Origin of the sequence: Paraburkholderia sp. HC6.4b, from assembly GCF_014200875.1 — a bacterium.
GTDB classification, from domain to species: Bacteria; Pseudomonadota; Gammaproteobacteria; order Burkholderiales; family Burkholderiaceae; genus Paraburkholderia; species Paraburkholderia tuberum.
In genome coordinates this window covers 226,864-271,221 of sequence record NZ_JACHDC010000010.1, presented here as the reverse complement: position 1 = coordinate 271,221, position 44,358 = coordinate 226,864, and the positions used below count along the sequence as shown (strand labels likewise).

39 protein-coding genes and 1 tRNA gene are annotated in these 44,358 nt (G+C 65.4%); 16 read left to right on the top strand and 24 right to left on the bottom strand.

Annotated features, from left to right (window positions below; all coding sequences use genetic code 11):
- Positions 1-215 (bottom strand): hypothetical protein (locus HDG34_RS38645; RefSeq protein WP_221309162.1); only part of this gene is annotated, 215 nt, incomplete at its 3' end.
- 81 nt (positions 216-296) lie between these two features.
- Between HDG34_RS38645 and HDG34_RS17655 the strand changes: the two genes are divergently transcribed.
- Positions 297-3,176: a valine--tRNA ligase gene (locus HDG34_RS17655; protein WP_184061483.1), complete on the top strand. Its 2,880-nt coding sequence runs from the start codon at positions 297-299 to the stop codon at positions 3,174-3,176.
- Positions 3,177-3,238: 62 nt separating this feature from the next.
- Complete coding sequence (gene galU, locus HDG34_RS17650) at positions 3,239-4,120, top strand: UTP--glucose-1-phosphate uridylyltransferase GalU (RefSeq protein WP_090801031.1); 882 nt, start codon at positions 3,239-3,241, stop codon at positions 4,118-4,120.
- 99 nt (positions 4,121-4,219) lie between these two features.
- Here galU and HDG34_RS17645 read toward each other — a convergent pair whose 3' ends face one another.
- The 4 genes from HDG34_RS17645 to HDG34_RS17630 all read right to left on the bottom strand — a co-directional run bounded on the left by HDG34_RS17645 (position 4,220) and on the right by HDG34_RS17630 (position 7,545).
- Positions 4,220-4,447, bottom strand: a complete 228-nt coding sequence (locus HDG34_RS17645) for a sulfurtransferase TusA family protein (protein ID WP_026225937.1) — start codon at positions 4,445-4,447, stop codon at positions 4,220-4,222.
- A gap of 134 nt (positions 4,448-4,581) precedes the next feature.
- Entirely contained in the window at positions 4,582-5,652 is a 1,071-nt protein-coding gene (locus HDG34_RS17640; protein ID WP_184061482.1) for a Gfo/Idh/MocA family oxidoreductase, read from the bottom strand.
- Positions 5,652-6,668, bottom strand: coding sequence for an inositol 2-dehydrogenase (gene iolG, locus HDG34_RS17635; RefSeq protein WP_184061481.1), 1,017 nt, complete (start codon positions 6,666-6,668; stop codon positions 5,652-5,654). Before iolG ends, HDG34_RS17640 begins: the two co-directional genes overlap by 1 nt.
- Positions 6,661-7,545, bottom strand: a complete 885-nt coding sequence (locus HDG34_RS17630) for a MurR/RpiR family transcriptional regulator (RefSeq protein ID WP_184061480.1) — start codon at positions 7,543-7,545, stop codon at positions 6,661-6,663. The genes iolG and HDG34_RS17630 overlap by 8 nt, the downstream gene beginning before the upstream one ends.
- 276 nt (positions 7,546-7,821) lie before the next feature.
- Here HDG34_RS17630 and HDG34_RS17625 point away from each other — a divergent pair, with 276 nt between their 5' ends.
- The 7 genes from HDG34_RS17625 to iolB all read left to right on the top strand — a co-directional run bounded on the left by HDG34_RS17625 (position 7,822) and on the right by iolB (position 16,871).
- Positions 7,822-8,868, top strand: a complete 1,047-nt coding sequence (locus tag HDG34_RS17625) for a sugar ABC transporter substrate-binding protein (protein ID WP_184061479.1) — start codon at positions 7,822-7,824, stop codon at positions 8,866-8,868.
- A 180-nt stretch (positions 8,869-9,048) separates the two neighbouring features.
- Positions 9,049-10,239 (top strand): ABC transporter permease, encoded by a 1,191-nt coding sequence (locus HDG34_RS17620; RefSeq protein ID WP_184061478.1) that lies wholly within the window; start codon positions 9,049-9,051, stop codon positions 10,237-10,239.
- Positions 10,240-10,252: 13 nt separating this feature from the next.
- Positions 10,253-11,059 (top strand): ATP-binding cassette domain-containing protein, encoded by an 807-nt coding sequence (locus tag HDG34_RS17615; RefSeq protein ID WP_184061477.1) that lies wholly within the window; start codon positions 10,253-10,255, stop codon positions 11,057-11,059.
- A gap of 86 nt (positions 11,060-11,145) precedes the next feature.
- Entirely contained in the window at positions 11,146-13,170 is a 2,025-nt protein-coding gene (gene iolC / locus HDG34_RS17610) for a bifunctional 5-dehydro-2-deoxygluconokinase/5-dehydro-2-deoxyphosphogluconate aldolase (protein WP_184061476.1), read from the top strand.
- Positions 13,167-15,146 carry a 3D-(3,5/4)-trihydroxycyclohexane-1,2-dione acylhydrolase (decyclizing) gene (gene iolD, locus HDG34_RS17605; protein WP_184061475.1) on the top strand — a complete coding sequence of 660 codons (1,980 nt, stop codon included), beginning with the start codon at positions 13,167-13,169 and terminating at the stop codon, positions 15,144-15,146. The genes iolC and iolD overlap by 4 nt, the downstream gene beginning before the upstream one ends.
- 19 nt (positions 15,147-15,165) lie before the next feature.
- Positions 15,166-16,074 (top strand): myo-inosose-2 dehydratase, encoded by a 909-nt coding sequence (gene iolE / locus HDG34_RS17600; RefSeq protein ID WP_184061474.1) that lies wholly within the window; start codon positions 15,166-15,168, stop codon positions 16,072-16,074.
- Positions 16,071-16,871 carry a 5-deoxy-glucuronate isomerase gene (gene iolB / locus HDG34_RS17595; protein ID WP_184061473.1) on the top strand — a complete coding sequence of 267 codons (801 nt, stop codon included), beginning with the start codon at positions 16,071-16,073 and terminating at the stop codon, positions 16,869-16,871. The genes iolE and iolB overlap by 4 nt, the downstream gene beginning before the upstream one ends.
- A 22-nt stretch (positions 16,872-16,893) precedes the next feature.
- Here the strand turns inward: iolB and HDG34_RS17590 are convergent, their stop codons facing one another.
- From HDG34_RS17590 to HDG34_RS17550, 9 genes are all read right to left on the bottom strand, one after another.
- Complete coding sequence (locus HDG34_RS17590) at positions 16,894-17,619, bottom strand: ABC transporter ATP-binding protein (protein ID WP_184061472.1); 726 nt, start codon at positions 17,617-17,619, stop codon at positions 16,894-16,896.
- The gene (locus tag HDG34_RS17585; protein WP_184061471.1) at positions 17,616-18,416 is read right to left on the bottom strand and encodes an ABC transporter ATP-binding protein; all 801 of its coding nucleotides are present in this window, start codon (positions 18,414-18,416) and stop codon (positions 17,616-17,618) included. The genes HDG34_RS17590 and HDG34_RS17585 overlap by 4 nt, the downstream gene beginning before the upstream one ends.
- Complete coding sequence (locus HDG34_RS17580) at positions 18,413-19,765, bottom strand: branched-chain amino acid ABC transporter permease (protein WP_409259411.1); 1,353 nt, start codon at positions 19,763-19,765, stop codon at positions 18,413-18,415. The genes HDG34_RS17585 and HDG34_RS17580 overlap by 4 nt, the downstream gene beginning before the upstream one ends.
- Positions 19,758-20,696: a branched-chain amino acid ABC transporter permease gene (locus HDG34_RS17575; RefSeq protein ID WP_184061470.1), complete on the bottom strand. Its 939-nt coding sequence runs from the start codon at positions 20,694-20,696 to the stop codon at positions 19,758-19,760. Before HDG34_RS17575 ends, HDG34_RS17580 begins: the two co-directional genes overlap by 8 nt.
- Before the next feature lie 4 nt (positions 20,697-20,700).
- Positions 20,701-21,150: a thioesterase family protein gene (locus tag HDG34_RS17570; RefSeq protein WP_184061469.1), complete on the bottom strand. Its 450-nt coding sequence runs from the start codon at positions 21,148-21,150 to the stop codon at positions 20,701-20,703.
- 28 nt (positions 21,151-21,178) lie between these two features.
- A complete protein-coding gene (locus HDG34_RS17565; RefSeq protein ID WP_184061468.1) occupies positions 21,179-22,327 on the bottom strand; it encodes an iron-containing alcohol dehydrogenase in 1,149 nt (382 codons plus the stop codon).
- A gap of 184 nt (positions 22,328-22,511) precedes the next feature.
- Positions 22,512-23,042 (bottom strand): NUDIX domain-containing protein, encoded by a 531-nt coding sequence (locus HDG34_RS17560; protein WP_184061467.1) that lies wholly within the window; start codon positions 23,040-23,042, stop codon positions 22,512-22,514.
- Between the two features lie 126 nt (positions 23,043-23,168).
- Positions 23,169-24,200, bottom strand: coding sequence for a low specificity L-threonine aldolase (locus tag HDG34_RS17555; RefSeq protein ID WP_184061466.1), 1,032 nt, complete (start codon positions 24,198-24,200; stop codon positions 23,169-23,171).
- A gap of 87 nt (positions 24,201-24,287) precedes the next feature.
- Positions 24,288-25,601, bottom strand: coding sequence for a YbfB/YjiJ family MFS transporter (locus HDG34_RS17550; RefSeq protein WP_184061465.1), 1,314 nt, complete (start codon positions 25,599-25,601; stop codon positions 24,288-24,290).
- 101 nt (positions 25,602-25,702) lie between these two features.
- Between HDG34_RS17550 and HDG34_RS17545 the strand changes: the two genes are divergently transcribed.
- Complete coding sequence (locus HDG34_RS17545; protein ID WP_184061464.1) at positions 25,703-26,623, top strand: LysR family transcriptional regulator; 921 nt, start codon at positions 25,703-25,705, stop codon at positions 26,621-26,623.
- Between the two features lie 160 nt (positions 26,624-26,783).
- Here the strand turns inward: HDG34_RS17545 and alaS are convergent, their stop codons facing one another.
- Positions 26,784-29,420 (bottom strand): alanine--tRNA ligase, encoded by a 2,637-nt coding sequence (gene alaS, locus HDG34_RS17540; protein WP_184061463.1) that lies wholly within the window; start codon positions 29,418-29,420, stop codon positions 26,784-26,786.
- A 289-nt stretch (positions 29,421-29,709) separates the two neighbouring features.
- On the opposite strand from alaS, the gene HDG34_RS17535 reads away from it, so the two are divergent.
- Positions 29,710-30,930, top strand: a complete 1,221-nt coding sequence (locus HDG34_RS17535; RefSeq protein WP_184061462.1) for a CaiB/BaiF CoA-transferase family protein — start codon at positions 29,710-29,712, stop codon at positions 30,928-30,930.
- Positions 30,931-30,948: 18 nt separating this feature from the next.
- Here HDG34_RS17535 and HDG34_RS17530 read toward each other — a convergent pair whose 3' ends face one another.
- Together HDG34_RS17530 and ggt are read right to left on the bottom strand one after the other, a co-directional pair.
- The gene (locus HDG34_RS17530) at positions 30,949-31,509 is read right to left on the bottom strand and encodes an alpha/beta hydrolase (RefSeq protein WP_184061461.1); all 561 of its coding nucleotides are present in this window, start codon (positions 31,507-31,509) and stop codon (positions 30,949-30,951) included.
- A gap of 55 nt (positions 31,510-31,564) precedes the next feature.
- Positions 31,565-33,361, bottom strand: coding sequence for a gamma-glutamyltransferase (gene ggt / locus HDG34_RS17525; protein WP_184061460.1), 1,797 nt, complete (start codon positions 33,359-33,361; stop codon positions 31,565-31,567).
- A 350-nt stretch (positions 33,362-33,711) separates the two neighbouring features.
- Between ggt and HDG34_RS17520 the strand changes: the two genes are divergently transcribed.
- Together HDG34_RS17520 and HDG34_RS17515 are read left to right on the top strand one after the other, a co-directional pair.
- Positions 33,712-35,421 carry a glutamine--tRNA ligase/YqeY domain fusion protein gene (locus HDG34_RS17520; protein WP_184061459.1) on the top strand — a complete coding sequence of 570 codons (1,710 nt, stop codon included), beginning with the start codon at positions 33,712-33,714 and terminating at the stop codon, positions 35,419-35,421.
- Positions 35,422-35,622: 201 nt separating this feature from the next.
- Positions 35,623-36,516, top strand: a complete 894-nt coding sequence (locus HDG34_RS17515) for a transporter substrate-binding domain-containing protein (RefSeq protein ID WP_184061491.1) — start codon at positions 35,623-35,625, stop codon at positions 36,514-36,516.
- Between the two features lie 16 nt (positions 36,517-36,532).
- Here the strand turns inward: HDG34_RS17515 and HDG34_RS17510 are convergent, their stop codons facing one another.
- From HDG34_RS17510 to HDG34_RS17500, 3 genes are all read right to left on the bottom strand, one after another.
- A complete protein-coding gene (locus HDG34_RS17510) occupies positions 36,533-36,982 on the bottom strand; it encodes an NUDIX hydrolase (protein WP_184061458.1) in 450 nt (149 codons plus the stop codon).
- 46 nt (positions 36,983-37,028) lie between these two features.
- Positions 37,029-37,412, bottom strand: a complete 384-nt coding sequence (locus HDG34_RS17505; RefSeq protein WP_090801080.1) for an RT0821/Lpp0805 family surface protein — start codon at positions 37,410-37,412, stop codon at positions 37,029-37,031.
- Positions 37,413-37,526: 114 nt separating this feature from the next.
- A complete protein-coding gene (locus HDG34_RS17500; RefSeq protein ID WP_184061457.1) occupies positions 37,527-39,092 on the bottom strand; it encodes a methyl-accepting chemotaxis protein in 1,566 nt (521 codons plus the stop codon).
- 338 nt (positions 39,093-39,430) lie between these two features.
- Between HDG34_RS17500 and HDG34_RS17495 the strand changes: the two genes are divergently transcribed.
- The gene (locus tag HDG34_RS17495; RefSeq protein WP_184061456.1) at positions 39,431-39,745 is read left to right on the top strand and encodes a hypothetical protein; all 315 of its coding nucleotides are present in this window, start codon (positions 39,431-39,433) and stop codon (positions 39,743-39,745) included.
- Positions 39,746-39,793: 48 nt separating this feature from the next.
- Here HDG34_RS17495 and HDG34_RS17490 read toward each other — a convergent pair whose 3' ends face one another.
- Positions 39,794-40,225, bottom strand: a complete 432-nt coding sequence (locus tag HDG34_RS17490) for a hypothetical protein (protein WP_184061455.1) — start codon at positions 40,223-40,225, stop codon at positions 39,794-39,796.
- Positions 40,226-40,717: 492 nt separating this feature from the next.
- Between HDG34_RS17490 and HDG34_RS17485 the strand changes: the two genes are divergently transcribed.
- Entirely contained in the window at positions 40,718-41,143 is a 426-nt protein-coding gene (locus HDG34_RS17485; protein ID WP_184061454.1) for a hypothetical protein, read from the top strand.
- 121 nt (positions 41,144-41,264) lie between these two features.
- A complete protein-coding gene (locus HDG34_RS17480; protein ID WP_184061453.1) occupies positions 41,265-42,410 on the top strand; it encodes a YaaC family protein in 1,146 nt (381 codons plus the stop codon).
- Here the strand turns inward: HDG34_RS17480 and HDG34_RS17475 are convergent.
- From HDG34_RS17475 to HDG34_RS17465, 3 genes are all read right to left on the bottom strand, one after another.
- Positions 42,393-43,070: a hypothetical protein gene (locus HDG34_RS17475; RefSeq protein WP_184061452.1), complete on the bottom strand. Its 678-nt coding sequence runs from the start codon at positions 43,068-43,070 to the stop codon at positions 42,393-42,395. The two genes, HDG34_RS17480 and HDG34_RS17475, sit on opposite strands and share 18 nt — an antisense overlap.
- A 233-nt stretch (positions 43,071-43,303) precedes the next feature.
- Positions 43,304-43,380, bottom strand: a tRNA-Arg gene (locus tag HDG34_RS17470).
- A 119-nt stretch (positions 43,381-43,499) separates the two neighbouring features.
- A complete protein-coding gene (locus HDG34_RS17465) occupies positions 43,500-44,330 on the bottom strand; it encodes an undecaprenyl-diphosphate phosphatase (protein ID WP_184061451.1) in 831 nt (276 codons plus the stop codon).
- Positions 44,331-44,358: the final 28 nt, after the last annotated feature.

Below are 44,358 nucleotides of genomic sequence, written 5' to 3'. Positions count from 1 at the left end.
TCTTTGCCTACTTTCTTTGCAGCAGCAAAGAAAGTAGGTGCCGCCCCGCACAGGGGCAACGCTAATAGACCGATAACAAAGCAAGGAAAGGCCAACCAAGCCAGAACAACGAAAAAAGCCCCGCCCCGCACAGGGGCAACGCTAATAGACCGATAAGACAACAAGGAAAGGCCAACAAAGCCAGAACAACGAAAAAAAGCATAACCCCTGTCCACACCGGCCGCCGGCCGGCAAAAAACCTCGTCCAGCTATAATCAACCCTTCCCCGCCTCCAAAATCCTGCCTTTAACAGAAACATGAGCGACACCCCGAGCGACCCGACCTCGACGCTTGCAAAAAGCTTCGAACCCCACACCATCGAAGCCCACTGGGGCCCTGAATGGGAAAAGCGCACCTACGCCGCGCCCTCCTTCGACGCGAACCGCAAGGATTTCTCGATCCAGCTGCCGCCGCCGAACGTCACGGGCACGCTGCACATGGGCCACGCGTTCAACCAGACCATCATGGACGGCCTGACCCGCTATCACCGCATGCTCGGCGAGAACACGCTGTGGGTGCCGGGCACCGACCACGCAGGCATCGCCACGCAGATCGTCGTCGAACGCCAGCTCGACGCGCAGGGCGTGTCGCGCCACGACCTCGGCCGCGAGAAGTTCGTCGAGCGCGTGTGGGAGTGGAAGCAGCAATCCGGCTCCACGATCACGAATCAGGTGCGTCGTCTCGGTGCATCGATCGACTGGTCGCGCGAATACTTCACGATGGACGACAAGACGTCGGCCACCGTGCGCGACGTGTTCGTGCGTCTGTATGAACAGGGCCTGATCTATCGCGGCAAGCGCCTCGTGAACTGGGACCCGGTGCTGCTCACCGCCGTATCCGACCTCGAAGTGGTCAGCGAAGAAGAAAACGGCCACCTGTGGCACATCCACTATCCGTTGACCGACGGCTCGGGCCATCTGACCGTGGCCACCACCCGTCCGGAAACCATGCTCGGCGACACCGCCGTGATGGTGCACCCGGAAGACGAGCGCTACGCCCACCTGATCGGCAAGACCATCACGCTGCCGCTGTCGAACCGCGAAGTGCCGATCATCGCCGACGATTACGTCGACCGCGAATTCGGCACAGGCGTCGTCAAGGTCACGCCCGCGCATGATTTCAACGATTATCAGGTCGGCCTGCGCCACAAGCTGCCGCAAATCGAAATCCTCACGCTCGACGCGAAGATCAACGACAACGCGCCCGAAAAATACCGCGGCCTCGACCGTTTCGAAGCCCGCAAGCTGGTCGTCGCCGATCTCGAGGCGCTCGGTGCGCTCGAATCGGTCAAGCCGCACAAGCTGATGGTGCCGCGCGGCGACCGCACCGGCGTCGTGATCGAGCCGATGCTGACCGACCAGTGGTTCGTCGCGATGAGCAAGCCGGCGCCCGAAGGCACGTTCAATCCGGGCAAGTCGATCACCGAAACCGCGCTCGACGTCGTGCGCAACGGCCAGATCAAATTCGTGCCGGAAAACTGGACCACCACGTACTACCAGTGGCTCGAAAACATCCAGGACTGGTGCATCTCGCGTCAGCTGTGGTGGGGTCATCAGATTCCGGCGTGGTACGGCGAGAACGGCGAAGTGTTCGTCGCCAAGACCGAAGAGGACGCGCGCGCGAAGGCCGTCGCGGCCGGCTACACCGGCGCATTGAAGCGCGACGAAGACGTGCTCGACACGTGGTTCTCGTCCGCTCTGGTGCCGTTCTCGTCGCTCGGCTGGCCAAACGAAACCGAAGAGCTGAAGCACTTCATGCCGTCGTCGGTGCTCGTCACCGGCTTCGACATCATCTTCTTCTGGGTCGCGCGCATGGTCATGATGACCACGCACTTCACGGGCAAGGTGCCGTTCGAAACGGTCTATATGCACGGTCTCGTGCGCGACGCCGAAGGCCAGAAGATGTCGAAGAGCAAGGGCAACACGCTCGACCCGATCGACATCGTCGATGGCATCGACCTCGACGCGCTCGTCGCGAAGCGCACCACCGGCCTGATGAATCCGAAGCTGGCCGCGTCGATCGAGAAGAAGACCCGCAAGGAGTTTCCGGACGGCATTGCGGCGTTCGGCACCGACGCGCTGCGCTTCACGATGGCGTCGATGGCCACGCTCGGCCGCAACGTCAATTTCGACCTCGCGCGCTGCGAAGGCTATCGCAACTTCTGCAACAAGCTGTGGAACGCCACGCGCTTCGTGCTGATGAACTGCGAAGGCCACGACTGCGGTTTCGGCCAGCCGGCGCAATGTGGCGAATGCGGGCCAGAAGGCAATCTGCATTTCTCGCAGGCCGACCGCTGGATCGTGTCGCAACTGCAGCGCGTGGAAGCGGAAGTCGTCAAGGGTTTTTCCGACTATCGTTTTGACAATGTGGCCAACGCCATATACAAGTTCGTATGGGACGAATATTGTGACTGGTACGTCGAACTCGCCAAAGTGCAGATCCAGACGGGGCAGCCGAACCAGCAGCGTGCCACGCGGCGGACGCTTTTGCGTGTGCTCGAAACGGTGCTGCGCCTCGCGCATCCGGTGATCCCGTTCATCACCGAAGCGCTGTGGCAGAAAGTGGCGCCGCTCGCGGGACGCTACCCGGAAGGCAAGGCCGAGGGCGAGGCGTCCATCATGGTGCAGCAGTATCCGGTCGCGGAGCCGTCGAAGCTCGATGAAGACGCCGAGCGGTGGGCGACCGAGCTCAAAGCGGTGATCGATGCATGCCGTAATCTGCGCGGTGAAATGAACCTGTCGCCGGCGGTGAAGGTGCCGTTGCTCGCCACCGGCAATGCGGAGCGTCTTCGTACTTTCGCGCCTTACGCTCAGGCACTTGCGCGTCTGTCGGAGGTGCAGATCATCGCCGACGAGGCCGCGCTCGACGCCCAGGCGGATGGCGCGCCGATTGCTATCGTAGGAACGGACAAGCTCGTGTTGAAGGTCGAAATCGACGCAGCGGTCGAACGCGAACGCCTGTCGAAAGAGATCACGCGGTTGAGCGCCGAAATCGTCAAGTGCAACGGTAAGCTACAGAATCAGGCCTTCGTTGCGAAGGCGCCGGCGGCGGTCGTGGAACAGGAGCAGAAGCGGCTGGCCGATTTCGAAGCCACCGTCGGCAAGCTGAAAGCCCAACTGGCCCGCTTGCCGGCCTGACCGACGCGCCCGCCCCCCTCAACGGCGGGCAAGGATTTAACCAGAGGACTCAGGGTATTCACATGCTAAAAGTTACGAAGGCGGTCTTTCCGGTAGCCGGTCTTGGCACCCGCTTCCTCCCCGCCACGAAGGCTAGCCCGAAGGAGATGCTGCCGATCGTCGACAAGCCGCTGATTCAGTACGCGGTCGAAGAGGCGATGGCGGCCGGCATCACCGAAATGATCTTCGTCACGGGCCGCAGCAAGCGCGCGATCGAAGACCATTTCGACAAGTCCTATGAGATCGAGGCCGAACTCGAGGCGCGCGGCAAGGACAAGCTGCTCGAACTCGTGCGCAGCATCAAGCCGAGCCACGTCGACTGCTTCTACGTGCGCCAGGCCGAGGCGCTGGGCCTCGGCCACGCCGTGCTGTGCGCCGAGAAGCTGGTCGGCGACAACCCTTTCGCCGTGATTCTCGCGGACGACCTGTTGTACGGCACGCCGCCCGTGATGACGCAGATGATCGAGGTGTTCGATCACTATCACAGCTCGGTGATCGGCGTCGAAGAGATCCCGCCGCAAGATACCAAATCGTACGGCATCGTCGACGGCAAGGAATGGGAAGACTCGATCATCAAGATGTCGGGCATCGTCGAAAAGCCGGAGCCGGGCGTGGCGCCGTCGAACCTCGGCGTGGTGGGCCGTTATGTGCTGAAGCCGCGCATCTTCGATCACCTGCGCTCCATCAAGCCGGGCGCGGGCGGTGAATTGCAACTGACGGACGCGATCCAGTCGCTGCTCGCCGACGAACAGGTGCTCGCGTACAAGTATCACGGCACACGTTTCGACTGCGGCAGCAAGCTGGGCTACCTGAAGGCGACCGTCGAGTTTGCCCTGCGTCACCCGGAAGTAGCCGCCGATTTCGAAGAATATCTGCGTACCCGCTCACCGGTTCTCGAAGGCTGACGTCGAAAGTCCGGCTGAAACGAAGAAGGCGCTGTACCCCGAATAATGGGGACAGCGCCTTCTTTTTTACATCGGACCGACAGTTTTACCGAATGCAGCTCATCGACGCCGCATCAGAAACGTAAACACCTTGTCATGCGCCGAGCTTTCGACGATCTCGTTGCCGGTCTGCTTCGCGAACGCGGCGAAATCGCGCTGCGAGCCGGGATCGGTGGCGAGCACCTTGAGAATCTGGCCGCTTTCCATGTCGGCGAGCGCCTTTTTGGCGCGCAGGATGGGCAGCGGGCACATGAGCCCGCGCGCATCGACTTCCTTGTGAATCTGAATTTGCATCGACGATGACCTTCGGGACGGGGCGTCGCTGACGACGCCGGACAGAGGGTCAAATTTTACAGCAGGCGGAGCGGCGGCGCCGGACATCGCCACGACGCCCATTTCCACGCGAGCCGTGCCGCGCGCCGTTACAGCGTCACCGCCTCGCCGCTTTGCAGCGACTCGCGCAGCGCCACGCCGATACGCGTCGCTTCGAGCGCATCGGCGAGCGTCGCGCCACGCTGTGCCGCATCGCCCTTCCCCGGCCCTTTTCGCACCAATGCGACGAACGCGCGTGCCTCGTGCAGAAACGCGTCCTCGAACCGGTCGAAAAAGTTCGGCGTGCACTCGTTGCGAATGCCGGTCGCATCGTAGATCTCGACGCGGTTCGCGCGCGGATTGCGGCCGATCGTCAGCGCGCCCGCCGTGCCGATCACTTCGCTGTGCGTATCGTTGCCGTGCGCCTGGGTGCGCGACGCGTAGAACATCGCGAGCTTACCGCCCTCGAATTCGCAGATCGCGACACCGTTGTCGACGTCGCCGAATTCGCGCAGACCCTCGTGCAGCGCGACCGTGCCCGCCGCGAACACGCGCGTCGCGCGCGGCTTGCCGAGCAGCCAGCGGGCGACGTCGATGTCGTGCACCGTGCAGTCGAGAAAGATGCCGCCCGAGGTCGCCGCGAAGCGCACGAAGAAACCGTCGTCGTCGTTTTTATCGGTGGTTTGCGAGCGCACGAGGAACGGCCGGCCGATCTGGCCGGCGGCGATTTTATCGAACGCGTCGCGGTAGCTCGGATCGAAGCGGCGCATGAAGCCGATCGTCGCCTGCAGGTGCGGATAGCGCGCCGCTTCGGCCAGCACGCGCTCGCATTCGGCGACATCGAGCGACAGCGGCTTTTCGCAGAACACATGCTTGCCGGCGCGCAATGCGTCGACGATCTGCTGCGCGTGCAGCGACGACGGCGTGACGAGCCATACCGCGTCGACGTGCGGATCGGCGAGCAGGTCCGCGTAATCGGTGTAGAGACGCGGCTCATGCAGCGACCCATGCATTGCCCCATGCATCGCATCACGCGCCCATGCCAGTTCATCTTCGAGCGGACTGCACGCGGCCGTGAGCGTCGCGCCCGGCACGCGATACGCGAGATTCTCCGCATGCCGCTTGCCAAGCCGCCCAAGGCCGACCACGCCGATCCGCACGCGCTCCGTGGCGGGCTTCATCACGCTGCCTCGCCGAGTTTGATCGCACGGCCCTCGCGCCACGACCGCGTCGCGGCTTCCGCGAGTTCGAGCGCTTTCAGGCCATCCGCGACGGTCGTGCGCACCGGCTTGCCATGCGTGACCGCGTCGAAGAAATGCGCGATTTCGAGCGCGTAGGCCGCGCGATAGCGTTCGAGAAAAAACGCCTCGGGCACGTCGGTCGATACTTCCGTCTTCGAGTACGCGGTGACTTCGGTGGGCCGAACGTTGCCTGCTTGCAGCATGCCGGTGCTGCCGAGCACTTCGAAGCGCTGGTCGTAGCCGTAGGCAGCGCGCCGCGCGGTGTTGATCTGGCACAGCCGCCCGCGCTTCGTGCGGATCGTCACCGCGGTCGAATCGATGTCGCCCGCGTCGGCGATCGCGGGGTCGGTGAGGCAACTGCCGGTGGCGTGCAGCGTGTCGGCTTCGTCGTCGAGAATCCAGCGACAGATGTCGAAGTCGTGAATCAGCATGTCCTTGAAGATGCCGCCCGAGTGCCGGATGTACTCGACCGGCGGCGCGCCCGGATCGCGGCTCGTGACGACGAGCATTTCCGGCGTGCCGATCTCGCCCGCGTCGAGACGCGCTTTCAACGCGGAAAACGTCGGATCGAAGCGCCGCTGAAAACCGATCATGCACACGACACCGGCGCGCTCCACCGCTTCTGCGCACATCCGCGCGCGCTCCAACGAGAGATCGACCGGCTTCTCGCAGAACACGTGCTTGTTCTGCGCGGCCGATTTGACGATCAGGTCCGCATGCGTGTCGGTGCTCGAACAGATCACCGTCGCGCCGATCGATGCATCGCCGATCGCGCCGTCGCTATCCGCAACCTGCGCGCCATGCTGCGCGGCGAGCGCGGCGGCCGCCTCGCGATTCACGTCGACCACGTATTTGAGCCGCACGCCGGGCTGCCGCGCGAGATTCGCCGCATGGATCTTGCCGATGCGCCCCGCGCCGAATACGGCGACGTCGATCGTGTTTACCGCGTCAGTCATCGTAGCCTCCAGTGTCGTTGGATTCTTCAACGTTCAGTTCGAGCTTGTACGCGAGCGCGATGAAGAGCGCCTGGCACAGGCAGATCGTGCTGGTCAGCGAGCGGAACGCGAACGCGCTGCCCTCTTTCACGTACAGCTGCGTGCTGGCGTAGCGTGCGAGCGGCGATAGTTGGCTATCCGTAATGACGAGCGTCTTCGCCTGAAGATGATGCGCGACGCGCAGACAGTACTGCGTCTCCTTGCCGTACGGCGCGAAGCTGATCGCAATCACCACGTCGCCCTTCCTGACACTGCGGATCTGCTCGCGATACATGCCGCCGAAGCCAGACACCAGATGCACGCGCTTGTGCGTGTGCTGCAACGCATAGACGATGTAGCTCGCGACCGGAAACGAGCGCCGCACGCCGATCACGTAGATGTTGTCGGCCTGCTGCAGCATCTTCACGGCGGCGTCGAACTGCTTGTCGTCGAGGCCCGCTTCGAGTTCTTCGAGGCCGCCGCGCGACGCGGCGATGAACTCGCGCGCGACCGCGCCGCCCGACAAGGTGCCGGGCTTCTCGTCGATCAGCTTGCGGATGCGCTGCTGATAGCTCGACGACGACACGCCCTGCCCCGTATACGCCTGACGAAACACCGCCTGCAGATCCGAAAACCCGGAAAAGCCGAAGCGCTGCGCAAAGCGCACGACCGCCGACGGATGCACGCCGCAGCTCGCGGCGATATCGCTCGTGCGATCCATCATTACGCTCGCGCGATGCTGCTCGATGTACGTCGCGACGCTTTTCAACTGCCGCGGCAGCGACTCGTAGGTATCCGCGATGCGCTGCATCAATTCGTCGACGCTCGGCACCGCTTCTTCGGTGATCTGTTCCGCCATGACAGCCTCTCGGGGTTTCCTGCAATGCGGCAGACGCGCCCGCGGCGCGCCGCAACGTGCATCCGACGTTGCCGAGTATAGGCGGCCGCCCCGTCAAATGGAACGTATTTTCCATTTTTATTTGTCATGAAATTTTCTTTGCAAGGCTTCGGAAGATGACCTACTCTTGGTCGTGAGCGATGGCGCTTCGGCCTCGTTGTGTGGGTCATCGGAATGGAAAGCCGCCCGCCAGTCGCTCCCTCAATAACGAACGACAGACCGAGAAAGGTGGAGACAATGAGACTTTGCAGAGGCAAGGCAACGCTCAGGATTCTGGTGACGGCGTTGACGTTGGCGACGGGATTCGGCGCGGCCTCGGCCGCCCGCGCGGCGGACGCCCACTTCGTGCTGATCAGCCACGCGCCGGATTCGGACTCGTGGTGGAACACGATCAAGAACGCGATCAAGCAGGCCGACGAGGACTTCAACGTTCAGACCGACTACCGCAACCCGCCGAACGGCGACATCGCCGACATGGCGCGTCTCATCGAACAGGCGGCCGCGCGCAACTACGACGGCGTGATCGTGTCGATCGCCGACTTCGACGTGCTGAAGAGCTCGATCGCGAAGGTCACCGAGAAGCACATTCCGCTCGTCACGATCAATTCGGGCACCGAGGAGCAAAGCGCGAAGCTCGGCGCGATCATGCACGTCGGCCAGCCCGAGTTCGCGGCCGGCAAGGCCGCCGGAGAAAAGGCCAAGGCCGCCGGCATCAAGTCGTTCCTGTGCGTGAACCACTACGCGACGAACCCGGCTTCGTTCGAACGCTGCCGCGGTTTCGCCGAAGCGATCGGCGCCAACTTCAAAACCTCGACGCTCGACACGGGCCAGGACCCGACCGGCGTGCAGTCGAAGGTCAGCGCGTTCCTGCGCAATCATCCGGATACCCAGGCGGTGCTGACGCTCGGTCCGCTGTCGGCCGATCCGACGCTGAAGGCGCTGCAGCAGATGGGCCTCGCCGGCAAGATCTGGTTCGCGACGTTCGACTTCGACAGCGACATCGCGAAGGGCATCCAGGACGGCACGATCCAGTTCGCGATCGACCAGCAACCGTACTTGCAGGGCTATATCCCGGTTGCCGTGCTCGCGATCGTGAAGAAGGACCACACCACCGATCCGGCCAAAATCCGCGAGATCCTGCAGGCGAATCCGAAGTTCAAGGAGCGTCTTGCCACTTATGGGCTCACGCCGTCCTACGGGCCGCGCAATATCGGCTCGGGCCCGGGCTTCATCACGAAGGCCAACGTCGACAAGGTGCTGAAGTACGCGGGTCAGTACCGCTGAACGCACGGCAACGCATCGCATCGCATCGCGCGCCTAAGCCGCCGCGCCGGCGGCAAGGTTAAAAGGCAGTGACCGGCGGGACGCATGGCGTCTTGCCGGCGCCCGCCCGCTCAGCGGATTCGCAAACGCCCACGGCATTGCGCCGACCCGCCGGTCGCGGGCGTATCAAGGAGAGCTTCAATGGGTGTCGCCGACCTGTTTCATCCCCATCACCGCAAGCAACCGCCGCCTGATCCGCAGGACCCGGCGAAGTCCGCTGCGACGACCGCCTCGCAATCCGCTGCCGTCGACGAACGCGTGCGCGAGGAATCCTGGTTCCGCCATCTGCTCGGCCGACCGGAATTCGCGGCGCTCGCCGGCACCGTGATGGTGTTCATCGTGTTCGGCGTGGCGGCCGGCAACTCGGGGATGTTCAACCTCGACGGCGTGATGAACTGGTCGCAGGTCGCCGCCTATCTCGGTCTGATCTCGGTCGGCGCGTGCCTGCTGATGATCGCCGGCGAGTTCGATCTGTCGATCGGTTCGATGATCGGCTTTGCCGGCATGATGGTCGCGCTGCCGACCATGTACTTCCACTGGCCGATCTGGCTGGCGATCGTGTTCGCGTTCGTCGGCTCGATGCTGCTCGGCGCGCTCAACGGCTATCTGGTGATACGCACGCGCCTGCCGTCGTTCATCGTCACGCTCGCGTTCCTGTTCATACTGCGCGGTCTCACGCTCGCGCTATCGGTGATGTTCGCCGATCGCACCATCATCTCCGGCGTCGGCGACGTCGCGCGTCAGGACTGGTTCGCGCACACGCTCTTCCAGGGCGTCGCGTTCAAAGGTCTGTTCGTGTGGCTCGGCCACCTCGGCCTCGTGAAGCTGCTCGACAACGGCACGCCGCTCGTGCCGGGCATTCCCAAGGTGCTGCTGTGGTGGCTCGTGCTCGCCGTGGTCTGTGCGTTCACGCTCGCCAAGACGCGCTTCGGCAACTGGATTTTCGCGGTCGGCGGCGATGCCAACGCGGCCAAGAACGTCGGCGTGCCGGTGCGTCGCGTGAAGATTTCGCTGTTCGTGCTGACCGCGTTCTGCTCGGCCCTGTATGCGGTACTTCAGGTGTGCGACATCGGTTCGGCCGCGGCCGACCGCGGTTTGCAGGCGGAGTTCGAGGCGATCATCGCCGCGGTGATCGGCGGCACGCTGCTGACGGGCGGCTACGGCTCGGTGATCGGCGCATGCTTCGGTGCGCTGATCTTCGGCGTCGTGCAGATCGGCATCACGTACACCAACGTCGATTCCGACTGGTTCCGCGTGTTCCTCGGCGTGATGCTGCTGTTCGCCGTGCTGTTCAACCACTACGTGCGCGGCCGCGTCGCGGCATCGCGCTAGACGGAGGTTCCTGATGAGCACCCCCGAACAAAACACCGACGACATCATTTTGTCGCTGGAAAACGTCAGCCGTTATTTCGGCAACATCATCGCGCTGAACGACATCACGCTGCGCCTCGTACGCGGCGAAGTGCATTGCCTGCTCGGCGACAACGGCGCCGGCAAGTCGACGCTGATCAAGACGCTCGCGGGCGTGTATCAGCCGAGCAAAGGCACCTACCGGGTGGACGGCAAACCAGTGCATTTCACGTCGCCGAAAGACGCGCTCGATCTCGGTATCGCAACCGTCTACCAGGATCTCGCGCTGGTGCCGCTGCTATCGGTCGCGCGCAATTTTTTCATGGGCCGCGAGCCGCAGAAAAAGCTGTTCGGCCTTCTGAACGTGATGGACCTCGAAACCTGCGCAACCACCGCGCGCGACAAGCTCGCCGAAATGGGCATCAACGTGCGCGACCCGCATCAGCCGATCGGCACGATGTCGGGCGGCGAGCGTCAATGTCTGGCGATTGCGCGTGCGATCCACTTCGGCGCGCGCGTGCTGATTCTCGACGAACCGACCGCCGCGCTCGGCGTCAAGCAGAGCTTCAACGTGCTGAAGCTGATCCACAAGGCGCGCGCCAAAGGCATCTCGGTGATCTTCATCACGCACAACGTGCACCACGCGTATCCGATCGGCGATTCGTTCACGCTGCTCAATCGCGGCCGCTCGCTCGGCACGTTCACCAAACAGACGATCAGCAAGAACGAAGTGCTCGACATGATGGCCGGCGGCGCCGAGATGCAGAAGATGATCGGCGAACTCGAAGGCGCGACGATCTGACCGATTCGCGCGGCACGTCCAGCCTCGGCGCGTTTCGCCCGGCTGGCCGACGCGCACCTCCCGCGCACTGTTACTCAGGACTATTCATGGCTCACTCCAGCACCTCCAGCGGTAACGCAGCGGACAGCCGGTTCGCACCGGGGCGCGCCCGCGACATCGTGTGCCTCGGCCGGCTGGCCGTCGATCTGTACGCGCAGCAGGTCGGCGCACGGCTCGAAGACGTGTCGAGCTTCGCGAAGTATCTCGGCGGCTCGTCGGCGAACATCGCGTTCGGCTGCGCGCGGCTCGGGCTTGCCGCGGCCATGCTGGCGCGCGTCGGCAACGATCACATGGGGCGCTTCCTGACGGAGACGCTCACGAAGGAAGGCTGCGACGTGAGTCGCGTGCGCATCGATCACGATCGGCTGACCGCGCTCGTGCTGCTCGGCCTGAAGGACCGTGACACCTTTCCGCTGATCTTCTACCGCGAGAACTGCGCCGACATGGCGGTCGACGAGGCCGACTTCGACGAGGCGTTCATCGCGTCGTCGAAAGCGCTGCTGATCACCGGCACGCATTTCTCGACCGAGCAGGTCAATCGCACGAGCCGTCGCGCGCTCGACTACGCGCGCCGCAACGACGTGCGCACCGTGCTCGACATCGACTACCGCCCGGTGCTGTGGGGACTCACGGGCAAGGCCGACGGCGAGACGCGTTTCGTGGCGAGCGAAGGCGTCAGCGCGCATTTGCAACGGATTCTGCCGCTGTTCGATCTGGTGATCGGCACCGAGGAAGAGTTTCGCATCGCCGGCGGCAAGGCCGACCTCGCCGACGCGCTCGCGATGGTGCGCGCGGTGACGCCGGCCACGCTCGTGCTGAAACGCGGGCCGCTCGGCTGTCAGATCATCGACGGCGAGGTGCCTGCGTCGCTCGACGATGCGCCGGTTCATGGCGGCGTCGAAGTCGAAGTGCTGAACGTGCTCGGCGCGGGCGACGCGTTTGCTTCCGGCTTCCTGTCCGGCTGGCTGCGCGATCAGCCGCTCGACGCCTGCGCGCACGCCGCGAATGCGAGCGGCGCGCTGGTCGTGTCTCGGCACGGCTGCGCTCCGGCGATGCCGACACCGGCCGAACTCGACTACTTCCTGCGCGAAGCGCAGGCCGATCCGCAACGCATGCGCCGCCCCGATCGCGATGCGAAGCTCGCAAGACTGCATCGCGTGTCGCCGGCGCGCAAAGCGTGGCACGAGGTGCTCGGCTTCGCTTTCGATCATCGCAACCCGTTCTTCGAACTCGCGCAGCAGACCGGTGCCGACGAAGCGCGCATTGCCCGGTTGAAGGGCTTGTTCGTCGAAGCGGTCGCGCAAACCGAACGTGCATTGAACTTGCAGGGACGCATCGGCGTACTGATCGACGACCGCTATGGTCAGGACGCGCTGAATGCCGCGACCGGTCGCGGCTGGTGGATCGGCCGCCCGGTCGAACTGCCCGGCTCCGTGCCGCTCGTGTTCGATCATGGTCGTTCGATCGGCACCACGTTGATCGCGTGGCCGCAGGAACACGTCGTGAAATGCCTCGTGCAGTTTCATCCCGACGAACCGATCGAGCAGCGGCTCGAACAGGAGGCGCAACTGCGCGCGCTGTATGACGCGACGCAGGCAAGCGGCCACGAATTGCTGCTCGAAGTGATTCCACCGAAGCAGGCGTCGCTGCCGCAGGGGCCGGATATCGTGTATCGCGCGTTAAAGCGCATCTACAACCTCGGCATCTACCCCGAGTGGTGGAAGCTCGAACCGATGGACGCCGCGCAATGGCAGGCCATCGACGCGCTGATCGCCGAGCGCGATCCGTATTGCCGTGGCGTCGTGCTGCTCGGTTTATCGGCGGCGGTCGAGCAATTGAGCGAAGGCTTTCGCGCGGCCGCGCAAGCGGCGACGTGCCGCGGCTTCACGGTCGGCCGCACGATCTTTCACGAACCGAGCCATGCGTGGCTCGCCGGTGAAATTGGCGACGACGAACTGATCGCGCGCGTGCGCCTCACGTTCGAAACGCTGATCGCCGCATGGCGCGGTGCGCGCGGCGAACCGGCGGCGCATGGCACACCTCATCACGCTCATCAGGAGCAGGCAGCATGAACGAGCGCATCATGGATGACGACACCCCATCCGCCAGCGGCGCGACGCAAGCGCACGCGCCTGCGCGCAGCGGCGGCACGATTCGCCTGACGATGGCGCAGGCGCTCGTGCGCTATCTGGCCGCGCAACGCGTCGCCAGCGAAGACGGCACCAACGTCGAACCGCTGTTCGGCGGCGTGTTCGCGATTTTCGGTCACGGCAACGTCGCGGGCATCGGCGAGGCGCTGTATCAGCATCGCGACGCGCTGCCGACCTTGCGCGCGCACAACGAGCAGGCGATGGCGCACAGTGCGATCGCCTACGCGAAGGCGCACTTTCGCCGGCGCATGATGGCCGTGACGACGTCGATCGGCCCAGGCGCCACCAATCTGCTGACCGCGGCCGCGCTCGCGCACGTGAACCGTTTGCCGGTGCTGCTGTTGCCCGGCGACATCTTCGTGTCGCGCGCGCCCGATCCGGTCTTGCAGCAGGTCGAGGATTTCAACGATGGCGGCGTGTCCGCGAATGACGCGTTCAAGCCGCTGTCGCGCTACTTCGACCGCATCGTGCATCCTGCGCAATTGCTGAGCGCGCTGCCGCGCGCGATCCGCGTGCTCACCGATGCCGCGTTGTGCGGCCCCGTCACGCTGGCGCTGCCGCAGGACGTGCAGGCGCAGGCGTGGGACTTCCCGGAGGACTTTTTCACGCCGCGTGTCGTGCGCTTTCATGCACCCGCGCCGCGTAGCGACGATATCGACGCCGCGTGCGCGCGCTTGCGGCACGCGAAGCGTCCGTTGATCGTCGCGGGCGGCGGCGTGCTGTACAGCCGCGCGGCCGATGCGCTGCACCGTTTCGCGAGCGCGCATGGCGTGCCGATCGCGGAAACGCAGGCCGGCAAAAGCTCGCTCGCGTGGAACGATCCGCTGAATGCAGGCGCGCTCGGGGTAACCGGCTCAGCGGCTGCCAACGCGCTTGCGCATGACGCCGACTGCGTGCTCGCGCTCGGCACGCGGCTGCAGGACTTCACGACCGGCTCGAACACGCTGTTCACGCAAGCCGACGTGATCGCGATCAACGCGAACGGATTCGACGCGCTCAAGCATCGCGGCTTCGTCGTCGAAGCCGATGTGAAACTCGCGCTCGATGCGCTAACGGGGCCGCTGCATGGCTGGCACGCCGAGCGCAGTTGGACCGCGCGCGCACACAAGCTCGCGGCGAGCTGGCGCGACACCGTGCACACGCTCACCCATGCGCCGCAACGCGACGCGGTACTGCCCTACGAGGGCGACGTGATCGGCGCGGTGCAGCGTTCGAGCGCGCACTCGCCGACCGACGACATCGTCGTCTGCGCGGCCGGCACGCTGCCCGCCGATCTGCACAAGCTATGGCGCGCGGGCCGGCCCGGCGCGTATCACGTCGAATACGGCTATTCGTGCATGGGCTACGAGATCGCGGGCGGCCTCGGCGTCAAGCTCGCGCGGCCCGAGCGCGAGGTGATCGTGATTCTCGGCGACGGCAGCTATCTGATGATGAACAGCGAGATCGCGAGCTCGGTGATGCTCGGCGCGAAGCTGATCGTCGTCGTGCTCGACAATCGCGGCTTCGGCTGCATCAATCGACTGCAACAGGCTTGCGGTGGCGCACCGTTCAACAATCTGCTCGACGATTGCGTGCACGCACCGGAAGGCGCGCCGCGCATCGACTTCGCCGCGCATGCGCGCGCGCTGGGCGCGCAAGCCGAGCATGCGCGCAATCTCGCCGAGCTCGAAGCGGCACTGCAACGCGCGCGCGCGGCGCGAGGCACGTACGTGATCAGCATCGACACCGACCCGGCTCGCACCACCGAAGACGGTGGCTGGTGGTGGGAAGTCGCGGTGCCCGAAGTATCGACGCGCACCGAGGTGCGCGAGGCACGCGCGAAGTACGACGCGCAACTCGCCGCGCGCGCGGCGCCGCCCGCGACGCCTGCGCCGTCACAGGGCGCCGATCACGACTGAGAACCATGAGGACTCCGGCATGACTGCTTTCGACGTACGCATCGGCATCAACCCGCTGTCGTGGATGAACGACGACCTGCCGTCGCTCGGCGGCGAGACGCCGCTCGAAGTCGCGCTGACCGAGGGTCGCCAGATCGGCTATCAGGGCTTCGAACTCGGCAACAAGTTTCCTCGCGAGCCGCAAGCGCTGAAAACGCTGCTCGCGCAATACGACCTCGCGCTCGTGTCCGGCTGGTACTCGGGACAACTGGCCAGGCGCAGCGTCGCCGAAGAAATCGACGCGGTCGGCCCGCATCTGGAGTTGCTCGCGCAGAACGGCGCGACCGTGATGGTGTATGGCGAAGTCGCCGATTCGATCCAGGGCGCGCCGCGCCCGCTGTATCAACGGCCGCGCTTTTTCAGCGACGCGCAATGGGCCGGCTACGCGGCACGCGTCGATGAATTCGCGCGTTATACGCTGAGTCGCGGCGTGCGGCTCGCCTATCATCATCATATGGGCGCGTACGTCGAAACGCCTGCCGACGTCGATCAGCTGATGGCGCGCACAGGCGACGCGGTCGGCCTGTTGTTCGACGCCGGGCACATCACGTTGGCGGGCGGCGATCCGTTGGCCGTGCTCGACCAACACATCGCGCGCGTTTGCCACGTGCACTGCAAGGACGTGCGCCCCGCCGTGATGAAGCTCGCACGCAATCGCAACTGGAGTTTTCTCGATGCGGTGATCGCCGGTGCGTTCACGGTGCCCGGCGACGGCGCGGTCGATTTTCCGGCGCTGATCGACCGGTTGAAGCGGCACGGTTATTGCGGCTGGCTCGTCGTCGAGGCGGAGCAGGACCCGGTGGTCGCGCCGCCGTTCGACTATGCGCAGAAGGGATACGGAACTTTGCGGGCGCTCGTCGATGCGCCCCTCGGCAAGGAGGCAGCATGAGCTTATTGGTGAAGGCAGAGCGCGAAGGCCAGACGATCGCGCGCGTGACGCCGCAGTCGGCCTGCTGGCGCTATGTGGGATTCGCCGCGTACCGGCTCGGCGCGAACGAACTCGTCTACGTGTTCGAGCCGGCGCGTGAAGCGTGCATCGTCGTGCTGAGCGGCGCGGTCGATATCGAAACGCCGGGCACGACGTGGAGCTCGCTCGGTTCACGCGACAGCGTGTTCGAAGACGCGGCGCCGTACGCGGTGTATTTGCCGCCGAACGTGCGCGCGACGGTGCGCGCATGCCGCGACGCGGAGATCGGTGTGGCGAGCGCGCCGGCTAGGGGCGAGTATCCGGCGCGGCTGATCGAGCCGGCGTCGATGAAGCGCTCGACGCGCGGTAAGTCGCTGAATACGCGTTACGTGTGCGACATTCTTCCGCACACCGAGCCGGCGGAATCGCTGCTGGTGGTCGAAGTGAGAACGCCGGGCGGTCACGCGTCGAGCTACCCGCCGCACAAGCACGACACCGACAATATCCCGCTCGAAAGCTCGCTCGAAGAAACCTATTACCACCGGCTCGATCCGCCGCAAGGCTTCGCATTCCAACGCGTGTACACCGACTCACGCGATATCGACGAATCGATGGCCGTCGAGGATCACGACGTCGTGATGGTGCCGCGCGGCTATCACCCGGTCATCGTGCCGTACGGCTACGACTCGTATTATCTGAACGTGATGGCGGGCAGCCAGCGGGTCTGGCATTTCCATAACGATCCGGCGCACGAATGGATCATCAACAAGGATGCTTGACTAACTTGTTCGTAGTCGCGCGTCAGCCAACCCCGAGCCATTCGCGCATCACGTCGTCGCGCGACATAAACGACGCCAGCGCGCCGTCGAACACGATCTCGCCGTGCCCCATCACCGCGACGCGGCACGCGATGTCCCGCGCGATCACGAGCCTTTGCTCGATCAGCAACATCGCGACGCCACGCTCGCGCAGCGCGTGCAGACAGGCGGCGACCTGCTGCATCACGAGACTCGCGAGCCCTTCGCCGGGCTCGTCGATCAACAGCAGATCGGGATCTCCGAGCAGCGCCCGCGCGAGCGCGAGCATCTGTTGCTCGCCGCCCGACAGCGCGCCGGCGCGCGTGCGCTTGCGCCCGGCGAGCACCGGGAACAGCGCGTACGCGTCGTCGAGCGTGAAGCGCGGCGCGCGGCCGCGCGCACGCAATGCGGCAGCCGGCGCAATGCCGAGCAGCAGGTTTTCATGCACGCTCAGCGCGGCGAACACGTCGCGATGCTCGGCCACATAGCCGAGCCCGAGCCGCGCGATCTCGAACGTGCGCCGACCGGCGAGCGAACGCCCCGCGAAACGCAGTTCGCCCTCGCAGCGCACGAGGCCCATGATCGCGCGCGCGAGCGTCGAGCGGCCCGAGCCGTTGCGGCCGACCAGCGCGACCACTTCGCCGGGCTCGATGCTCAGCGTGACGCCGTGCAACGCCTGGCTCGCGCCGTACCACGCATTCAGGTCGCAAATGTCGAGCAGCGCGCTCATCGGCCTGCTCCGTGGTCCGGTTCATCACCCGCCCGCGCGCCTGAGCCGACGTCGAAGCGTTCACCCAGATACGCGGCCCGTACCGCCGCGTCGGCGCGAATCGCGGCCGGCGATCCACTTGCGATGATGCGCCCTTGCACCAGCACCGAAATGCGATCGGCGATCGCGAACACCGCATCCATATCGTGCTCGACCATCAGCAGCGTGCGGCCGGCAGTGGTGTCGCGGATCAGCTCGATCGCGCGTGCCGCTTCCGCGCGGTTCATGCCCGCCGTCGGTTCGTCGAGCAGCAGCGTGTGCGCGCCGCCCGCGAGCGCGATGCCGAGGTCGAGCGCGCGCTGCTCCGCGTAGCTGAGCGTGCCGGCCGCGACGTCGCGGCGCGCCCCGAGGCCGACCGCGTCGAGCACCTCGGCCGCGCGCGCATCGACCGCGGCCGTGCCGGTCAGACGCTGCCACCAGCGCGTGCGATCGCGCTCGGCAAGCTGCGCCGCGCAGCGCAGGTTGTCGAACACGGACAGCCGCGCGAACACGCTGGTGCTCTGAAAGCTGCGCGCGAGGCCACGGCGCGCGATCGCGGCCGGCGCGAGCCGCGTGATGTCCGCGCCGAACAGGTGGATACGCCCCGCGCTCGGCCGCGCGCCGCCCCCGATCAGGTTGAACAGCGTGGACTTGCCCGCGCCGTTCGGGCCGATCAGCGCGTGCCGCTCGCCTGGCTCGATCGCGAGATCGACGCCGCGCAGGATTTGCGTCGAGCCGAAACGCTTTTCGATGCCGTGGAGCGCGAGTGCGGGGATCATCGTGCGGCTCCGGGGAATCGTGCCGCGCGTGCATGGGCCGTGACGCGCGCATGCGCGCGCAGCGCATGGCGCGTGGTCAGCGCAGCCAGAGCGGCGAGCGCAACGAGCGCCAGCGCAAGAGGAAGCGGCGAGGCGGCAAGCGGCGACGCGACGGTGACATCGGTACCCGCGCCAGCGCCCGCACCTGCACCGGCGCCGAACCATGCGCCGAACAACCCACCTGAAACCGCACCTTCGTCCGCGCCGAACTGCGCCGCATAGGCCCACTGCACCGCGAACACGATGGCCGCGAGCCACAGCAACCCCGCCGCCGCGCTCCACCAATACGCGGCGCGGCAACGTCGCCAGCCGTTGGCGGCAATCCGCGCCGTCTGCCGCGAGGCAAAGCCGGCGAGCCCATCCGGCGCGGCCAGCACGACGACGACGAAAAACAGCCCGAGATAGAACAGCCACGCCCGCGTGACACTGGCGACCACCACGCTGAAAAACGTCAGCACGATCGCCCCCGCGACCGGCCCGAAGAACGCCGCCGTGCCGCCGATCACGGTCGCGATCAGCACCGCGCCCGAGCGCATCATGCCGACGCTCTCAGTCGATACGAGCTCGATATTGATCAGCCCGAGCGTGCCGGCGACGCCCGCGAAAAACGCCGACAGCACGACCACGCCATAGCGAACCCGCCGCGGATAGCAGCCGATCGCCGCCGCGCGCGCCGGGTTGTCGCGCACGGCGTTCGCGAGCCGCATGAACGGTGTGCGCGACAGCGCGAACATCGCGACACTGGCGACGACGCACCAAAGCGCGATCAGCGCATAGGCCTCGCGCGCCGGACCGAAGCTCCAGCCGCCGAAGAGTGGCCCGCTCGCGCGATCGATCGCGACGCCCGCCTCGCCGCCGAACCAGCCCGGCAGCGTCCACGCCGCCGCGACGACGAGCTCGCCGAGACCGAGCGTGATCATCGCGAATGCGGTGCCGGCACGGCGCGTCGCGATGAAGCCGAACAGCACGCCGCACAGCGCGCCGCCGATGCCGCCGATCAACGGCAGCAGCACCAGCGGCATGCCGCCCGCGTTGAACACCCGCGCGGCGATCAACGCGCCGAGCCCCGCATAAGCGGCGTGCCCGAACGACAGCAGCCCGGTCCCGCCGAGCAGCAGGTTGTACGACAGCGCGAACACGATCATCGTCGCGCTTTGCGCGAGATAGCCGAGCAGCCAGCCGTGCGGCCAGATGAAAGGCGGTACGGCCAGAAAGGCGACGAGCGCGAGCCACGGCGCGAGCGCACGGCCGCCCCCGCGAGGCGGCACCTCGCTTTCCAGCGCGCTTGACGACCCGCTCCGCTTACGCATGATCGTCACGCCGTCCGAACAGCCCGCGCGGCCTCGTCGCCAGCACCGCGACGAGCAGCAGGTACGGCAGCAGCGGCGCCAGTTGCGCGAGCGTCAGCGCGTCCCATGCGGGCGGCAGCACCGCGCCGGCGAGCGACACCACGTCGCCCAACGACAGATCGCTCGCGACCGCCAGCGTTTGCAGGCACCCCACCAGCAGCGACGCGACGAGCGCCCCGCTCAGCGACCCGAGCCCGCCGATCACGACCACGACGAACACGATCGAGCCGAGCGACTCCGCCATCGCCGGCTCGATGACGAACAGCGGCGCGCCGATCACGCCGGCCAGTGCGGCGAGCGCGGTGCCGGCCGCGAACACGCCGGTGAACACGCGCGGCACGTCGTGCCCGAGCGCTTCGACGGCCTGCGCATGCGTGAGCGCGGCGCGCACGATCAAGCCCGTCTTCGACACGCGCAGCATCGCGACGAGCGCCGCGAGCATCGCGAGCGACACCGCCATCATGAACGCGCGGTAGCGCGTGAAGACCGCGCCGTACAGCGAGAACAGCGGACCGTCGAGCACCGCCGGAATCCTCGCCGACAGCGAACCGAGCCCCCAGCCGAGCTTGACGAGTTCGCCGAGCAGATAGGCGGCGCCGAACGTCAGCAGCAGTTCGGGCAGATGCCCGTGCCCGCGCACGCGCCGGAGCAGCCAGCGTTCGAGCGCCGCGCCGAGCAGCCCGACGAGGAGCGGCGCAACCACCAGCGCGCTCCAGAAGCCGGCGCGCGCCGCCACCGAAAAGCCGACGTACGCGCCGAGCATATAGAAGCTCGCATGCGCGAAGTTGAGCACGCCGAGCATGCTGAAGATCAGCGTCAGCCCGGCCGACAGCATGAACAGCAACAACCCGTAGCTCAGGCCGTTGAGCAGAGTGATGATGAACGACTGCACGCGTCTAGTCCGCCGGCCCGACGACGCACAACGGTTCGAGCGCCGCGCGCAGCTCGGCGGGCAGGTTCACGGGACGGCGCGTCGCGCGATCCACGTAGACGTGCACGAAGTGCCCTTGCGCGGCGGGCTCGGCGTCGCCGTCACGAAATAGCCCCACCTCGTAGCGCACGCTCGACGTGCCGAGCCGCGCCACGCGCAAGCCCGCCTCGATGCGATCGGGAAACACGAGCGGCGCGAAGTAGTTGCACTGCGTCTCGACGACCAGCCCGATCGTCGTGCCGTGTTCGAAATCGAGTACGCGCGCGCGGATCAGATACTCGTTCACGACGGTGTCGAAATAGCTGTAGTAGACGACGTTGTTCACGTGGCCGTAGACGTCGTTGTCCATCCAGCGCGTGGTGATCGGCAGGAAGTGCGGATACGCGGCGCGGCCGGCGGGAGCGGGTTTGTTCATCGGACGTGGCGGTGGGTGGATGCGAGGATCACAGCGACTCGGTCAGCATGCGGCGATAGTCGTCGGCGCTCGCCTCGCGCGGATTCGTGCGATGACAATGGTCGACCAGCGCGCCCTGCACGACCTTGTCGAACATGCTTTCGTCGACGCCCATTTGCCTGAGGCCGGTCGGCAGTCCAAGCCGCGCCGTCATGTCGAACAGCGCCTGCGCGAGATCCGCATGCTCGGGCACCCCCATCACGCGACGCATGCGCGCATAGCGACGCTCGGCCACCACGCTCGGCGCGCGCTCGTTGAAGCGCAGCACCGCGGGCAGCACGACCGCGTTCAGCGTGCCGTGATGCAGCGACGTGCGGCCGTTCACCTTCAGGCCGCCCAGCGGATGCGACAGCGAGTGCACACAGCCGAGGCCCTTCTGGAACGCCATCCCGCCCTGCATCGACGCGCTCATCATGTTCAGGCGCGCCTCGCGATCGCGGCCGTCCGCGCACGCGCGCTCGATGCTGTGCCACGCGCGTTCGAGGCCGTCGAGCGCGATACCGTCGGCGGGCGGATTGAAGGCCGGCGCGAGGAAGGTCTCGATGCAATGCGCGATCGCGTCCATGCCGGTCGCGGCGGTCAGCCCCGGCGGCAGGCCGAGCGTGAGACCGGGATCGCACAGCGCCGATTTCGGCAGCAGATTCCACGAGTGAAAGCCGAGCTTGCGGCCGTCGTTCAGGATCACGATCGCGCCGCGCGCGACTTCGCTGCCAGTGCCGGCCGTGGTCGGAATCGCGATCAGCGGCGCGACGGCGTCGGTGATCTTTGCGCTGCCGCCTTCGATCGTCGCGTACTGCGTGAGCGGCCCCGGATGCGTGGCCGCGATCGCGACGCCCTTCGCGAGATCGATCGACGAACCGCCGCCCACCGCGATCAGCCCGTCGCAGCGCTCGTCGCGATACACCTGGGCGGCCGCGAGCACCATTTCCTCGGTCGGGTTCGACGGCGTGTCGTCGAACAGCGGCACGTCGCCGAGCTTCAGCGCGTCGAGTGCCTGCCGCGCAATGCCGGCCGCGACGACGCCCTTGTCGCTGATCACCAGAGGCCGCTCGATGCCGATGCGCGTGCACTCGGACGACAGTTGCGACAGTGCGTCGTAGCCCAGATGAATATGGGTCAGGTAGTAGATGTAGGCCATGCCGTTTTCTCCCTGAGCGTGCGCTCATTGACCGCCGGTTGACGTGGATGATCGGTTCGGTGATGCGTCGATGGATGTGCCGGGTCGTGTGGTGTCGCGTGCGTTGTCGGCTGTCTCCATGTTGGCTGTGATTTCTGCGTCGGCTGTGTGCTGGCGAATGTTGCGGCTCGATGGGCCGAACGCCTCACTGCCCCGGCCGCTCGACGAATTCGAACGGCAACCCGCGTCGCCGCATCCATTCGCCGAGCGCCTGGCCGGTGCCCGCGCGCCACGGCCGCAGCTTCGCGGGCTCGACGAGCCGGTATTCGAGCAGCTCGGGCGACAGCGCGATCGTCCCATACGCCTTCACGTGATACGCGATGATCAGCTCGTTCTTGCGAATGAATTCGTACACGCCGATCAGCTCGACCGACCCGGCGTGCAGCGACGTCTCCTCCATTACTTCGCGCGCGATGCCCTGCTCCGGCGTCTCGCCGTTTTCGAGGAAGCCGGTGATCAGCGCGAACATGCCCTCGGGCCACGCCGCATTGCGCGCGAGCAGGATCTTGCCCTCGTACTCGACGATCGCCGCGACGACCGGCAGCGGGTTATTCCAATGGACGTAGCCGCACTCGGTATCGGGACAGCTCTGACGGACGCGGCCGCCCTCGTGATCGGGGTCGGCGCGTTCGGTCAGGGGTTTCGCGCAGCGGGGACAGAATCGGTACTCGGTCATGGCGGGGGACGTCTCTTTGTTTCGTGTTTTCTGGCGGGTCGTAGTTGGGTGGCTTTGCGCGTGTGCCGAGTGGTGCATCGAGGCGCCGGTGGTAACTCGGGTTCCAGCAACCTCACGCGTCTTCCATCACGCGACGCACAGCTCACGCACGTCGGCGGCGAAACGCTCGACCGTGTCGGGCTGCGTGTCCCACGCGCACATCAGCCGGCAACCGCCCGCGCCGATGAACTCGTAGAACTTCCAGCCGCGCGCGCGCATCGCCTTCGCGGCATGCGGCGGCAACTGCGCGAACACCGCGTTCGATTCGCTCGCAAACATGATGCTCACGCCGGGGATTTCCTGCAACCGCGTCTCCAGCAGACGCGCCATCGCGTTCGCGTGACGCGCATTGCGCAGCCATACGTCGTTGTCGAGCAGGCCGAGCCACGGCGCGGAGATGAAGCGCATCTTCGATGCGAGCTGTCCCGCCTGCTTCAATCGATAGGCGAAATCGTCGGCGAGCGCGCGGTCGAAGAACACCACCGCCTCGCCGACCGGCAAGCCGTTCTTGGTGCCGCCGAAACACAGCACGTCGACGCCCGCGCGCCACGTAATCTCCGACGGATGCACGCCGAGCGCGGCGACCGCGTTCGCGAAGCGCGCGCCGTCCATGTGCACCTTCAGATGACGACGCTTCGCGATCGCCGCGATGGCGCGCACTTCCTCGACGCTGTAGACGGTGCCGACCTCGGTCGACTGCGTCAGCGTGACGACCTTGGGCTTCGGATAGTGGATATCGGCGCGCCGCGTTACGATGGACTCGATCGCATCGGGCGTGAGCTTGCCGGCGATTCCCGGCGCCGTGAGCAGTTTCGAGCCCCCTGAAAAGAACTCGGGGCCGCCGCATTCGTCGGTCTCGATGTGCGCGAGTTCGTGGCAAATCACCGAGTGATACGACTGGCACAGCGACGCGAGCGCGAGCGAATTGGCCGCCGTGCCGTTGAACACGAAGAACACTTCGCAATCGGTCTGAAACAGGTCGCGCAGACGGTCGCAGACCTGGTTGGTCCAGGAGTCGTCGCCGTAGGCCGGCTCGTGGCCGCTGTTGTTGGCGGCGATCAGCGCGTCGAGCGCTTCGGGACAGATGCCGGCGTAGTTGTCGGACGCGAAATGTTGCATGGTCGAGCGACGCGCCCGGCGACAGGCGCGAGGGAATGACGGAAAGCGGTCATTTTAGTGCGCTCGTGCGAGATTTGTTTTCGCGTCTTAGCTGCAACCGCAATCCGGCATGCGGCCACGGCGCGGGCCGCGCGGCACGCGCGTCACTGCGATCAGGCCCGCCGCCCCCGCCAGCAGCGCGCCCGCGGCGAGCCACAGCGCCAGCGAAAACGACCCCATGTGCGCGGCAATCGGCGCGGCCACCAACGGACCCGCGATCTGACCGATGCCATAGGCCGCCGTCGCATAACCCATCAGCCCGGCCGCGTCGTCGCCGCGCAGACGCCGCGCCTCGCGCATCGCGAATAGCGTGATCGCGGTGAACGGCAGGCCGATCAGGATGCTGCCGAGCGAGAACCCGCCCGCCGTCGGCCACACGATGCCCAGCGCGATGCCGAGCGCCTGCAGCACATACGAGCCCGCGAGCAGCGCGCGGTTGTCCCAATGCACGGGCAAACGCGCGGCGAGCAACGCGCCGACGATCAGCGCCGCACCGAACATCGGCCAGAACAGGTCCGGCCACGCCGAGCCCGGCAACGCGTGGCGCGCGATGACCGGCAAAAAGGTCGCGGTGATGATGTAGCCGAAGCCCGGGATACCGTAGAGCAGGACCAGCCAGAACGCGTCGGCGCGGTGGACGGCATGGCTCGTCTGAATGCCGGCCGTACGAGGCGGCTGGTTTGCGCCGGCGCGCGATCCGGTGGCGGGCTTTGCGGTTGCGGAGCTTACAGCGGCAGGCTTCGCTGTTCCCGCACGCCGCGCTTCGCCAAACACCGGCCACACCAGCACCGACAGCACCGCGCCGATCACCGCAAAGCCGATCCATCCGACCACCGCGCCATAGCCGCCCGCGACGCTGACCAGCAAGCCGGTGCCGACGATGCCCAAGCCCGGCCCCGTATAGATGACGCCGCTCCACGCCTGCGCGCCGAGTTCGGCGAGCCGCCGCAAGCCCCACTGCGACGCGAACACGAAGGTCCATGCGCTGACCGCGCCGGCGACGAAGCGCACCAGCGCCCACACCCAGAACTGCCCGGTGACGCCCATCGCGAGCGTCAGCAGCACGGTCGCGGCGAGTCCGACGCGCACCATCCGCGCGGGCTCGACCCGCAGCGCCGCGCAGGTCATCGCGCCGGCGAAATAGCCGGCGTAATTGAACGACGCGAGCCAGCCGCCATGCTGGATATCGATCTGCGGCTGGCCGAGTGCGGCGCCGTGCAGCATCAGCGGCAGCAGCGGCGTGAATGCGAAGCGCCCGATACCGAGCGCGACGGCCAGCGTGACCATGCAGGCGAGCGCCGCGCGCCGGGCGGCGTGCGGCTCGTGGAAGCGCGGGTGCGCGTGGGAAGCGAGATCGTTCATGATCGGACGGTCAATCGGCGATGGTGTGAATTCATACTAGCTTGACCTTTGAATCACGAAAAATGAATAATTAGAATGTTATTCATCGCCAGGAGAGAATCATGGATCTGGCCGCTCTGACCATCTTTCGCGCGGTCGTGCGCGAAAACGGCGTGACGCGCGCCGCGGCGAAGCTCAATCGCGTGCAATCGAACGTGACCACGCGCATCAAGCAGCTCGAGGAGCAGCTCGGCACCGAGCTGTTCATCCGCGACGGCCGCCGCCTCGTGCTGACGCCGGCCGGCGAGACGCTGCTGCCCTACGCGGAACGGCTGCTCGCGCTCGCCGACGAGGCGCGGCACGCGGTGCGCGAGGATCGTCCGAGCGGGCGTCTGCGTCTCGGCACGATGGAAAGCGTCGCGGCGACGCGTCTGCCGGGCCTGCTCGCGCAATATCACCAGCAATGGCCGGCCGTCGAACTGGAATTGGAGACCGGCACGACCGGCAGGCTGATCGAGCGGGTGCGCGAGTTCGAGGTCGATGCGGCGCTGGTCGCGACGCCGCTCGATCCGGCCACGCTCGGCGATCTGTTCGAGACCGTGCCGATCTTCCGCGAGGAACTCGTGATGCTGACGCCGCGCGGTCATCGGCCGATCCGCGAAGTGCGCGACATCGCGCTATCGACGCTGATCGCGTTCGAGCGGGGCTGCGCGTATCGCGCGTATGTCGAGAAGTGGTATCTGGAGCACGGCACGCGGCCGCAACGGGTGCTGGAGCTCGGCTCGTATCACGCGATCGTCGCGTGCGTGGCGGCCGGCGCGGGCGTCGCGGTCGCACCGCGCTCGGTGCTCGATCTGCAGACCGACACGAGCAATATCGCGGTGCACGAATTGCCCGATATCGGCAAGATCGACACGCTGCTGGTGTGGCGACGCGGGCATTTTTCGTCGGCGCTCAATGCGCTGCGACGCACGCTGGTGGCGTCGCAGGAAGGGACGGCCGAGGTGGATGCGGTGGCGTCCGCGGATGCGAATGTGGTCTGATCGTTGAATCCGCCCCGCCGACCAGGTTCGACGCAACCCGGTCGGCTTCAGCAAAAGCGAAGGGACCACGCAACGCGCCAATCCTGCTGGCGCACCGCGTGGCCCCTTCGTCGAACCCGGCTCGACTTCGCGTCGAGCCGGACTCAACCGACCATCAGAATCAAAGCTGCCCTTCGACCCAGCTCTTGACGCCCGCGAGCGCCGCCGGCAGGTTGGCCGGCTCGGTACCGCCGGCCTGCGCCATGTCCGGACGGCCGCCGCCCTTGCCGCCCACCTGCTGGGCCACGAAGTTGACCAGTTCGCCCGCCTTGACCTTCTTGCTGGCGTCGGCGGTCACACCCGCGATCAGGCTGACCTTGCCGCCTTCCACCGACGCGAGCACGATCGCCGCGCTCTTCAGCTTGTCCTTGAGCTTGTCGACCGTTTCGCGCAGCGTCTTCACGTCCGCGCCTTCGAGCGTCGCCGCGAGCACATGCACGCCGCCGACTTCGATCGCCTGGCCCGCGAGTTCGTCGCCCTGGCTCGACGCCATCTTCGACTTCAGCGCGCCCAGTTCCTTCTCGAGCGCCTTCACCTGGTCTTGCACCTGGCCGATGCGCTGCGTGAGTTCCGCCGGTTGTGCCTTCAGCACGGCCGCGGCCGCGTTGACGCGCGCTTCGAGCTCCTGCACGTAGCGCACCGCGTTGTCGCCGGTGATCGCCTCGACGCGACGGATACCGGCCGCGACGCCACCTTCCATCACGATCTTGAAGAAACCGATGTCGCCCGAGCGATTCACGTGCGTACCGCCGCACAGCTCACGCGAGAAGCCGAGGTCGAGCACGCGCACTTCGTCGCCGTACTTTTCGCCGAACAGCGCCATTGCGCCGCCCTTCACCGCCTCGTCGTACGACATCACACGCACGATGCCGGGCGCGTTCGCCAGCACTTCGGCGTTGACGATTTCCTCGACGCGGCGGATCTGCTCGTCCGTCATCGGCGCGTTGTGGGCGAAGTCGAAGCGGGTCTTGTCGGCGTCGACGAGCGAGCCCTTCTGCTGCACGTGCGAACCGAGCACTTCGCGCAACGCCTTGTGCATCAGGTGCGTGGCCGAGTGGTTGCGCGCCGTGCGGGCGCGGCGCACCGCGTCGATTTCGGCCTTGACGATGTCGCCGAGCTTCAGCGTGCCCTGCTCGAGCGTGCCGTGGTGGCCGACCACGTCGGCCTGAACCTTCAGCGTATCGACGACCGCAAAGCGCGTGCTGGCGTTCGCGAGCACGCCCTGGTCGCCGACCTGGCCGCCCGACTCCGCGTAGAACGGCGTGTGATCGAGCACGACGACCGCCTGCTGGCCGGCCTGCGCCTGCTGCACCGACGCGCCATCGACGTACAGCGCGACGACCTTTGCGTCGTCGAAGACGATTTCTTCGTAGCCGTGGAAGGTGGTCTTCGCACCCGAGTATTCGAGGCCCTGCGCCATCTTGAACTTGCCCGCCGCGCGAGCCTGCTCGCGCTGACGCGCCATCGCGTCGTCGAACGCGGATTCGTCGACCGTCACTTCGCGCTCGCGGCAGACGTCCGCGGTCAGGTCGAGCGGGAAGCCGTAGGTGTCGTGCAGCTTGAACGCGAGTTCGCCGTCGAGCGTCTTGCCGCTGGTTTTGCCACCTGCGGCGTCGAGATCGGCCAATGCGGCCTCGAGAATCGACATGCCGTGCTCGATCGTCTCGAAGAAGCGCTCTTCTTCCTGACGCAGCACGTCGGTCACGCGCTGCTCGGCCTGCTTCAGTTCAGGGTAAGCGTCGCCCATCTGCGCGACCAGGTCGGCGACGAGGCGATGGAAGAACGAACCCTTCTTGCCGAGCTTGTAGCCGTGGCGGATCGCGCGGCGCACGATACGGCGCAGCACGTAGCCGCGGCCTTCGTTGCCCGGAATCACGCCGTCGACGATCAGGAACGAGCACGCGCGGATGTGATCGGCGATCACCTTCAGCGAGTTGTTGCCCAGATCGGTCACGCCGGTTTCGCGGCCAGCGGCTTGAATGAGCGCCTGGAACAGGTCGATCTCGTAGTTGCTGTGCACGTGCTGCAGCACCGCGGCGATGCGCTCGAGGCCCATGCCGGTGTCCACGCATTGCTTCGGCAGCGGCGTCATGTTGCCCTGCGCGTCGCGGTTGAACTGCATGAACACGAGGTTCCAGATTTCGATGTAGCGGTCGCCGTCTTCCTCGGGCGATCCCGGCGGCCCACCCCACACGTCCGGGCCGTGGTCGTAGAAGATTTCCGAGCACGGGCCGCACGGGCCGGTGTCGGCCATCTGCCAGAAGTTGTCCGATGCGTAGCGCGCGCCCTTGTTGTCGCCGATGCGGACGATGCGCTCGACCGGCACGCCCACTTCCTTCGCCCAGATGTCGTGCGCTTCGTCGTCTTCCTGGTAGACGGTGACCCACAGCTTGTCTTTGGGCAGCTGGTAGACGCCGGTCAGCAGCTCCCACGCGTAGTGGATCGCGTCGCGCTTGAAGTAGTCACCGAACGAGAAGTTGCCGAGCATCTCGAAGAACGTGTGGTGACGCGCGGTGTAGCCGACGTTCTCGAGGTCGTTGTGCTTGCCGCCGGCGCGCACGCTGCGCTGCGCGGTCGTGGCCCGCGAATACGGACGCGATTCCGCGCCGAGGAACACATCTTTGAACTGCACCATCCCCGAATTGGTGAAGAGCAGTGTCGGGTCGTTGCCGGGCACGAGGCTCGACGAACGGACGATCGTATGGCCCTTCGATTCGAAGAACTTGAGGAATTTCTCGCGGATTTCAGCGGCTTTCATAGCGGGCGGGGGACGTTCCTGACGGTTCCTGACGGAGACTGGCGGTCGGTGGGATGCGCCAACTGTCGGTTTCTTTAAACGACTGATTATACGGGATCGGCAAGCGCGCGCGGCACTGCGCGCCGCCTGGTTGGCGCTCGCGTGTCCGCTCGTCCGATCCGCGCCATGACGTTCGGCTGACTGCGCCCGCGAGCGCGAATCGCTTAAGATGACTTCCACGAAACTTCGCGCGAAATAACGCATGGCAGCTCGCCGCGCGGCCTGCAACCATCAGGAGACATTCAGGAACATGGGCGCTCTCAGTCACATCCGCGTGCTGGATCTCACCCGCGTGCTCGCCGGTCCGTGGTGCGCGCAGACGCTCGCCGATTTCGGCGCCGACGTCATCAAGATCGAACGCCCCGAGGTCGGCGACGACACGCGCCACTGGGGGCCTCCCTATCTGAAAACGCCGGACGGCGCGGACACGCGCGAGGCCGCCTACTATCTCGCGGCGAACCGCAACAAGCGCTCGGTCACGCTCGACATCGCGTCGCCCGAGGGTCAGCGGATCGTGCGCGAACTGGCCGCGCAAAGCGACGTCGTGCTCGAGAACTACAAGGTCGGCCAGTTGAAGAAGTACGGCCTCGACTATGACTCGCTCAAAGAGGTCAAGCCCGACCTGATCTACTGCTCGGTCACGGGCTTCGGGCAGACCGGCCCGTATGCGCAACGCGCCGGTTACGACTTCATCGTGCAGGGGATCGGCGGCTTCATGAGCATCACCGGCGAGCGTGACGCTCAGCCGGGCGGCGGCCCGCAGAAGGCCGGCGTCGCGATCGCCGACCTGATGACCGGCATGTACTCGACGATCGCGGTGCTGATCGCGCTCACGCACCGCGACCGCACCGGCGTTGGCCAATACATCGACATGGCGCTGCTCGACGTGCAGGTCGCGATGCTCGCCAACATGAACTCGAACTACCTCGCGAGCGGCCAGCCGCCGGCGCGCTGGGGCAATGCGCATCCGAACATCGTGCCCTACCAGACCTTCCAGACCAGCGATGGCTGGATCATCGTCGCGGTCGGCAACGACGGACAGTTCCGCAAGTTCGTCGAAGTGGGCGGCCGCCCGGAACTCGCCGACGACGAGCGTTTCGCAACCAACCCCGCGCGCGTGCGCAACCGCGAACTGCTCGTGCCGATGCTCGCGGACATGGTCCGCCTGCAGGGCAAGCAGCAATGGATCGCGGCGCTCGAAGCGGCCGGCGTGCCGTGCGGGCCGATCAACAACCTCGACGAAGTGTTCGACAACGAGCAGGTGGTCGCGCGCGGTCTGCAGGTCGATCTGCCGCATCCGTCGGGCGGCACGGTCAAGCTGGTGCGCAACCCGATCACCATGACCGGCACGCCGCCGCAGGCGCTGAGCCATCCGCCGCTGCTCGGCGAGCATACCGAGCGGGTGCTGAGCGACGTGCTCGGATACGACGCGCAGACGATTGCCGAGTTGAAGCGCAAAGCGGTGATCTGATCGAGAAGGCGGCGAGACTCAGCGCATCGCCGTTAGCGAAGCCAGCCAGCCGCGCCCCTCGTCCCAATCGTCGAGACCGCTGTCGGCGTTGATGTGGCCGCGCGCGCCGATCCCGATCCAGCGGCTGCCCCACGCGTTCGCGCAGGTTTGTGAAAACGGCACGCCGCCATAAGGATCGTCGCTGCTCGCCACCACGATCGTCGCAAACGGCAGGCGGGTGAGCGGCACCGGCGCAAAGCCGCCCGCGTCCCTCGGGAAGTGCGCTTCGTCCGGATCGGGCACGGCGACCAGCAGCGCGCCGGCCACCTTCGCGAGCTGCGCCGCGCTTGCGTACTGCGAGGCCCAGAACGCCGTGGTCAGACAGCCGAGGCTGTGAGCGGCGAACACGACCGGCGCGTCCACGGCGTCGAGCGCGGCGGCCAGCGTGCGGCACCAGGCGTCGCGCGAAGGGTGGTCCCAGTCCGGCATCTGCACGCGGACGACCGCGGGATCGAGCGCTTCCCAGCGCGTTTGCCAGTGGCCTGGGCCGGAGTCCAGATAGCCCGGCAGTACGAGTGTGGTTGGTTGGTGTTCGCTCATCGTGCTTCCCCGTGTTCGGCTTATCGCCCGCTCGCGGGATAGCGCGGCGGGCCGTCTACCGTATCACGCGTGCCACGCCGCCACCACGGGGATCGCTCGCGGGCTCGGGTGTCGTGCCGTCGACGCGGATCATCTGCACGTCGCCGTTGAACGACTGCTGCTCGACCGTGAAGCCGAGCGCCTTCAATTGCGTGGCGAGCTCATCCGGGGCGGGACGGTACGGCTCGAAGTAGATCGTCTTTGGCGGCAGCAGTTGATGATGGAAGCGCATCGCGGCGAGCGCGTCCGTCGGTGACATGTCGAAGTCGTACAGATTCGTCATCACCTGGAAGATCGTCGTCAGGATGCGAGAGCCGCCGGGCGTGCCGATCGCTAGCGCGATCTTGCCGTCCTTCAGCAGCAGCGTGGGCGTCATCGACGAAATCGGGCGGCGGCCCGGCGCGATCGCATCCGGCTCGGCATCGGCGGCGCCGGGTGTCGACGCCGCGCCGGTCGCGCCAGCGACGGCTGGCTTGATCACGAAATCGTCCATCGCATCGTTCAGCAGGAACCCGCCGCCGTCCACCACGACGCCCGAGCCGAAATCGCCGTTCAGCGTATAGGTGTTCGACACCGCGTTGCCCCATTTGTCGACCACCGAGAAATGCGTGGTTTGCGCCTTCTCCGTCGCCGCGCCGCCGTCGACACCGGGTTTCACCGTCGCGGCAGCCGGCGCTTCGTCGGCTTTGACTTCGGCCGCGCGCTGCGCGAGGTAGGCGTCGTCGATCAGCTTCGCGACCGGCACCGGCGATGCGTCCGGGTCGCCGATATGGCGCTGCCGGTCCGCGAACACGCGATCCTCGATCTGCGCGATCAGATGGATGTACGGCGCTGAATTCAACGCAAGGCCGTCGAACGCCGGCTGCAGATCGGCCCGCATCTTCAGCATCTGGATCAGCCCGAGGCCGCCCGAGCTCGGCGGCGGCGCGGTGATCACGCGGTAGCCGTGCCAGTCGGCCGCGAGCGGCTCGCGCCACAGAGCCTTGTACTGGCTCAGATCCTGGCTCGTGATCAGGCCGTGGCCGTACATCTGCGCGGCGATCATTTGAGCGGTGCGGCCCTCGTAAAACTCGCGGCCGCCGTCGCTCGCGATCCGCCCCAGCGTCTGCGCGAGTTCCGGTTGACGCAGCATCGCGCCTGCCTTCAGGTTCGCGAAGTAGGCGTCGAAATTGGTTTTGCCGGCGAAACTCTTCGCGGCCGCGTCGCGTCGCTGCTGCAGCCGCGGGTCGACCTGGAAGCCGTCGGTCGCGTAATGGATCGCGGGCGCGAGCACCTGCTTCCATTTGAGCTTGCCGAAGCGCCGCTGCGCTTCCCACATGCCATCGACCGTGCCCGGCACGGCCGCCGCGCGATGCCCGACCGTGCTGATGCCCGGCGCCACGTTGCCCTTGTCGTCGAGGTACATGTCGCGGGTCGCCTGCTGCGGCGCGCGCTCGCGATAGTCGAGAAAATACGGCTTGCCGTCGACCAGCAGCGTCATGAAACCGCCGCCGCCGAGGTTGCCCGCATCGGGCCGCGTGACGGCGAGCGTGAAGGCCATCGCAACCGCGGCATCGACCGCGTTGCCGCCTGCGGCGAAGATCTGCTGCGCGGTGTCAGCGCTGTAGCTATCCGGCGCGGCGACGGCCGACGCATCGAGCGCCGGCTTCGGCGCCGGTGTTTTCGCGGCGGCGGACAGCGGCGCGGCCACGTTCACGGCAAGCGCGGCAAACCAGGCCGAAGCGAGCACACGACGGTTACGGCAAGAAAATCGGGCGCTAGCCAAAGCGCGGGCAAAGGGCGCGCGAAACGCGCCGTGCGTCGGGACAGACATCCGAGAAAACTCCGGCAACGAGGCGAGCATGGCGCACGAGCAGCAGAGCCTCGTGCAGGAAGATGAAGGAAAGCGTGGACGGCTCGGGCAAGCCCGCCCCGCGCGAAGGCCCAGCACAGGCGCGCGGGCCGCGCGCAGCAGCGCATCCTAAGTCGGCGCGTCGCGCGTCGCCAACCCGTTTTACCTCCTGTTACAGCCCCGCGCGCCGGCTTCCCTGACTCCGGCAGCCGCGCCAATCCCACTGCGCCGTTGGCTGCGCGCCGCAACCACCTGCCGCGAACGGGCTCGTCAGGTAGAATTGACGGCTACACGGGCGCATTGCGCGCCCCCACGGACTCTCATCTTCTCGCATGAATACCGAACGCAACGACGCGCCCGCGACATCCAATTTCATCCGCAACATCATCGACGACGACAACCGCACCGGCAAATGGAGCCAGCGCGTCGAAACGCGCTTCCCGCCGGAGCCGAACGGCTATCTGCACATCGGTCACGCAAAGAGCATCTGCCTGAACTTCGGCGTCGCGCGCAGCTACGGCGGCGTGTGCCATCTGCGCTTCGACGACACCAATCCGGAGAAGGAAAGCGTCGAGTACGTCGAGTCGATCATCGACTCGGTGCGCTGGCTCGGCTTCGAATGGGAAAAGGACCGCACCGAGCATCTGTACTTCGCGAGCGACTACTACGACAAGCTGTACGAGTTCGCGGAGCTGCTGATCCAGCGCGGCAAGGCTTACGTGGATAGCCAGTCGGCCGAGGAAATCCGCGCGAACCGCGGCTCGGCCACCGAAGTCGGCACGCCGTCGCGCTTCCGCGAGCGTTCGGTCGCGGAAAACCTCGACCTGTTCCGCCGCATGAAGGCGGGCGAGTTCAAGGAAGGCGAGCACGTGCTGCGCGCGAAGATCGACATGTCGTCGCCGAACTTCAACATGCGCGACCCGGTCATCTACCGCATCCGTTTCGCGCATCACTACCGTACCGGCGACACCTGGTGCGTGTACCCGATGTACGACTACACGCACTGCATCTCGGACGCGCTCGAAAACATCACGCATTCGCTGTGCACGCTCGAATTCGAAGACCATCGGCCGCTGTACGACTGGATCCTGAACGAACTCGCCGAGGCCGGTGTCTTCGGGCGTCCGCTGCCGCAGCAAATCGAGTTTTCGCGCCTGAACCTGACCTATGCGATCACCAGCAAGCGCAAGCTGCTGCAACTCGTCAACGAAGGCCATGTGGAAGGCTGGGACGACCCACGCATGCCGACCATCGTCGGCCTGCGCCGACGTGGCTTCACGCCCGAGTCGATCCAGCTGTTCTGCGAGCGCATCGGCGTGACCAAGGTCGACTCGTGGATCGACATGAGCGTGTTCGAAGGCGCGCTGCGCGACGATCTCGACGAGAAGGCGCCGCGCATCGCCGCCGTGCTCGATCCGGTCAAGCTGATCATCGACAACTTCCCCGAACGCCTCACCGAGCCGTGCCACGCACCGGTGCATCCGCATCATCCGGAACAGGGCATGCGCGAGTTTCCGATTTCGCGCGAGCTGTGGATCGAGCGCGAGGACTTCGCGGAGACGCCGCCGAAGGGCTACTTCCGCCTGTTCCCGGGCAACAAGGTGCGGCTGCGCTACGGCTACGTGATCGAATGCACGCACGCGGACAAGGACGAGAACGGCAATATCGTCGCGGTGCACTGCAACTACTTCCCGGACAGCAAATCGGGCACCGAAGGCGCGAACAATTACAAGGTCAAGGGCAACATCCACTGGGTCAGCGCGGCGGCCGCGTGCCCGGCCGAAGTGCGCATCTACGACCGGCTGTTCAAGGAACCGCAACCGGACGCCGGCGGCCGCGACTTCCTCGAAGCGCTGAATCCGGACTCGAAACGCGTGGTCCAGGCCTACCTCGAAACCGGCGCGCGCCATGCGCTGCCGGAGCAGCGCTACCAGTTCGAGCGCCACGGCTACTTCGTCGCCGACCGCGTCGATTCGAAGCCGGGTAAGCCCGTATTCAACCGCATCGTCAGTCTGCGCGACAGTTGGGGCAAGCCGGCCTGAGCCCGGGCCAGCGAGGGCCCGGCGTTGCGGGCCCATCCGGGTTGCCGGATGTTTCGATCGACACTCACTGCGCGCTCGCCTGAGCGCGCCGGTCCGGGAGGTCCGATGAAGGTTGCAGACCGCCACGGGGAAGGGTCTGAAGGTAGGGTTCGCGTCGCACGGAGCGCGTGCGGCTCACGCTTCCCGCGTCTGCTGCGCGGCATGCACAGCGTGCTGCTTACGCTGGCCGCCTGCGGCGTGCTCGCGTTCACCGGCCCCGCCCGCGCGGATGAACTGACCGGCACGCTGAGAAAGATCCACGACGACGGCGTCGTCGTGCTCGGCGTGCGAGAGGCGTCGATCCCGTTCTCGTACTTCGACGGCAAGCGCACGGTCGGCTACTCGCAGGCGATCGCGATGCAGATCGTCGACGAAATCAGGAAAACGCTCGGCATGGCGCAGCTGCGGGTTCACGAAGTCACGGTCACGTCGTCGAACCGCATGCCGATGCTGCTGAACAACCAGATCGATCTCGAATGCGGCTCGACCACACACACGGTCGAGCGCGAAAACGTCGCCGCGTTTTCAGACAGCTTTTTCCAGTACGCGGTGCGCATGATCACGCGCAGGAACAGCGGCATCACCGATTTCCCCGATCTGGCCGGCAAGCCGGTCGTGACGACCGCGGGCACGTCCGACGAGCGCCTGCTGCGCAGCCTCAACACCGACAAGCAGCTGAACATGCGCATCATGAGCGTGCGCGACCATCAGGACGCCTTCAACGCGATGAAGGACGGTCACGCGGTGGCGTTCGTGATGGACGAGCCGATCGTCTACGGTTTCAAGGCGACCGACCCGCATCCCGACGATTTCATCGTGACGGGCACACCGCTTGGCTACGAGGTTTATGCGTGCATGTTCCGCAAGGGCGACGAGCCGTTCCGCGCGCTCGTGAATCGCGTGATCGTGCGCTCGCAGACGTCCGGCGACGCCGAGCGTCTGTATCGGCAGTGGTTCACGCAGCCGATTCCGCCGCATGGCATCAACGTCAATTTCCCGCTGTCGGAGCAGAACCGCGCGTTGTTCGCTCATCCGAACGACCACGCGCTCGATTGAAGGCGGCGTGCGCCGTCTATAGCGACCGGTGCAACTCCGCGAGCGACAGCGTCGTCTCGAAGAGCCGCGTCAGACTACGGCTCGCATAGCGCGGCACCTCTTCGATCGACGCCCAGCGGTAATCATCCATTTCGGGGATCAGCGTGCCGTCCGAGCGGCGCGGAAACAGCGACGTGCAGGTGCACGTGCTCAGATCGAGCTCGCCGGCACCCGCGCGCGCCGCGAACAGATGCAGGTCCTTGTCGCGCCGGTAGACGAACAGGCCGAGATCCTTCAGCCGATCGGCCTCGAGCGCGATGCCGGTTTCCTCGACCATCTCGCGCAGCGCCGTCACGTGCGGCGCCTCGCCGTCCTCGCCCTGGCCTTTCGGGATGTCCCAGTGCGTCGTTTCGGTGGCATGCGCGAGCAGCACGCGTCCGTCGGGATCGAGCAGCACGATCCCGCACGAGACGATTCGCGGGCTCATCGCGCCGCCTCACTGCATGCACCTCTCGCGCCGCGCTCACGCATGCTCAACGCTTCTGCAGCTGCCAGGCACCGCCTTCCTTGCAGAAGTTCGGACGCAGGTTCATCGATTGCCCTTTCGCATTGAGTACGACCCCGAGGGTGCGGCAGGTGCGTCCGCCGTCGGTCGAGGTGCTGTCCATCGAGATGGTCGCGTCGATCTTCACGCTATTGCCGGTGCCGTCGTTGACCCACGTGAAGCTCTCGCCGTCCTTCCTGTCATTGAGCGCGCTCATGACCGCATGCTTGATCGAGGCGTTGTCACGCTGTCTCATATAGGTGATCGGCGTGTCGCTCAGAAAGCCGAGGTTCGCCGCTTGCGCGCCGATCGCCGCACCGAGCAGGAGGCTCGCGGCACTGAGGTGGAACAGCACACGGGTTCGCGTCGACATGTAGGACTCTCCTCGAAGTGTGCACGGCGCGCACGGGCGCACGGCGGCTTTTGATCCTGACCTCAAAAGCATAGCATGCACACTTCGGCAGGCAGCGCGCCATCGACGCGGCCATCAACGCGCGGCGGCCGTCCCCTGCAGGCGGAACGTGTTGACGACGTCGCGCAGTATCTGCGCCTGCTCCTGCATCGACTGCGCGGCGGCCGCCGCCTGTTCGACCATCGCCGCGTTCTGCTGGGTGGTCTCGTCCATCTGCGCAATCGCGAGATTGACCTGCTCGATGCCGCGGCTCTGCTCGTCGGACGCGGCGGAAATCTCGCTGATGATGTCGGTCACGCGCTTCACCGCATCGACGAGCGACTCCATCGTGCCGCCCGCCTTCTCGACGAGCGTCTTGCCGCTGCCGACGCGCGCGACCGAATCCTCGATCAACGTCTTGATCTCCTTGGCCGCGTCGGCGCTGCGGCGCGCGAGGTTGCGCACCTCGCCCGCGACGACCGCGAAGCCGCGGCCCTCCTCGCCGGCGCGCGCGGCTTCGACGGCCGCGTTCAGCGCGAGGATGTTGGTCTGAAACGCGATGCTTTCGATCACGCCGATGATATCGACCACCCGCGCCGAGCTCGCCGCGATGCTCTGCATGTTCGCGACGACGTGCTGCACGGCCTCGCCGCCCTCGCCCGCGAGCTGCGACGCCGAGCGCGCCATGCGATTGGCCTGCAGCGCGTTGTCGGCGTTCTGCTTGACGGTCGCCGTCAGCTGCTCCATGCTCGCCGCCGTTTCGCCGAGCGACGACGCCTGCTGTTCCGTTCGCGCCGACAGATCGAGATTGCCCGCGGCGATCTCTTCGGCCGCGACCGTGATCGTTTCGGTGCCGCCGCGAATGCGCCGGATCGCGTCGGCGAGGCGGCTTTGCATGCGCTGCATCGCGTACAGCATGCTTTCCTGATCGTCGCCAGCCAGTGTGACCGGGCACGACAGATCGCCGTCGGCGATCGTCTCCGCGACGCTCGCCGCATAGGCGGGCTCGCCGCCGAGACTGCGCTTCACGTTGCGGATGATCAGCACGAGCGCGACGGTGCTGAAGCTGCCGATCACGAGGATCGTCAGCAGATAGCGCAGCAGGTCGGCGCGGAACGCCGCGTCGATGTCGTTGACGTAGACACCCGAAATCAGATACCAGTCCCACGCGGCAAAGCGCTTGACGAAGCTGATCTTCGGCACGCGCTCGTTGTTGCCGGCGAGGCGGCCCATGTAATCGACGAAGCCCTGCCCGTGCGCCTGCGCGACCTTGACCATTTCGACGAACAGCAGCTTGCCGTCGCTGTCCGCGTAGTGCGACACGTCCTTGTTGCGCAGATCGGCGAGCATCGGATGCATGATCACGACCGGCGTGGCAGTCGATACGATCATGTAGCCGCTGCCGGGGTAGCGCATCGCGGACAGCCGCGCCAGCGCCTGCTGCCGCGCCTGTTCGGGCGTCAGCTCGTGCTCGTCGGCGCGCTGCGCGTAGTCGGCGACGATGCCGTACGCGCTTTCCACGACGTTCTGCACCGCCGACTTGCGCTCGGCCAGCATCGTCGCGCGCGACTGCCATGCGGCCCAGCCGCCGAGGCCGAGCAGGCCGAGCCACGTGATCAGCAGCGCGAGCCAGAGTTTGGTGTTGAGGCTAAGTCGGTTCACGCTGATTCCTCCATCGCGGCGCGTCATACGGTTCTGTTGAATTAACGGCGCCGCGCGCGATTTCCTGAGTCGGGAAACACCCGGAGCGAGCCGTACGAACACGCGACAGCCTGGCAGCCACCGGGCGCGCAACATGGCACAAAAACAAAAAGGGTTGCAGGCGCGAAACCTGTAACCCTTCGATGATTCTGGTACGGCAGGAGGGGCTCGAACCCCCGACCCTCGGCTTAGAAGGCCGATGCTCTTGTAGCGCCGCGCCTTGCTGGGCGCGGCTTCTATCCAGCTGAGCCAGTTTCAGTCACACGCCAGTCACACTCGGCGGTCTCTTCGGAGGCCGTATGGCAACGATAAGCAAGCGCACCGACGGATGGCTGTGTCAGGTCCGCAGGAAGGGGTTCCCGCACCACTCCAAGAAGTTCACAACACGCTCTGAGGCAGCGGCATGGGGCCGCTCAGTCGAGGCCGAAATGGACGGGGGCGTGTTCGTCAACCGGGACGAAGCCGAGAGCACGACTGTTGCCGATCTGCTCGACCGCTACATGCGCGACGTGTCGCCCGCCAAGCGCAGCCACGCCAGTGACAAGGGACGTGCGCGAACAGTGCGCGCCTTGCTGGGGCCGACCCACAGATCGTCCCCTTCTTCTGCGCATTAGCAGTACCCTGCGGGCTAAAACTTCACAACAACCGGGGCAACGCGATCATTATTTGCTTGGCGATGAGAACGCCGCACGCAAATTCGAGACGGTCCTGTCCAACCGAGCCACAATTGAGTCAGCGCACTGATCAATTACTTGGGCGCCGCAAATGCCGTTGGTTGAATCCAGATAAAGGGGAAATGATCCCGGTGCGCTCATGTTGACTAACGTGAAAACCACCGAATACGCCGCACGGATGTTCGTATTGTCGGGGTCGATGCTGCTTAGGTGAAGCTGAAAAGTCGAGTCTTTTTCTACTTCTGCGAGTTGCATTCCTGCCGACCGCCGGACTTGCTCTTTCACCGCATACACTAGCCGATGCCCTTGAGTGTCTTCTGCTCCATCTTCAACGTAGACTGTGACTCTCGCGTACTGCTGCGCCGAGGCTGCTCCGCATGCAAGCCAAAGTAGAATTGCGATAACGGCTTTGATCCTCATAGCGCGTTCCCGTGCGTTATCCCCATGTCGTTTGTCAGAATGTACTGGAAGACCGGCTTGCCGCATAGTTTGGTGGCAACGCGCCACACACCGCCTGCCCTACTCGGCGCGCTCGTAGCAACACAGCTTCTGCCCCATCCCGGAACTGGGAAACGGCAAAACAGCTGTCGCGTCCGCCAGATAACCGCCCGCCGCGCCCTGCGCCAGCAGCCCAGTCACTCCCATACGCGGCCTTGCATGCCAGTCAGCCACTCCGGCCACACTCCGTACGCGCCAAGGCGCGATGCGTGCGCCGCCGCGCTACCCACTCGCCACGGTACCCTTCGCCCTTCCGGCTGGATAAATGCACGCTCGCGCACACCTACGGGAGCGCATGGACGCGTGCGGGCGGCGTAAGTCCTTGCGAACAGGTGCGGCAAAATGGGGTCCAGTATCGCAGTAGAATCAGCAGATCATTGCTCGGCAGGGCTGCCAATACCCCGGGGACCAGTCATGAAGAAGAACGCACTTCCCGCCGCACTATTGCTCGCTGCGGTGTGCCACACGGCTAATGCAGAGGAGTGGATTTGCGGAATGTGGGAAGACCCGCCAAGCAAGTCCAGTTTCGACTACGACATCACACTGGACAATTCGCCCACTGCCCGCGTGGAAGTCACTCCGACGACGCTGGGAGCGAATCCACGGGACAATGCCGAGGCTGGAACCTCGAACCTTCTGATCCTGCGGAACTCCTCGGACGGTCTTGTGCTTGCGGCTGGCGGCACAGGCCCGACTCAATACGGGCGAGCTGTCTACGGCTCCCTGTTGGTGTTAAATCGGCAGACTAAAACCGCACTCCAGTCCTACGCACTGTCGGCTGAAAAAGCAGGCTTCGTCAATCCGCCACGGATGGGTAAATGCACTCTCGCTCGACCTTAATGCGAACCTCACAGGGCGAAACCATGCGCGAACTGCTAACGATGATGCTTACGCCGACTTGGACCGATAGAAGTCTGGTTCGACGTGTACAGCGCCCACAAATGTTCATTTAGAGGCACGTGTGATCATTAAAAACTGTGCGACCTACTCATCTTCCGACGTGGCGAAGTACGCATGGACGCGGTTGGCGCACTACCAAAACATCGACGCTGTCACGCGGCACATCATGACGTTACATGCGCTGCCTGAACGCCATCGAGCAAATGCGAAGCGGCAGGCAACACAAATTCGACAGTGTTTAATGCAGGCTCGTGAGTATTTCGAGGCCGCCCAAGTGGTGAGTCTCGCGACCCGCCCGGTACTCCTCTACTACTCAATCATGTCTCTTGCGCTGTGTGAGATTCTGTTCAAACAAACAGCCGATAGCCGACTTGAAAAGCTGCGGGAAGAACATGGGTGTCACGGGCTTAGCTTGACATTGACGTCTCAAACCACCCCGGCTGACACGCTAGAAGCATCCGCTGCTGCACTAATCGCAAAACCACAGTTAGCCCCAAATGGCTCTGGTCGCGGTACATTCGAAGTGTGGAGAAGGTCAAGCCGCGAATTGCCTCTGAGCGGACAGTTGACGCAATCGTTATCGGGGACACGGGCTACGACCTCTGGTCATGCTGTGTTGGCCGTAGGCGTGGATCAGGAGCCCCCTCGCTTCCCCAACGGTGGTCGCAGTTTGCTTAGTGTACTTCAGAGCCTACCGCAGATGGTGGATGTCGTTTACAGATACGATCTTCTGCCGGAATTGGTTCGTGCGAAATGCACAGCCACCTCGGACATAACCCAAATCAACCGGACAACCGAGGTCACTGTACATCCTGGGCCTCAGCATCTGATAGACGCTTTCGCAAATCAGATTTCGCTTCCAAGTTCGGAGGCACCAAGAATCAACGCGCAAGAACTACCTTCGGGGTTGATTTTTAGCTTTCCACAAGACACCGCAATTTCCCTTCCTTGGTGCGTATGCATCGACACGAAGACAGTGTGGCTGTCAACCCGTCAAGAGTCCCTAACCGAGTTCGGCCTGCTCTATGTTGGACTTCACATCGCGGGCAATTTTGCGCGTTACTACCCCGACAAGTGGCTGGCCCACATTGACGCAAGCTCACCCCTCGCCCTCGCAATCGACAAACTAACAGAGGCCGCTTTCGAACGAGCGCCGCTACTCACCCTTTGCGAACTAACGCGGGTGCAGCTACTTCGCGAAGCGTAACGGCTTACCACCGTCCCACGGACGGCGGCGGGACAGCGCAGGTCGCAGCCCGCCCGTGCCACCGCTTATCCGGTTGGCATAGGGTGGCCTATTCCGATAGTGCTCCCGAAAGCGTTCAATAAGGCCAGCTTTTACAGTATCCGCCGGTTCGCCGTTGCACACGCTCCAGCGCACAAGTAGTTGTTCCCACTCCGGGATGTACCAGAGCAGCCGACCGCCCCGGTGGCCGACATCCTTGCCGTAGGCGAACTGCACTAGCTGGCGCACGCGCTGTCTTAGACCGTTCCGACCAGCGCCTTTCCCAATGTAGACAACGGTTGCATCGTGCACCCATGCGGCCCTGACGATCTCCTCGGGATAGCTTGGGTCGAGCCCTTTAAAGCGCCCAGCCTTACTAGCGGGCAAAAACGGTGGAACGCCCGACGCTGCTCGAATGACAACGTAGACACCGGGAGCGGTCGGAACATCGCGACAGTTTGTCTCGCTCAGCCCCTTGACCGAATTGCCGGTAGCAAACGAGTTCAAGTCAATGCCGTCAATGGTGTCCATGTCGTCCCCTTCGTCGTTCGGTTCGCGCTTCATCCCGTCGCGGAAAGCATACTCAATCGGCGGCGCCCCAACGACGCCTAGCGGGTCGGCAATACCTGAGCGCATCAGCAAGATGCACCTTCGTGCTAACGAGACTGAGCGAAGACAGCACAGGGGGCCATAGCAGCAGGTGACGCGCCCGAACGGCCTCGCGGAAATACGAGGCGGCTTTCGATCGGGAAGCTAGGAGGGATAGGCTAGAATCAGTCACACCGCAGTCACACACAGCTGTGACTACGGACTCTTTCTCAACTCACATCGCCGAGCAGAAAGTAGCGTAAGTGACTGATTCAGCACATAGAAACTGGTACGGCAGGAGGGGCTCGAACCCCCGACCCTCGGCTTAGAAGGCCGATGCTCTATCCAGCTGAGCTACTGCCGTATGGATCGATATCTGCATGAAACCGGCACTCGCGGCGAGCCGCCCGATTTCCCACAAACTAAAATTCTAACTGACCTGCAACCAACCGGGCCCGGATTATAACCGATCGCCCGGCGCGCTCAGACCGGCTGCGGATGCAGCATGAACCAGCCGAGGAACAGGATCCCCGCGATCGCGCAGTACGCGCCGAACGACGCGAGACGTCCGCGGCCTTCGAAATAGCGCATCAGGAAACGCACGCTCAGGTACGCTGCGATCGCGGTCAGCACGCCGCCGAGCACCGCGTCGGCAAGCTGGCTCGGCGCGTGAAGCAGCTTCGGCAGTTCGAGTACGCCAGCCGCGAAAATGATCGGCGTGCCGAGCAAGAACGAAAACTCGGCGGCTTTCTCGGTGGTGAGGCCGGCCGCATTGCCGGCGATCATCGTCAGGCCACTGCGCGAGAAGCCCGGAATCAGCGCGCCGATCTGCGCGAGGCCGACGAAGAACGCCTGGCGCAACGTCAGCTTTTCCGGCGGTTGATGCGCGCGCGCGCGTTGCAGACGATCGCCGAACCACAGCAGCACGCCATTCACGATCAACGCAATCGCGACGATCCGCAGATCATGAAAAAGCGCCTCGAGGCGCTTTTCCAGCACGAGACCGACGAGGCCCGCCGGAATCGTACCGATGATCAGCGCCCACATCATGTGACCGTCGTCGTTGCGGCGGCCGCCGAGCGACGCGAAGAAACCCCGCACCAGCGCGTACCAGCGCGCGCGGAAGTACCACAGCAGCGCCAACGCGGTGCCGAGATGCAGGGCGACGAGGAACGGCAGCAGTTGCGGCGCATGCTTGTCGATATGCATGTCGAACAGGGCTGGCACGAGCAGCGTGTGGCCAAGGCTGCTCACCGGAAACAGTTCGGTAACGCCTTGCAGCACGCTCAGAAAAATGAGAAACGACAGGTTCACGCGGCGGTCCTTGTAAGCAAAGTGTCGA

Excerpts from the sequence above, each read along its gene's own strand:
- ggt (WP_184061460.1), bottom strand. The coding sequence starts at position 33,361 with ATGTCTGTCCCGACGCACGGCGCGTTTCGCGCGCCCTTTGCCCGCGCT.
- HDG34_RS17545 (WP_184061464.1), top strand. The coding sequence starts at position 25,703 with ATGGATCTGGCCGCTCTGACCATCTTTCGCGCGGTCGTGCGCGAAAAC.
- alaS (WP_184061463.1), bottom strand. The coding sequence starts at position 29,420 with ATGAAAGCCGCTGAAATCCGCGAGAAATTCCTCAAGTTCTTCGAATCG.
- HDG34_RS17515 (WP_184061491.1), top strand. The coding sequence starts at position 35,623 with ATGCACAGCGTGCTGCTTACGCTGGCCGCCTGCGGCGTGCTCGCGTTC.
- HDG34_RS17570 (WP_184061469.1), bottom strand. The coding sequence starts at position 21,150 with ATGAACAAACCCGCTCCCGCCGGCCGCGCCGCGTATCCGCACTTCCTG.
- HDG34_RS17630 (WP_184061480.1), bottom strand. The coding sequence starts at position 7,545 with ATGGCGGAACAGATCACCGAAGAAGCGGTGCCGAGCGTCGACGAATTG.
- iolC (WP_184061476.1), top strand. The coding sequence starts at position 11,146 with ATGGCTCACTCCAGCACCTCCAGCGGTAACGCAGCGGACAGCCGGTTC.
- HDG34_RS17555 (WP_184061466.1), bottom strand. The coding sequence starts at position 24,200 with ATGCAACATTTCGCGTCCGACAACTACGCCGGCATCTGTCCCGAAGCG.
- iolB (WP_184061473.1), top strand. The coding sequence starts at position 16,071 with ATGAGCTTATTGGTGAAGGCAGAGCGCGAAGGCCAGACGATCGCGCGC.
- HDG34_RS17490 (WP_184061455.1), bottom strand. The coding sequence starts at position 40,225 with ATGAGGATCAAAGCCGTTATCGCAATTCTACTTTGGCTTGCATGCGGA.
- HDG34_RS17530 (WP_184061461.1), bottom strand. The coding sequence starts at position 31,509 with ATGAGCGAACACCAACCAACCACACTCGTACTGCCGGGCTATCTGGAC.
- iolG (WP_184061481.1), bottom strand. The coding sequence starts at position 6,668 with ATGACTGACGCGGTAAACACGATCGACGTCGCCGTATTCGGCGCGGGG.
- HDG34_RS17655 (WP_184061483.1), top strand. The coding sequence starts at position 297 with ATGAGCGACACCCCGAGCGACCCGACCTCGACGCTTGCAAAAAGCTTC.
- HDG34_RS17560 (WP_184061467.1), bottom strand. The coding sequence starts at position 23,042 with ATGACCGAGTACCGATTCTGTCCCCGCTGCGCGAAACCCCTGACCGAA.
- HDG34_RS17505 (WP_090801080.1), bottom strand. The coding sequence starts at position 37,412 with ATGTCGACGCGAACCCGTGTGCTGTTCCACCTCAGTGCCGCGAGCCTC.
- HDG34_RS17625 (WP_184061479.1), top strand. The coding sequence starts at position 7,822 with ATGAGACTTTGCAGAGGCAAGGCAACGCTCAGGATTCTGGTGACGGCG.
- HDG34_RS17550 (WP_184061465.1), bottom strand. The coding sequence starts at position 25,601 with ATGAACGATCTCGCTTCCCACGCGCACCCGCGCTTCCACGAGCCGCAC.
- iolD (WP_184061475.1), top strand. The coding sequence starts at position 13,167 with ATGAACGAGCGCATCATGGATGACGACACCCCATCCGCCAGCGGCGCG.
- HDG34_RS17640 (WP_184061482.1), bottom strand. The coding sequence starts at position 5,652 with ATGAAGCCCGCCACGGAGCGCGTGCGGATCGGCGTGGTCGGCCTTGGG.
- HDG34_RS17590 (WP_184061472.1), bottom strand. The coding sequence starts at position 17,619 with ATGAGCGCGCTGCTCGACATTTGCGACCTGAATGCGTGGTACGGCGCG.
- HDG34_RS17565 (WP_184061468.1), bottom strand. The coding sequence starts at position 22,327 with ATGGCCTACATCTACTACCTGACCCATATTCATCTGGGCTACGACGCA.
- HDG34_RS17520 (WP_184061459.1), top strand. The coding sequence starts at position 33,712 with ATGAATACCGAACGCAACGACGCGCCCGCGACATCCAATTTCATCCGC.
- HDG34_RS17620 (WP_184061478.1), top strand. The coding sequence starts at position 9,049 with ATGGGTGTCGCCGACCTGTTTCATCCCCATCACCGCAAGCAACCGCCG.
- HDG34_RS17510 (WP_184061458.1), bottom strand. The coding sequence starts at position 36,982 with ATGAGCCCGCGAATCGTCTCGTGCGGGATCGTGCTGCTCGATCCCGAC.
- galU (WP_090801031.1), top strand. The coding sequence starts at position 3,239 with ATGCTAAAAGTTACGAAGGCGGTCTTTCCGGTAGCCGGTCTTGGCACC.
- HDG34_RS17495 (WP_184061456.1), top strand. The coding sequence starts at position 39,431 with ATGGCAACGATAAGCAAGCGCACCGACGGATGGCTGTGTCAGGTCCGC.
- HDG34_RS17485 (WP_184061454.1), top strand. The coding sequence starts at position 40,718 with ATGAAGAAGAACGCACTTCCCGCCGCACTATTGCTCGCTGCGGTGTGC.
- HDG34_RS17615 (WP_184061477.1), top strand. The coding sequence starts at position 10,253 with ATGAGCACCCCCGAACAAAACACCGACGACATCATTTTGTCGCTGGAA.
- iolE (WP_184061474.1), top strand. The coding sequence starts at position 15,166 with ATGACTGCTTTCGACGTACGCATCGGCATCAACCCGCTGTCGTGGATG.
- HDG34_RS17535 (WP_184061462.1), top strand. The coding sequence starts at position 29,710 with ATGGGCGCTCTCAGTCACATCCGCGTGCTGGATCTCACCCGCGTGCTC.
- HDG34_RS17585 (WP_184061471.1), bottom strand. The coding sequence starts at position 18,416 with ATGATCCCCGCACTCGCGCTCCACGGCATCGAAAAGCGTTTCGGCTCG.
- HDG34_RS17580 (WP_409259411.1), bottom strand. The coding sequence starts at position 19,765 with ATGCGTAAGCGGAGCGGGTCGTCAAGCGCGCTGGAAAGCGAGGTGCCG.